At 68.4% G+C, this 55,766-nt stretch carries 55 protein-coding genes (2 of these 55 running past the window's edge); 32 read left to right on the forward strand and 23 right to left on the reverse strand.

Going from position 1 to position 55,766, the window contains the following annotated elements:
* Positions 1 to 566 carry the 3' portion of a Gfo/Idh/MocA family protein gene (locus tag AC5RTY_RS14365; RefSeq protein ID WP_494023603.1) on the forward strand. Its footprint begins 526 nt before the window's first position, so only the last 566 of its 1,092 coding nucleotides appear in the window; its start codon lies off the left edge, out of view; the stop codon is at positions 564 to 566.
* 138 nt (positions 567 to 704) lie between these two features.
* On the opposite strand, the gene AC5RTY_RS14370 is transcribed toward AC5RTY_RS14365, so the two are convergent.
* The gene (locus AC5RTY_RS14370) at positions 705 to 2,933 is read right to left on the reverse strand and encodes an NADP-dependent isocitrate dehydrogenase (RefSeq protein ID WP_494023602.1); all 2,229 of its coding nucleotides are present in this window, start codon (positions 2,931 to 2,933) and stop codon (positions 705 to 707) included.
* A 368-nt stretch (positions 2,934 to 3,301) separates the two neighbouring features.
* Positions 3,302 to 4,978: a bifunctional phosphoribosylaminoimidazolecarboxamide formyltransferase/IMP cyclohydrolase gene (gene purH, locus AC5RTY_RS14375; RefSeq protein ID WP_494139739.1), complete on the reverse strand. Its 1,677-nt coding sequence runs from the start codon at positions 4,976 to 4,978 to the stop codon at positions 3,302 to 3,304.
* Between the two features lie 131 nt (positions 4,979 to 5,109).
* On the opposite strand from purH, the gene AC5RTY_RS14380 reads away from it, so the two are divergent.
* The 7 genes from AC5RTY_RS14380 (at position 5,110) to AC5RTY_RS14410 (ending at position 10,809) form a co-directional block, all read left to right on the forward strand.
* The gene (locus AC5RTY_RS14380; protein WP_494139740.1) at positions 5,110 to 5,916 is read left to right on the forward strand and encodes a hypothetical protein; all 807 of its coding nucleotides are present in this window, start codon (positions 5,110 to 5,112) and stop codon (positions 5,914 to 5,916) included.
* Between the two features lie 94 nt (positions 5,917 to 6,010).
* Positions 6,011 to 7,657: an AAA family ATPase gene (locus tag AC5RTY_RS14385; protein ID WP_494139741.1), complete on the forward strand. Its 1,647-nt coding sequence runs from the start codon at positions 6,011 to 6,013 to the stop codon at positions 7,655 to 7,657.
* 29 nt (positions 7,658 to 7,686) lie between these two features.
* Positions 7,687 to 7,899, forward strand: coding sequence for a DUF2997 domain-containing protein (locus AC5RTY_RS14390; RefSeq protein WP_494001527.1), 213 nt, complete (start codon positions 7,687 to 7,689; stop codon positions 7,897 to 7,899).
* Positions 7,880 to 8,689 carry a 4Fe-4S single cluster domain-containing protein gene (locus AC5RTY_RS14395; RefSeq protein WP_494139742.1) on the forward strand — a complete coding sequence of 270 codons (810 nt, stop codon included), beginning with the start codon at positions 7,880 to 7,882 and terminating at the stop codon, positions 8,687 to 8,689. The genes AC5RTY_RS14390 and AC5RTY_RS14395 overlap by 20 nt, the downstream gene beginning before the upstream one ends.
* Positions 8,686 to 9,168 carry a hypothetical protein gene (locus AC5RTY_RS14400; RefSeq protein ID WP_494139743.1) on the forward strand — a complete coding sequence of 161 codons (483 nt, stop codon included), beginning with the start codon at positions 8,686 to 8,688 and terminating at the stop codon, positions 9,166 to 9,168. Before AC5RTY_RS14395 ends, AC5RTY_RS14400 begins: the two co-directional genes overlap by 4 nt.
* Positions 9,155 to 9,976 carry a ComEA family DNA-binding protein gene (locus AC5RTY_RS14405; RefSeq protein ID WP_494139744.1) on the forward strand — a complete coding sequence of 274 codons (822 nt, stop codon included), beginning with the start codon at positions 9,155 to 9,157 and terminating at the stop codon, positions 9,974 to 9,976. The genes AC5RTY_RS14400 and AC5RTY_RS14405 overlap by 14 nt, the downstream gene beginning before the upstream one ends.
* Entirely contained in the window at positions 9,976 to 10,809 is an 834-nt protein-coding gene (locus tag AC5RTY_RS14410) for a ComEA family DNA-binding protein (RefSeq protein WP_494139745.1), read from the forward strand. Before AC5RTY_RS14405 ends, AC5RTY_RS14410 begins: the two co-directional genes overlap by 1 nt.
* Before the next feature lie 103 nt (positions 10,810 to 10,912).
* Here the strand turns inward: AC5RTY_RS14410 and AC5RTY_RS14415 are convergent, their stop codons facing one another.
* Positions 10,913 to 11,290 carry a hypothetical protein gene (locus AC5RTY_RS14415; RefSeq protein WP_494139746.1) on the reverse strand — a complete coding sequence of 126 codons (378 nt, stop codon included), beginning with the start codon at positions 11,288 to 11,290 and terminating at the stop codon, positions 10,913 to 10,915.
* A 143-nt stretch (positions 11,291 to 11,433) separates the two neighbouring features.
* Between AC5RTY_RS14415 and AC5RTY_RS14420 the strand changes: the two genes are divergently transcribed.
* Complete coding sequence (locus tag AC5RTY_RS14420) at positions 11,434 to 12,786, forward strand: MFS transporter (protein ID WP_494139747.1); 1,353 nt, start codon at positions 11,434 to 11,436, stop codon at positions 12,784 to 12,786.
* 88 nt (positions 12,787 to 12,874) lie between these two features.
* Here the strand turns inward: AC5RTY_RS14420 and AC5RTY_RS14425 are convergent, their stop codons facing one another.
* The 4 genes from AC5RTY_RS14425 to purN form a co-directional block, all read right to left on the reverse strand.
* Complete coding sequence (locus tag AC5RTY_RS14425) at positions 12,875 to 13,453, reverse strand: DUF6318 family protein (protein ID WP_494139748.1); 579 nt, start codon at positions 13,451 to 13,453, stop codon at positions 12,875 to 12,877.
* Positions 13,454 to 13,617: 164 nt separating this feature from the next.
* On the reverse strand, positions 13,618 to 13,992 hold the full coding sequence (locus tag AC5RTY_RS14430; protein ID WP_494139749.1) for a hypothetical protein: 375 nt from the start codon (positions 13,990 to 13,992) through the stop codon (positions 13,618 to 13,620).
* A 515-nt stretch (positions 13,993 to 14,507) separates the two neighbouring features.
* Positions 14,508 to 15,167: a DUF6318 family protein gene (locus AC5RTY_RS14435; protein ID WP_494139750.1), complete on the reverse strand. Its 660-nt coding sequence runs from the start codon at positions 15,165 to 15,167 to the stop codon at positions 14,508 to 14,510.
* Between the two features lie 210 nt (positions 15,168 to 15,377).
* A complete protein-coding gene (gene purN / locus AC5RTY_RS14440; RefSeq protein WP_494014443.1) occupies positions 15,378 to 15,935 on the reverse strand; it encodes a phosphoribosylglycinamide formyltransferase in 558 nt (185 codons plus the stop codon).
* A 41-nt stretch (positions 15,936 to 15,976) separates the two neighbouring features.
* Here purN and AC5RTY_RS14445 point away from each other — a divergent pair, with 41 nt between their 5' ends.
* Positions 15,977 to 16,387, forward strand: coding sequence for a hypothetical protein (locus AC5RTY_RS14445; protein ID WP_494001537.1), 411 nt, complete (start codon positions 15,977 to 15,979; stop codon positions 16,385 to 16,387).
* 1 nt (position 16,388) lies between these two features.
* Here the strand turns inward: AC5RTY_RS14445 and AC5RTY_RS14450 are convergent, their stop codons facing one another.
* Positions 16,389 to 17,690, reverse strand: a complete 1,302-nt coding sequence (locus tag AC5RTY_RS14450) for a cell division protein PerM (protein ID WP_494001538.1) — start codon at positions 17,688 to 17,690, stop codon at positions 16,389 to 16,391.
* 216 nt (positions 17,691 to 17,906) lie between these two features.
* On the opposite strand from AC5RTY_RS14450, the gene AC5RTY_RS14455 reads away from it, so the two are divergent.
* Entirely contained in the window at positions 17,907 to 18,488 is a 582-nt protein-coding gene (locus tag AC5RTY_RS14455; RefSeq protein ID WP_494139883.1) for a dihydrofolate reductase family protein, read from the forward strand.
* A 316-nt stretch (positions 18,489 to 18,804) separates the two neighbouring features.
* Here the strand turns inward: AC5RTY_RS14455 and AC5RTY_RS14460 are convergent, their stop codons facing one another.
* Entirely contained in the window at positions 18,805 to 18,933 is a 129-nt protein-coding gene (locus AC5RTY_RS14460; RefSeq protein WP_493978854.1) for a hypothetical protein, read from the reverse strand.
* A 109-nt stretch (positions 18,934 to 19,042) separates the two neighbouring features.
* Positions 19,043 to 19,789, reverse strand: a complete 747-nt coding sequence (locus AC5RTY_RS14465; RefSeq protein WP_494139884.1) for a sulfite exporter TauE/SafE family protein — start codon at positions 19,787 to 19,789, stop codon at positions 19,043 to 19,045.
* Between the two features lie 101 nt (positions 19,790 to 19,890).
* On the opposite strand from AC5RTY_RS14465, the gene AC5RTY_RS14470 reads away from it, so the two are divergent.
* The 4 genes from AC5RTY_RS14470 (at position 19,891) to AC5RTY_RS14485 (ending at position 25,718) form a co-directional block, all read left to right on the forward strand.
* Positions 19,891 to 21,060, forward strand: coding sequence for a glycosyltransferase family 4 protein (locus AC5RTY_RS14470; RefSeq protein ID WP_494139751.1), 1,170 nt, complete (start codon positions 19,891 to 19,893; stop codon positions 21,058 to 21,060).
* 58 nt (positions 21,061 to 21,118) lie between these two features.
* Positions 21,119 to 21,535, forward strand: coding sequence for a hypothetical protein (locus AC5RTY_RS14475; RefSeq protein ID WP_494139752.1), 417 nt, complete (start codon positions 21,119 to 21,121; stop codon positions 21,533 to 21,535).
* 182 nt (positions 21,536 to 21,717) lie between these two features.
* Positions 21,718 to 22,146, forward strand: a complete 429-nt coding sequence (locus tag AC5RTY_RS14480) for a hypothetical protein (RefSeq protein ID WP_494014448.1) — start codon at positions 21,718 to 21,720, stop codon at positions 22,144 to 22,146.
* 110 nt (positions 22,147 to 22,256) lie between these two features.
* A complete protein-coding gene (locus AC5RTY_RS14485) occupies positions 22,257 to 25,718 on the forward strand; it encodes a DEAD/DEAH box helicase (RefSeq protein WP_494139753.1) in 3,462 nt (1,153 codons plus the stop codon).
* Between the two features lie 51 nt (positions 25,719 to 25,769).
* Here AC5RTY_RS14485 and AC5RTY_RS14490 read toward each other — a convergent pair whose 3' ends face one another.
* From AC5RTY_RS14490 to AC5RTY_RS14500, 3 genes are all read right to left on the reverse strand, one after another.
* Entirely contained in the window at positions 25,770 to 25,910 is a 141-nt protein-coding gene (locus tag AC5RTY_RS14490; RefSeq protein WP_494001544.1) for a hypothetical protein, read from the reverse strand.
* Positions 25,911 to 26,096: 186 nt separating this feature from the next.
* A complete protein-coding gene (locus tag AC5RTY_RS14495) occupies positions 26,097 to 27,881 on the reverse strand; it encodes an ABC transporter transmembrane domain-containing protein (RefSeq protein ID WP_494139754.1) in 1,785 nt (594 codons plus the stop codon).
* A gap of 2 nt (positions 27,882 to 27,883) precedes the next feature.
* Entirely contained in the window at positions 27,884 to 29,080 is a 1,197-nt protein-coding gene (locus tag AC5RTY_RS14500; protein ID WP_494139755.1) for a P-loop NTPase family protein, read from the reverse strand.
* Positions 29,081 to 29,347: 267 nt separating this feature from the next.
* On the opposite strand from AC5RTY_RS14500, the gene AC5RTY_RS14505 reads away from it, so the two are divergent.
* Positions 29,348 to 29,905 carry a histidine phosphatase family protein gene (locus AC5RTY_RS14505; RefSeq protein WP_494139756.1) on the forward strand — a complete coding sequence of 186 codons (558 nt, stop codon included), beginning with the start codon at positions 29,348 to 29,350 and terminating at the stop codon, positions 29,903 to 29,905.
* Between the two features lie 93 nt (positions 29,906 to 29,998).
* Here AC5RTY_RS14505 and AC5RTY_RS14510 read toward each other — a convergent pair whose 3' ends face one another.
* Positions 29,999 to 31,300 carry a hypothetical protein gene (locus AC5RTY_RS14510; protein ID WP_494139757.1) on the reverse strand — a complete coding sequence of 434 codons (1,302 nt, stop codon included), beginning with the start codon at positions 31,298 to 31,300 and terminating at the stop codon, positions 29,999 to 30,001.
* 136 nt (positions 31,301 to 31,436) lie between these two features.
* Between AC5RTY_RS14510 and AC5RTY_RS14515 the strand changes: the two genes are divergently transcribed.
* From AC5RTY_RS14515 to AC5RTY_RS14525, 3 genes are all read left to right on the forward strand, one after another.
* Positions 31,437 to 32,198: a DUF1353 domain-containing protein gene (locus AC5RTY_RS14515; RefSeq protein ID WP_494139758.1), complete on the forward strand. Its 762-nt coding sequence runs from the start codon at positions 31,437 to 31,439 to the stop codon at positions 32,196 to 32,198.
* A gap of 137 nt (positions 32,199 to 32,335) precedes the next feature.
* The gene (locus AC5RTY_RS14520) at positions 32,336 to 32,857 is read left to right on the forward strand and encodes a MarR family winged helix-turn-helix transcriptional regulator (RefSeq protein WP_494001551.1); all 522 of its coding nucleotides are present in this window, start codon (positions 32,336 to 32,338) and stop codon (positions 32,855 to 32,857) included.
* A 40-nt stretch (positions 32,858 to 32,897) separates the two neighbouring features.
* Positions 32,898 to 33,539, forward strand: coding sequence for a hypothetical protein (locus tag AC5RTY_RS14525; protein ID WP_494139759.1), 642 nt, complete (start codon positions 32,898 to 32,900; stop codon positions 33,537 to 33,539).
* 98 nt (positions 33,540 to 33,637) lie between these two features.
* On the opposite strand, the gene AC5RTY_RS14530 is transcribed toward AC5RTY_RS14525, so the two are convergent.
* The 4 genes from AC5RTY_RS14530 to AC5RTY_RS14545 all read right to left on the reverse strand — a co-directional run bounded on the left by AC5RTY_RS14530 (position 33,638) and on the right by AC5RTY_RS14545 (position 38,609).
* The gene (locus tag AC5RTY_RS14530; RefSeq protein WP_494139760.1) at positions 33,638 to 34,543 is read right to left on the reverse strand and encodes a macrolide 2'-phosphotransferase; all 906 of its coding nucleotides are present in this window, start codon (positions 34,541 to 34,543) and stop codon (positions 33,638 to 33,640) included.
* A 198-nt stretch (positions 34,544 to 34,741) separates the two neighbouring features.
* Positions 34,742 to 36,283 (reverse strand): APC family permease, encoded by a 1,542-nt coding sequence (locus AC5RTY_RS14535; RefSeq protein WP_494001875.1) that lies wholly within the window; start codon positions 36,281 to 36,283, stop codon positions 34,742 to 34,744.
* 2 nt (positions 36,284 to 36,285) lie between these two features.
* A complete protein-coding gene (locus tag AC5RTY_RS14540) occupies positions 36,286 to 37,209 on the reverse strand; it encodes a universal stress protein (RefSeq protein ID WP_494139761.1) in 924 nt (307 codons plus the stop codon).
* Between the two features lie 2 nt (positions 37,210 to 37,211).
* Positions 37,212 to 38,609: a flavin monoamine oxidase family protein gene (locus AC5RTY_RS14545; protein ID WP_494139762.1), complete on the reverse strand. Its 1,398-nt coding sequence runs from the start codon at positions 38,607 to 38,609 to the stop codon at positions 37,212 to 37,214.
* A 212-nt stretch (positions 38,610 to 38,821) separates the two neighbouring features.
* Between AC5RTY_RS14545 and AC5RTY_RS14550 the strand changes: the two genes are divergently transcribed.
* The 10 genes from AC5RTY_RS14550 (at position 38,822) to AC5RTY_RS14595 (ending at position 47,668) form a co-directional block, all read left to right on the forward strand.
* On the forward strand, positions 38,822 to 39,520 hold the full coding sequence (locus AC5RTY_RS14550) for a TetR/AcrR family transcriptional regulator C-terminal domain-containing protein (protein WP_494139763.1): 699 nt from the start codon (positions 38,822 to 38,824) through the stop codon (positions 39,518 to 39,520).
* Positions 39,521 to 39,959: 439 nt separating this feature from the next.
* Positions 39,960 to 40,190, forward strand: coding sequence for a Flp family type IVb pilin (locus AC5RTY_RS14555; protein ID WP_494139764.1), 231 nt, complete (start codon positions 39,960 to 39,962; stop codon positions 40,188 to 40,190).
* A gap of 110 nt (positions 40,191 to 40,300) precedes the next feature.
* A complete protein-coding gene (locus AC5RTY_RS14560) occupies positions 40,301 to 40,705 on the forward strand; it encodes a TadE/TadG family type IV pilus assembly protein (RefSeq protein WP_494109863.1) in 405 nt (134 codons plus the stop codon).
* On the forward strand, positions 40,693 to 41,721 hold the full coding sequence (locus tag AC5RTY_RS14565) for a pilus assembly protein TadG-related protein (RefSeq protein WP_494139765.1): 1,029 nt from the start codon (positions 40,693 to 40,695) through the stop codon (positions 41,719 to 41,721). The genes AC5RTY_RS14560 and AC5RTY_RS14565 overlap by 13 nt, the downstream gene beginning before the upstream one ends.
* 11 nt (positions 41,722 to 41,732) lie before the next feature.
* The gene (cpaB, locus tag AC5RTY_RS14570; protein WP_494139766.1) at positions 41,733 to 42,452 is read left to right on the forward strand and encodes a Flp pilus assembly protein CpaB; all 720 of its coding nucleotides are present in this window, start codon (positions 41,733 to 41,735) and stop codon (positions 42,450 to 42,452) included.
* Positions 42,449 to 43,642 (forward strand): CpaE/TadZ family protein, encoded by a 1,194-nt coding sequence (locus AC5RTY_RS14575; RefSeq protein ID WP_494139767.1) that lies wholly within the window; start codon positions 42,449 to 42,451, stop codon positions 43,640 to 43,642. Before cpaB ends, AC5RTY_RS14575 begins: the two co-directional genes overlap by 4 nt.
* Before the next feature lie 2 nt (positions 43,643 to 43,644).
* Positions 43,645 to 45,213 carry a TadA family conjugal transfer-associated ATPase gene (locus AC5RTY_RS14580; protein WP_494139768.1) on the forward strand — a complete coding sequence of 523 codons (1,569 nt, stop codon included), beginning with the start codon at positions 43,645 to 43,647 and terminating at the stop codon, positions 45,211 to 45,213.
* A complete protein-coding gene (locus AC5RTY_RS14585; protein WP_494139769.1) occupies positions 45,210 to 46,145 on the forward strand; it encodes a type II secretion system F family protein in 936 nt (311 codons plus the stop codon). The genes AC5RTY_RS14580 and AC5RTY_RS14585 overlap by 4 nt, the downstream gene beginning before the upstream one ends.
* Before the next feature lie 31 nt (positions 46,146 to 46,176).
* A complete protein-coding gene (locus tag AC5RTY_RS14590; RefSeq protein WP_494139770.1) occupies positions 46,177 to 47,058 on the forward strand; it encodes a type II secretion system F family protein in 882 nt (293 codons plus the stop codon).
* 181 nt (positions 47,059 to 47,239) lie between these two features.
* Positions 47,240 to 47,668 carry an Hpt domain-containing protein gene (locus tag AC5RTY_RS14595; RefSeq protein ID WP_494139771.1) on the forward strand — a complete coding sequence of 143 codons (429 nt, stop codon included), beginning with the start codon at positions 47,240 to 47,242 and terminating at the stop codon, positions 47,666 to 47,668.
* On the opposite strand, the gene AC5RTY_RS14600 is transcribed toward AC5RTY_RS14595, so the two are convergent.
* Positions 47,619 to 48,389 (reverse strand): response regulator transcription factor, encoded by a 771-nt coding sequence (locus AC5RTY_RS14600; RefSeq protein WP_494139772.1) that lies wholly within the window; start codon positions 48,387 to 48,389, stop codon positions 47,619 to 47,621. The genes AC5RTY_RS14595 and AC5RTY_RS14600 overlap by 50 nt on opposite strands.
* 209 nt (positions 48,390 to 48,598) lie before the next feature.
* On the opposite strand from AC5RTY_RS14600, the gene AC5RTY_RS14605 reads away from it, so the two are divergent.
* Positions 48,599 to 49,234, forward strand: coding sequence for a prepilin peptidase (locus AC5RTY_RS14605; protein WP_494139773.1), 636 nt, complete (start codon positions 48,599 to 48,601; stop codon positions 49,232 to 49,234).
* An 8-nt stretch (positions 49,235 to 49,242) separates the two neighbouring features.
* Here the strand turns inward: AC5RTY_RS14605 and galK are convergent, their stop codons facing one another.
* The 4 genes from galK to AC5RTY_RS14625 all read right to left on the reverse strand — a co-directional run bounded on the left by galK (position 49,243) and on the right by AC5RTY_RS14625 (position 53,790).
* Positions 49,243 to 50,448, reverse strand: a complete 1,206-nt coding sequence (gene galK, locus AC5RTY_RS14610) for a galactokinase (RefSeq protein WP_494139774.1) — start codon at positions 50,446 to 50,448, stop codon at positions 49,243 to 49,245.
* Positions 50,445 to 51,626, reverse strand: coding sequence for a galactose-1-phosphate uridylyltransferase (gene galT, locus AC5RTY_RS14615; protein WP_494139885.1), 1,182 nt, complete (start codon positions 51,624 to 51,626; stop codon positions 50,445 to 50,447). The genes galK and galT overlap by 4 nt, the downstream gene beginning before the upstream one ends.
* Positions 51,627 to 51,702: 76 nt before the next feature.
* Positions 51,703 to 52,080: a TraR/DksA family transcriptional regulator gene (locus AC5RTY_RS14620; protein ID WP_494001568.1), complete on the reverse strand. Its 378-nt coding sequence runs from the start codon at positions 52,078 to 52,080 to the stop codon at positions 51,703 to 51,705.
* 192 nt (positions 52,081 to 52,272) lie between these two features.
* Positions 52,273 to 53,790: a SulP family inorganic anion transporter gene (locus tag AC5RTY_RS14625; RefSeq protein ID WP_494139775.1), complete on the reverse strand. Its 1,518-nt coding sequence runs from the start codon at positions 53,788 to 53,790 to the stop codon at positions 52,273 to 52,275.
* A 170-nt stretch (positions 53,791 to 53,960) separates the two neighbouring features.
* Here AC5RTY_RS14625 and AC5RTY_RS14630 point away from each other — a divergent pair, with 170 nt between their 5' ends.
* Both AC5RTY_RS14630 and AC5RTY_RS14635 read left to right on the forward strand, forming a co-directional pair.
* On the forward strand, positions 53,961 to 54,353 hold the full coding sequence (locus tag AC5RTY_RS14630) for a MerR family transcriptional regulator (RefSeq protein WP_494001570.1): 393 nt from the start codon (positions 53,961 to 53,963) through the stop codon (positions 54,351 to 54,353).
* 81 nt (positions 54,354 to 54,434) lie between these two features.
* Positions 54,435 to 55,766 carry the 5' portion of an FAD-dependent monooxygenase gene (locus AC5RTY_RS14635; RefSeq protein ID WP_494014472.1) on the forward strand. The gene runs 240 nt beyond the window's last position, so the window shows 1,332 of its 1,572 coding nt (coding positions 1-1,332); its start codon is at positions 54,435 to 54,437; its stop codon lies beyond the right edge, outside the window.

The following is a 55,766-nucleotide window of genomic DNA, read 5'->3' on the forward strand; positions in this document are numbered from 1 at the left end:
TCCGCTGGGTGCAGGCCGACCTCGGATTCCCGGCGGTCTACGACCCGGCCGCCCGGCTGTGGAATCCGGCAGCCGGCGGCGGAGCGCTGCTGGATCTGGCGGTCTATCCGCTGACCTGGGCGCTGGGCACCCTGGGTTTCCCGCAGACGGTGGCCGCCTCCGGCCATGTCAACGACGACGGCATCGATGCGCAGAACGCCATGACGCTCAGCTACGGTTCGGGTGCCCAGGCGCAGCTCGCGTGTTCGTTGCAGGCTGCCTCGCCGCGCACGGCCACCGTCGCCTGCACCGGCGGCTGGATCCGCAGCAACGCGCCGCTGCACAACCCCACCGAGCTGGCGGTCCAACCGCATTTGGGCCAGCCGCGGGTGGAAACCTTCCCGAGCGTCGGCCGCGGCTACGTTTTCGAGCTGCGCGAAGTCACCCGCTGCGTCCAGTCCGGCCTGCAGCAGAGCCCCACCATGCCCTGGGCGGACACCGTGGACACCATGCGGCTCTTCGACGGGGTCCGCGCCCAGCTGGGGGTCAGCTATGCCAATGACCGTGCGGTGCCGGTGACGGACTGAGCCGAAGAGCAGCGGGCCGACACGGCGGCAGCGGACCGACCCGGACAGCACGACGGCGGACGGCGCACCTTCCCGCGGGAGGTGCGCCGTCCGCCGTCGCAACGGGGTGGCTGCTGCCGGACGGGCGCCCGGCGCCGCCTACTTCTTTTCGGTCAGCGTGGCCACGATGCTGTTCAGCGTGGCCGACGGGCGCATGACCTCGGCGGCCTTGGCCGCATCCGGCCGGTAGTAGCCGTCCAGGTCCACCGGGGATCCCTGCACGGCGTTGAGCTCGCCGACGATGGCCCCTTCGTTCTGGGCCAGCTCGGAGGCAACGCCGGAGAAGGCCGCAGCCAGCTCGGCGTCGGCGGTCTGGTTGGCCAGTTCCTGCGCCCAGTACAGGGCCAGGTAGAAGTGGCTGCCCCGGTTGTCCAGCTCGCCGGCCTTGCGCTTGGGCGACTTGTTTTCCAGCAGGAACGTGCCCGTGGCCGCGTCCAGCGTGTCGGCCAGGATCTGCGCTCGGGCGTTGCCCGTGGAGGTGGCCAGGTGCTCGAAGGACACGGCCAGGGCCAGGAACTCGCCGAGCGAATCCCAGCGCAGGTGGTTCTCGGCCAGCAGCTGCTGGACGTGCTTCGGAGCGGATCCGCCGGCACCGGTCTCGAACAGGCCGCCGCCGTTGATCAGCGGGACGATCGAGAGCATCTTGGCGCTCGTGCCGAGCTCCAGGATCGGGAACAGGTCCGTGAGGTAGTCGCGCAGCACGTTGCCGGTCACCGAGATGGTGTCCTCGCCCTTGCGGAGACGCTCCAGGGTGAAGGCGGTGGCCTTCTCCGGGGCCATGATCTCGATCTGCAGGCCGTCGGTGTCGTGGTCCTTGAGGTACTCGTTCACCTTGGCGATCAGGTTGGCGTCGTGGGCGCGGGTTTCGTCCAGCCAGAACACGGCAGGAGTCTGGCTGGCGCGGGCGCGCGTCACGGCCAGTTTCACCCAGTCGCGGATCGGCAGGTCCTTGGTCTGGCAGGCGCGCCAGATATCGTTCGGGAACACCTGGTGCTCGATGAGCACGGTGCCGGCCCCGTCGACTACCTGCACGGTGCCGGCGGTCTGGATCTCGAACGTCTTGTCGTGGCTGCCGTATTCCTCCGCCGCCTGGGCCATCAGGCCGACGTTGGGGACGGTGCCCATGGTGGTCGGATCGTAGGCACCGTTGGCGCGGCAGTCGTCGATAACCACCTGGTAGATCCCGGCGTAGGAGCTGTCCGGCAGCACTGCCAGCGTGTCGGCTTCCTGGCCGTCCGGCCCCCACATGTGGCCGGAGGTGCGGATCATGGCCGGCATCGAGGCGTCCACGATCACGTCCGAGGGAACGTGGAGGTTGGTGATGCCCTTGTCGGAGTCCACCATGGCGATGGCCGGGCCCTCGTCCAGGCCCTTGTCGATCAGTTCCTGGACGCCCTTGCGGTCCTCGGCGTCCAGCGCCGCCAGCCCGTTCAGGATGGCGGCCAAGCCGTTGTTCGGGCTCAGGCCGGCAGCGGCAAGCTTGTCGCCGTAGGCTGCGAACAGCTCGGAGAAGTAGGCCTTGACCACGTGGCCGAAGATGATCGGGTCGGAGACCTTCATCATGGTGGCCTTCAGGTGCGCCGAGAAGAGCACGCCTTCTTCCTTGGCGCGGGCCACCTGGGCGGCCAGGAATTCGTCCAGCGCGGCGGCGCGCATGACCGTGCCGTCGATGACCTCGCCGGCCAGCACCGGGAAGGCGTCCTTCAGGACCGTGACGGTACCGTCCTCGGCCACCAGCTGGATCTTAATCTTGTCGTCGGCCGGCATGACCACCGACTTCTCGTTGGAGCGGAAGTCATCGGCGCCCATGGTGGCCACGTTCGTCTTGGAGTCGGCGGTCCAGGCGCCCATGCTGTGCGGGTTCTGGCGCGCGTAGTTCTTCACCGACAGGGGCGCGCGGCGGTCCGAGTTGCCCTCGCGCAGCACCGGGTTGACCGCCGAGCCCTTGATCTTGTCATAGCGGGCGCGGATGTCCTTCTCCTCGTCGGAGGACGGATCGTCCGGGTAGTCGGGCAGCGCGTAGCCGTGGCCCTGCAGCTCCTTGATGGCAGCCTTCAGCTGCGGCACGGAGGCGCTGATGTTCGGCAGCTTGATGATATTGGCTTCCGGCTGCTTAGCCAGTTCGCCCAGTTCGGCCAGGGCGTCGCCGATCCGCTGCTCGGGGGTGAGGTAGTCGCCGAAGACGGCGATGATACGGCCGGCGAGCGAGATGTCGCGGGTCTCCACTTCCACACCAGCCGTGGAGGCGTAGGCCTCAACGATCGGCAAGAACGAATAGGTGGCCAGCATCGGCGCTTCGTCGGTGTGGGTATAGATAATCTTGGCCATGGGTGAGGCGTCTCCCTGCAAAAGTGGGTCTCTTTGGTTACTCAACTCCTCCAATTTACCCGAGGAGGGCGGCCGGGCGCCGGTTGGAGACGCGCACACCGCAGACCGCGAGGCCGTCGGGAAGCCGTCGTGCCGCAGAAGTCACACGTGTCCGGACCGGTGCCGGCCCGGCACGACGGCGGTGCACCGCCTCCCGAGGGGCGCGACACCTGGCGCCCGGCACGACGGCGGTGCACCGACTCCCGAGGGGCGCGACGCCTGGCGGCCGGTGCCGGGCACGCAGGTTCCCTTGAACCTGCGCCCCGGCACCCTGCCGGCAAGGATTTTCGCCCGTTGACGAGGCCCCGCTGCCCAGCGGGGGGGACCGGTCAGTGGAAGAAGTGGCGTGCCCCGGTGAAGTACATGGTGATGCCGGCGGCGTCGGCCGCTGCCACCACTTCTTCGTCCCGGACCGAACCGCCGGGCTGCACTACGGCACGGATGCCGGCATCGAGGAGGATCTGCAAGCCGTCGGCGAACGGGAAGAACGCGTCCGATGCCGCCACGGCACCGCGGGCGCGCTCGGGCGCCCCGGAGCCCTGCACATTGGCCGCTCCCCCGGCAGTGTCGGCCCCGCCGTCGACCGCCACGCCGAGCGTATTGGCCCGCTCGACGGCCAGGCGGCAGGAATCCAGCCGGTTGACCTGGCCCATGCCGATGCCCACCGCGGCGCGGTTGGCCGCGACCAGGATGGCGTTGGACTTCGCGGCCCGGACAGCGCGCCAGGCGAAGGCCAGATCCGCCAAGGTCGCCTCGTCGGCGGCCTCGCCGGCGGCCAGCGTCCAGTTGGCAGGGTCGTCGCCGTCGGCGTCGATCCGGTCGGAGGCCTGCAGCAGCATGCCGCCGGAGACCTGCTTGTACTCGACCGTGTCCCGGGCAAAGCCGTCCGGCAGGACCAGCAGCCGGATGTTCTTCTTCTTCGACAGGATCTCGACGGCCTCCGGCTCGAAGCCCGGGGCGACAACCACCTCGGTGAAGATGTCCTTGACGGTATTGGCCATGCCGGCGGTCACCGTTCGGTTTGCGGCGATGACGCCGCCGAATGCGGACACGGGGTCGGTCGCGTGGGCCTTCGCATGCGCATCCGCAATGGGATCGGCGGCGCCCGGGGACGCGACGGCGATGCCGCAGGGGTTGGCGTGCTTGACCACCGCGACGGCCGGCTCGGCGAAGTCAAAGGCCGCGCGCACGGCGGCGTCGGCGTCGACGTAGTTGTTGAAGCTCATCGCCTTGCCGTGCAACTGTTCGGCCTGCGCGATGCCCGGCTCGGCGCCGGTCTCCGCATACAGCGCGGCGGCCTGGTGCGGGTTCTCGCCGTAGCGCAGCGACTCCGAGCGCTCCAGTGCCAGGCCGGCGTACGGCGGGAACGCCGGCGCCGCCTCGACGGCCTCGGCGTCGTCGCCGAACTGCTCGGCGGTCCACTTGGCCACGGCGGTGTCATAAGCGGCGGTGTGGGCGAAGGCCAACGACGCCAGCCGGCGGCGGGTCTTCAGGTCGAATCCGCCGGAACTCGCCGCCTTCACCACGTCCGCGTACGCGGCGGGATCCACCACGACCGCCACGGACGGATGATTCTTCGCCGCGGCCCGCACCATCGAAGGGCCGCCGATGTCGATCTGCTCCACGACCTCGTCCTGGCTGGCGCCGGAACGCACCGTTTGCACGAACGGGTAGAGGTTGACCACCACGAGGTCGAAGGGCTCGATCTCGAGGTCGGTGAGCTGCCGGACATGGTCATCGAGGCGGCGGTCGGCCAGGATGCCGGCGTGAACGCGCGGGTGCAGCGTCTTGACCCGGCCGTCCAGGCACTCGGGGAAGCCGGTGATTTCGGAAACCTCGGTGACCGGGATGCCTGCGGCGGCGATCTTCTTGGCCGTCGAGCCGGTGGAAACGATGCCGACCCCGGCGCTGTGCAGGCCTTCCGCCAGCTCCTCCAGCCCGGTCTTGTCGTACACCGAGATCAACGCGCGGCGGATGGGAACACGGTCAAGCTGCTTCAGGCTCACACAAATCTCCAAGGAAGGATGGCTTCGGGGATGCTCCAAGTCTAGCGTCGGGCTTCTGCCGGGCACCGAGTGTGAAGCGGATCCGCGGTGTGGGTAACCTCATGGGGACACGCAAAGGAGAACAGCACAACATGTCGGCACCGATGACTGAGGACGCGGCACTGCGGATCGGTCGCTTTTCGCTCGTGGTCTGGCTGCTGGGTCTCCTGATTCTGTGCGGCGCGCTCGGCTTCGCGGTCCCCCGCCTGCTGCCGCACCTTTTCACCGCCGCGGCCGCCACGGGCGCCGACCCCGGTCCGGCGGCCGAACCGGCGGCAGGGAACGCCCCGGATCCCGCGCCCGGCGCCGGGGAAGCGACCGGCACGGCGTCGGCGGCGGCCGGGGAGGGAACCGTGGCAGAAGCCGGCGGCCCCGGCAGCTATGCAGGATCCGGCAACGCGGTCCTCGGCTACCAGCGGCCGGCCGGTTACGACGGTCCGTTCGAGATCGTCATCGACAGCGGCGTGGATGCCAGCGTAGCCGTGGACGACCCGGAGAACCCCGACTGGCCGGTCCACTTCCTCTACAACTCCGGCGACCGGGACGAACCCTCGGCCGGTCTCCTGGCCACCGCGCGGCATGAATTTTCACTGCATGTCGAGGCGGACGGCGACTGGCGCCTGGAGGTCCGCCCGGTCGCTTACGCCGTACCGAAAGACGGTAGGGTCGCCGGCTCCGGCCCTGCCCTGGTGCGCTACGAGGGCGATGAGGTACTGGCCGAATTCACCTACACCGGTGACGCCAACATCGCCGTCTACACCTGGCAGGAATCGCGTCGAAACCTGGTGGTCAACAAGATCGGCACCAGCACCACACGGTTCTCCTGGCAGCCGTACCCGGTGACGTATTTCCTGGTGGACACCAGCGAGGGCAGCTGGAGCCTGGACATCGGGCGCTGAGAACTGCGCCAAACCCGCGGCCAAAGCGCCCAGTCCCTGCAACTGTGCCTAAAGTAGAGCCAGATCCCGATCCGTTCCTTAAGGGGAGAGACCCATGTCTTTTGCTGAAACGCTTGACCAAGCGTTCAAGGCCCGCATCCCCGTGCTGTATGTCGAAAGCCATGAAGAAGCACGCGTGCACGCCGAAGTGCTCAAGTGCGCCGCCGCGCTGCGCACCCCGCGCCCCGTCTGGACGTGGAACGCCAGCAGCGGGCTCCTCTCCCCCAGCGACGGCCAGCAGTCCAACACCACGGCCCCGGCGCGTGCCCTGGACCGGGTGCTCGGCGCGCACGATCCGGGCGTCTTCATCTTCTTCGACCTGCACGCCTACTTCGGCACCGACCAGCGCCCGGCGGACCCCGAGGTGGTCCGGAAGGTCCGCGAGGTCTCTGCCGCCTTCCGGCAGGGCACCACCGGTCGGGTGCTGATCATCGTCGCCCCGGTGCTGCGCATTCCGCCCGAACTGGACAAGGCCGTCACGTTGGTCGACTTTCCGCTGCCCAGTCATGACGAAATCAAGGCCATGCTGGCGCACATGATCAGCCAGAATTCCGACGGCGGACGGATCAAGGTCAGCCTGGGTGAAGCCGACCAGGAGAACATGGTGCAGGCGGCCCTGGGCCTGACCATGGCCGAAGCCGAGAACGCCTTCGCGCGGGCGATGGTCGACGACGGCGAGCTGACCGCGCACGACGTGCACGTGGTGCTGGACGAGAAGCGCCAGACCATCCGCAAGTCCGGGCTGCTGGACTACGTAGACGTGAACATCAGCCTGGACGAGGTCGGCGGGCTGAACAACCTCAAGCGGTGGCTGGCCAAGCGAAAGGGATCCTGGCTGGATGCCGCTGCCGACTTCGGCCTGCCCGCGCCCAAGGGCGTGCTGATCACCGGCGTGCCCGGCTGCGGCAAGTCCCTAACGGCCAAGGCGATGGCGTCGGCCTGGGGGCTGCCGTTGCTGCGGATGGACATCGGCCGGGTCTTTTCCGGCCTGGTCGGCTCCAGCGAACAGAACATGCGCAACGCCATCGCCACCGCCGAAGCCATCTCGCCGGCGATCCTGTGGATCGATGAGATCGAAAAGGGTTTCTCCGGCACCAGCGGCGAGGGGGATTCCGGAACCTCCGCCCGCGTGTTCGCCTCGTTCCTGACCTGGATGCAGGAAAAGCGCCATCCGGTTTTTGTGGTCGCCACCGCCAACAACATCGACCGGCTGCCCCCGGAGTTCATGCGCAAGGGCAGGTTCGACGAAATTTTCTTCGTCGATCTGCCCAGTGACGCCGAACGCCGGGTGATTTGGCAGATCCAGATGGCCGGCAAGGGAACCGCCGCCAACCAACTGCACGCCGTCGCCAACGATCCGGCCGCCGTCGGGCTCCTCGCCGATGCCTCGGAAAACTATTCCGGTGCGGAAATCGAACAGGCGGTCGTCGCCGCGCTCTTCGATGCCTATGCCGAAGACCGCCCGGTCCGCCCGGACGACCTGCAGCGGGCCGTCGCCAACATGATTCCGTTGGCCATCACGCAGGCCGAGGAAGTGGGTGCCATCCGGCAGTGGGCTGCCTTGCGTGCCGTCGGTGCCACCGGCAGCGAGGATCTGGACGCGGACATTCGACAGCCGATCGACGCGGCGCCACCTGCCGGTGGCCTGCCCGCAGCAGCCTCCGGGCAGCCGGTACGCGGCGGCCGCACCGTGGACTTTTAGACAACACCCGACCCCTCGGAGGAAGAGCGATGGACCAGCAACAACTGATCGTCACGGTTAGGCCAGACGGCGCGGTATCGGCCGAGACCCGCAACATCTTCGGCGCCGAGTGCCTGGACTACATCACGGTTTTGGAGGATCTGCTGGAGGCCGAGAGCGTGTCCAGCTCCTACACCGAGGACTATCACCGCACCGCCGTCACTACCAGCGACTACGTCCGCAATGAGTCCGCAGACCGATAGCCCCGGCGTGCCCGGGCAGCCGCGCGTCCCGGTCCGGGAGCTCCCCATCAACAACGGCTGCGCCCCGGTGCCGTCCGACGCCGGCGTCATCCGGCACGCGCGGTTCCTCGCCGCCACCGAGGCCGAGGGACCGGGCCGGCGGGCCGCGCTCTGGCTGCAAGGCTGCTCCATCCGGTGTCCCGGCTGCTTCAACCCCCACCTGTGGGCCGCCCACGGGGCAGAGCTCGTCCCGACCCGGCAATTCGCCGCCGATCTCGTCGACCAAGCGGTGGCGGCGGGCGCCGAAGGCCTGACCCTGCTGGGCGGCGAACCCTTCGAACAGGCGGCGGCCAGCGCCGTCGTCGCGCGCGCTTTCCAGGCCGCCGGCCTGTCCGTGATGACGTTCACCGGCTACCTGCACCGTGACCTGCGGCGCTGGGCCGCGGACCGCGAAGACATTGCCGGGCTGCTCGCTGCCACCGACCTGCTCGCGGACGGACCGTACCTGAGGGACCGGCCGGAACTGCACCGGCCCTGGATCGGTTCAACCAACCAGGGCCTGACCGCGCTGACCGGCCGCTACCGTAACCTGCTGGAAGACATTCAGGCACAGCCCGACCGGATCGAGATCCGGGTCGCGGCCGACGGCACCGTCGGCCTGAACGGCTGGGCCACCGACGAACAATTGGACGCCCTGCTGACGGATCTGGGCGCCCGGGCCGACCGCCCGACCGCCCGCCACAGCCCGCTCGCCCCCGCCACCATGCCCCGCCCGGTTCCGGCCGGCGCCGAACCAGGAGAAACCCCATGAGCGTTTCCGTTCTGCTGATCCCCGCGGCCATCGCCGCCGTCGCCACGGTCAATGCCGCCCTCGAGGGCAGGGCCAAGAGCCGCACCGCGGACGCGGTGCCGGAGATTGCTGCCGTGCCCCAAATCCAGGTGCAAACCCGGATGCGGGACCTGAACCTGCTGCAGGCTGCCCTTGAAGATACGCAGGCGAAGGTTTCCCGTGTCACCGAGGCCTCCCTCGAGGCGGACTGGGCAGACGTGACGGCGGTCTTCGAACGCGACGCCGACGGCATTTGGCAGGTCCACTTCAGCGGTGAAGACGTCGACCGGCGGCGCGCGGCCGAGATCGTCCAGGCGATCGACGCCGCGTACGCGCGCCAAGTCCAGCAGGCGGTGCTGCAGAAGCTGCGGGAACGCGCGCACACCGCCGGCCTGGAGCTCGCATCGGAGAGGGTCGAGGAAGACCAGAGCGTCACCATGGTCCTGAATGTCCGCCGCTGACTCTCCCGCCGCCCTCGCGGGCCGGACCGGAACACCGCCCATTCCCTGGCTGGGCGTCGCCAGCCTGTGGCTGCTGCTGCCACTGCTCGGCCTCGGGGTCTTGGGCTGGGCCGGCTTCGTGATCATCGGCCTGCTGGCGCGCCGCGCCGCCTGGCTGTCCGCCGGCGGCCTCTACCTGGTGGCACTGCTGGTTTCGCTGTTCATGAACGAAGAGGCCGGCCCGACGGCCAGGCTCCTGCTCTGGGCCATCAGCTCACTGCATGCGCTGGGCATCAATCAGGCCTGGCTGCGCAACCGCTGGAACCAGGCGTCCCGCTCCTCCGGCAGCACGTGGAGTGCCCTCGTCCGCCGGACTCCAGCGGGCACCGGCATGGACAGCACGACGGCGATGCCCACCGCCGCTGCCATGTTCCGCCGTCGTCCCCGTCCCGCCGCTCCGCTCGCAGGGACTGCTCCGGCCCCCGCGGGGGCCGCGGCCGATCTCCTCAACGACCCCGGGCTCGACGCGGCAAGCTACTACGCCGAATCCGGCAGATCGGGAGCAGGCGCGTCTTCTGCGCTGCCGGCCGAGCCCGTGGACGTGAACTCGGCACCGGCGGCGGCCCTGCAGAAGCTGCCAGGGATCAGCAGGCACAAGGCGCGCAAGGTTGTGCGGTTGCGCCAGGAGCGTGGGCCCTTCCGCACCGTGGCGGACTTCGCCGACGCCTTGGAGGTGCGGGAACCAGAGCTGGCACGGCTGAACCGGTTGGTGGTCTGCAAGCTCCCGCCGGCCAAACCGGTGCCGTTTGGAAGGTCGGTGGATTACTGATGTCTTCGGCCCAACCGAGCCTGATGTGGAATCTGCGCCAGAGCCTCTGGCTGCTGGTCCCCTTGGGAACCTTCGGGTTCCTGGGCGGAGCTGCCTTGCTGGTGGTCGGTTCGCGGGCGGGGCGGCCGCTGTGGTGGATCCTCGGCCTGGTCCACCTCACCCTCACCGCCGTGGCCATTGCCTTGGTCGACGGCACCGGCGTGCAGGAAGAAATCGCCACGTGGCTGCTCCTGGCATGCTGGCTGGCCGGCAGCAGCTTCGCCCTGGCCATCAATCCCGAGTACCTGCGCTTCAAATGGGACCGCGACCGCGGCGCGGCCCGTCCTTCCCGCACCACGGGGTCAACAACACGGGCGCGCTCCGGCAGCCAGCTGAACTCCCGCGGGCGGTCTCGCAACCGGTCCGGCTCGGGCAGCCCCAGGTCCGAGCACCGTAGCCGTGCCGGTTCCCGCGACGGCGCCCCGGCACCCGGAGCCGGCACTGGCGGGGAATCCCGTTCGGCGCGGCCGGACGCGCCAGGTTTGCCTGGGCCACTTGGCCGGCAGGCTGCAGCTCCGGCGGCTGCCTCACGGGCGACGGCCGATGCCGCATTCAAACCAGTAGATGTTAATGCGGCCACCGCCCGCGAGCTCGAAACGCTGCCCGGATTCTCGCGTGCGCTTGCCAAGAAGGCCGTCCAGGTCAGGGAAAAGCGCGGCGGGTTCACCTCTGAACAGGACTTCGCCGCCGCCCTGGACCTGCCACCGCACATCTTCCAGCGGCTGCGCGGCCGCATCGCCTGCCGGCACCTGCCGCAGGCACCGCCGTCGTTCGGACGCGTAGTGGATTACTGACGCGGTACCTGGGCAGGCCCGGGTACCGCTTGGCACGTCCGACACGGACCAAGGCGCCAGTGCTCGGGCAACCTCCGGGACCCCGGCAGCATTTGGCGCTCCGTTAGTCAGCACTCTGCGCGCTCGGGGCCGAAACCGCGGACTGCGCCGAGACCGGCGAGGGCGCGCTCTGGGCCGAGACCGGGCTGGCGGGTGACTGCGCCGAGACCGGCGACGGCGCGCTCTGTGCCGAGACCGGGCTGGCCGGGCTCTCAGCCGTAGCGGCGGAGGCCGCTGTCTTCACATCCTGTCGGTCCAAATTCACCGCAGCCGGGGACACGCTGCTGCTCACGACAGGGGCAACAGCCGGTGCTTCCGGCGCCTGGACGATGCCCGGGCCCAGATCCTGGCTTCCGAACCCGGAGTCCGCGACGGCGGCACCGGCACCGATTGCCATGATGCCAAGGGTTCCGGTTGCGATCCACAGAGTGCGCTTGTTCATGTTGCTGCCTTTCATCGTGTGGTGAGGTGCTGATGAATCAACAATGCACGCCGAATGTGAGACGTTCGGGAGAACTCCATGAGAGCGTTCTCATCTGCCGCCCGCGACTAAAGTATCCATAGCTACTCCCTGGAAGGCCACGAATGACGCAGACCGCTCACCTGCCCACCGGCGACCAAATCGTGCAGGAACTCCCTTGGCGCTGGCGGGTGCAGGGCAAGATCTTCCTGCTTGGCGGCCTTGGCTTCATGTTCGACGCGTGGGACGTCACGCTCAACGGCGTCCTGATCCCGCTGCTGTCTGACCACTGGGACCTCGTTCCGGCCCAGGCCGCGTGGATCGGCACCGCGAACCTCATCGGCATGGCCCTGGGCGCCTTCATCTGGGGATCGATTGCCGACATCATCGGCCGTAAGACGGCGTTCACTGCCACGCTGCTGGTCTTCTCGCTCTTCACGGTCCTCGGAGCGTTCGCCCCGGACCTCGTCTGGTTCTGCGTTTTCCGGTTCATTGCGGGCTTCGGACTGGGCGGTTGTGTCCCCGTGGACTATGCGCTGGTCGGCGAATTCACGCCGCGGCGCCTTCGCGGGCGGGTCCTCACTGCCATGGACGGGTGGTGGCCGGTCGGGGCCGCGCTCTGCGGCGTCGTCTCGGCCCTCATCATGGCCACCGTGGCCGATTGGCGCTTCACCATGCTGATCATGGTGCTGCCGGCGCTGCTGGTCTTCTGGGTCCGCCGGGCCGTGCCCGAATCCCCGCTCTATCTGGTCAGCCGGGGCCGAACGGCGGAGGCCGAGCAGGTCATCAACAGTATGATCGAGCGAACCGGCGCAACCGTCCGCGAATGGCGGCTGCCTGAACCGAGCGAAGCGCCGCGCCTGTCGGCCGTCAACGTCCTGGCGCAGTTCCGCGCGGTCTGGAAATTCAACTGGAAAATTACGACTGCGGCGTGGGCCTTGTTCTTCAGCATCCTGCTGGTCTACTACCTTGCCCTGACATGGATGCCGATCATCCTCATCGACGCCGGGTTCGCCGCGGCGCGGGCCTTCCTGACCACGGCGGGCATGGCCGCCGTGGGCCTGGTCGGCGTCATCATCGCCGCCTACTTCGTCGAGAAGACCGGGCGGAAGTGGATCCTCGCCATCACCGGGCCGTTGTCCGCACTGACGCTGGTCGTCGTCGCGCTTCTCATCGATGTCCCCCCGGCGGTGGTGGCTCTGCTGCTGGCCTACGGCATGATCGTGCAGATTGCCATCCCCGTGCTCTACACCTACGTCTCCGAGCTCTACCCTACGGAGCTGCGCGGGTCGGGCTTCGGCTGGGCATCGACGTTCTCCCGCGTCGGCGCGGGCTTCGGCCCACTCATCTTCGCCTCGGTCATGTGGCCCTACCTCGGGCTGGCCTGGTCATTCGCCATCGCCGGAGTGCTGGTGCTGCTCGCAGTGTTGTGGATGGTGCGTTTCTCCCCCGAGACCAAGGGCGCCGAACTTCTCTAATTGCAACGCCCCCGCCCCGCCCCGCAGACGGCAGTGCGCCCTTCCGCATCAGGCGGAAGGGCGCACGTGGCTAGGATCCGACCGGGGTTTACTCCGGGATCTCGGCGTCCGGCGTCTCTTCGACCGACACCATCGACCACGCGCCGTCGGCGTAGTTGGCAGTCACCGTCAGAGTGGTGCCGTCCGAATCCCATTCCTTGGTCTCGACGGTCTGACCGTCCTTGTCCAGGGTGGTGCGGGCATCTTCCATGAACGGAACGACTGCGCTCAGGTTGCCCTCGTCGTCCTTGGCCTTATCCAACGCCACAACGTTCAGTGCTTTCGGCTGGCCGCCGGCAATCCAGCCGCCGTCCGCGTAAACAGCCTCGAGGGCGTCAGCTTCTGCCATGCAGCCTGTGCAATCCGCGGCAACCTCACGCATCAGATCTGCGTCACCGGTCTGGACCGCGTAATTCTTGGCGTCAAAGTAGTAGTACGTGAAGGAAGCCAGGCCTTCGGGCGAATCCTCGGCCATCCGGTCGTTCTTCTCCGGAGTCCGCACATTCTGCGCCGGCGCTTCGGTGGTAGCTGCTACCGGTTTGTTGCTGTCGGCTGGCTTGTCGGCACCGGCCTCGCTGCCACAGCCGACAAGCGTAATCGCCGCCACGGCCATCACGGCGCCGGACATCATCAACTTCTTCATGCTCTCCCCTGGAATAACGGTATGCGAGGGCCGACTGCCGCTCGTCTCGGTGGCGTCAGCACCGTCACATACCCTATCCGCGGGTAGGCCGGATATTATGAAAAAAGTGCTTCAAGTGCTGCATATCACAACACGCAATTGGCTCCGCGCTAACAGCCCGCCCCCTCGGGATTCTCAAGGCAATTATCTGCGTAGTTATTGACCACTGAACGCCAGACGCTGAGGTCAACAGGAGCTGATTCGAAATCGGCAGTGTTGGGAATCGGGATCTCTTGGCCCCCATTCACAGAGTAATAACCCCTGAAAGTAGTAGTCAGACGGATCTGAAAGTCTCCCGTTTGTTGGTAGATGTGGCTCGTCGCTGTCTGCTCGCCCCAACGCTCCACTGGCACAGGTCCACCTGGATCTGTAATGGGGCCAAAGCGACCCCCGTCCCCGTAAGTCCATGCATAGCCAACGGGCTCAACCCTGATAACGACTGCTTGTCCGAGCATACTCAGTTCGAAGAACTGCTCATCGGCCACGGCATAGATATTTGTGTGGGCTCCCCTCAGTGTGTGCTCATTCGGCTGAAGTAAGACCTCTCCAGCTATCACCGGCCGTTGCTCAAACTGATGCTGGATACGCGAGGCGATTTCTTCGAGAACATCGACAGGATCCTCTGAATAGATACATGCAGGATTACCGAGAGGCATCCAACTGGAACGGTTAGTTCCTGTTAGGCCTGTATACCACTGCACCAACCGTGGACCTTCCCCGTCCGTGCATCGGTCTCGCTGCTCCAAGCAAGGGGCGGTTTGGTGGCTCTTATCCTCCAAACAAAGCGGCTCGAAGCGATATCCATTCGGGTCAGTTGGCAAGGCGTTGAAGGCTCGGTGCCACATTCCGGTTTCAGGATCCTGTAGCCAGGATTCCGCAGTAGCATAGTCATCTAGATAGATGTCGTCGATACGATTCGCCACGGACGGCGCTGAAACTAACGTCAGAGACGAACATAAAACAGCTGCACTAAGAATTCGCTCGACTCTCCCCATGGCGCTCAGCCAATTTTCTCTACGGTTTTTGCCACCCAACGCCCATCTTCGTAAATTGCAATCATTATGAGCACGGAGGATTCAACAGGTTCTCCGTCGAGTTCGCTCGTACCGTCAGAGCGGTATACGTCGATCGCGTCTTGGGCATGCTGAAACAAAATCTGATATTCGCCATCTGCGGTGGGCTTGAAGTTCGTTTGTGCTGTTGCCGGAGTCAGGGCACCGCCAACAACCCATCCACCCTCGTCGTATATCTTGGAAATGCCCCTCGTGGCATTTTTACAGGCAGTGCAGCCGTCACCGCTGATGGCCTTCATTGGACCCAAATCACCCGTCGTATACGCGTAGGTCATTGTTTCCAGCCAGTAAGCCGAGAATGCTGTTAATCCTTGGGCAGTCTTTTCTGTGGCGGCTTCCGGCAGTTCCGGCACCGGGACATTTTCCGCGGGCCCTTCCTCGGTTGCAGGTTTGTAGGTCGGCGCGGCTGACGGGGTTGGAACCGGCGGCGGAGTCTGACTGGCTGGAGTAGAAGTAGCGGACGGAGCGGAGGGCTCGGCCCCGGCAGAGCCGGTGCAGCCCGATAGGGCGAGGGCAGCCGCTGCGAGGAGCGGGGCAAGGACACGGGCAGCGCGCGTTCCTGCTGAGAGTGGTAGCTGCTCGCTCACTCAGACCCCCCGGTGCTGGTCGGCTAGACGCTAGGTGCGTGCCAGTCTAGCCAGACGCCTCCGCGGATGCGGAGGTTTTCCACAGGTTTGGTCTGCAGCACGTCGAAACGTCAGCCGTCCCTTGACAACACTCTCCCTATTCTCGGTGTTGGGAAGGAGAAGCGAGCCGGAGCACCCCGACGAGACACCGACGTCGTTGTTGAGCCGAGGCTAGGCGAAGTTGGCGAGGGTTTGCACCAGAAGTTGGCGTTCCTCAACCTTGATCCGTTCGTGGAGGGATTCTTCAGTGTCGTCGTCGAGCACCGGCACCGCGGCCTGGGCGAGAATGGGTCCCGTATCGACCCCGGAATCGACCAGATGCACTGTCACGCCGGTGATCTTGACCCCGTGGGCAAGGGCATCGCGCACGCCGTGGGCGCCGGGGAACGAGGGCAACAGCGCCGGATGGGTATTGAGCAGCCGCCCCTCGAAGCGGGCAACAAATACGGCGTCGAGGATGCGCATGAACCCTGCCAGCAGCACCACGTCCGGTTGGAAGGCGGCGGTAGCTTCTTCCAACGCCCGGTTCCATTCCGGCCGGGCGGCGAAGTCTCCGGGAGCCACGCTGAACGTCTCAATGCCCGCAGCGGCGGCACGTTCCAGGCCGCGGCAGCCGGGCACGTCGCTGCCCACGGCCACGATCTCGGCGTTCAGGCGACCGTCGCCGATAGCGTCGATGACGGCCTGAAGATTGGTGCCGGAGCCGGAAACGAGGACCACAATGCGCATGGAAGCAACTTTATGCGTCCCTCTCGCCTAGGCTTAAACCCATGTTGCAGAACACGCGCCCGGCGCCGACCGAGGAACAGACCAAGTCGGCGGGGCTTTTCATCCGTGTGCTGCTGCTGCTACTGGCTTCCACGTTCCTGGCGACGGCGCTCCCGCTCCCCTGGAAGGCCGTGGCTCCCGCGCTTGCCGTGGCCAGCATTGTGGTGGCCGTGATCGGACTCGTCAAAGCGGTGCGCGCCGGCCTGCCGGGATCGCTCCGGCTTACCTATGTGCTGGGTGTCGGTGCTGGCGGCTTCTTCCTGCTGACCACGCTGGCGCAAGTGCTTTTCTGGCCGCTGACGGCCGAGTTCGAGGCCTGCAACCAGATGGCCGTTACGCAGTCAGCCCGCGAAGAATGCCTGGCCGCCTATGAAGACGAGCTGCTGAACCTGAACGATCTGCTGAGGCCGTAGGTTACTTCCGGCTGCGGGATTTGGCCGGCTCGCGTTCCAGCCAAGGGGCCACCGCGTAGCCGAGCATCGTGCCGACGGCGACTTCGCCCGCCACCCAGAGGGCGGTCGAGATCGGATCGGGTCCGATCTCCGTCAACCGTCCGATCCCCAGCGAACCGTTGGACAGCCACACCAACCCGGCGGTCGCGGCCCCGGCGACAGCACCGACGAACAGGCCCAGGACCACGGTGGAGCCGGATGCGGTGAACCAGCGGGCTTGGATCTTGATGGAGAGCCACTCGTCGAAATGGTTCTCGCCCTCGCGCAGGAACCACCATCCGGCCAGCACACCCGCAAGCACGGGCAAAGCCAGGGCCGCGAGGCCATAGGACAGCTCCCCCGTCGGCAGCGCCCCCAGCACCGGGAACGCGGGCATCGGGCCCACCGTGGTGGCCAGCGGACCGATTGAACTGCCCGAGCCGATAGCAAAGCCGGCCCCCGAGGACCATGCCAGCGTCCACACCACGAGGTTCGGGACCAGCCCAAGCTGCGCCACCGTGAGCACTGCGCCGCCGATAATGCCCGCGCCGAGCTGTTCGTAAATCTCAACGATTTCGGCCCAGTGCAGGCCGAGATCCACGGCGAGCAGCAAAGCCGAGAGTGACACCGCGGCCGTCACCGCCAGCAGCCCCGCGCGGACCGCCGCCCAAACGTAAGATCCCGCCCAGCGTGAGTGCTGGCTGGTGCGGGCGACCCAGGCTGCGGCATCCACGCCGATCAAGCGCCCCCACGATCCAGCCTCCCGGTACGCGCCGACGATCAGCCCGGCACCGGCGGGCAGCAGCGGGATGAGCGCGCCGGCCACAGTGGAAATATCCACTTCGTCGGTGCGCACCATGTAGGCGGTTGCGGCCCCCGCCGCCGCGTACGTTCCCAGCGCGCCGCCCAGCGCCTGCCACAGTTGGTCGGTGTACGAGGCCCTCGCCAGGCGCCGTCCGGCGCGCCAGGAGAGGAAGAACGGAACGAGCATGAGTCCCAGCGGCACCAGAGATAACGTGCCGCGCAGGGTTTCCGCCGAACTGGAGCCGGTCTGGATGGCCAGCTCCAGCGGGACGCCGTGGATCAGCAGCCATGCCTGGCCTCCGAGCCGCGCCAGCGAATCGAAGCTGCGGTCGTCGAAGCCGTCCGCGAACCACACACCTACCAGCGGCAGCAGCACCAGGATGGCCGAGAGCAGGGCGCACTGAAAGAACTCGAAGACACCCTGCAGCCACAGGGGCATCGGCAGTCCGGCCTGGCCTTCCGGTCGCGACGTGAGTTTCATTGCTTCTATCGTGCCAGCCCGGCTGCCCCTGTCCGTTCAGCGACTCGGTGCCGTGGCAATTGGCACACGGCGCGCTCGAGCGGACCCTGCCGACGCAGCGGGTGCCGGGCTGGGCTTTGGCAGCGGGTTCGAGTCGCTGCAGTTTCCCGCGCTTGTTGCTGGAGCACCAGCTCACGAGACGCTAGTGTGGGGCACCCCGAAGCAGAGGAGAGCCCCGTGGGCAAGGTGGTCATGTACAGCTCGGTGTCGGTGGATGGCTTCGTCGCGGACGAGGATGACCAGCCCGGACCGCTGTTCGACTGGTTGTCCAACGGCGACGTCCCGTTGGACGAGAGTGGCGAGTTAAAGGTGTCGCAGACGTCCTACGACTACACGCGGCCGTACTGGGACCAGATCGGGGTGACACTGGTCGGCCGCCACGTCTTCGACCTGACGGACGGCTGGGACGGGAAGCCTCCGAGCGGGGTCGACCACGTGGTCGTCGTGACGCACCGGCCGCAGCCCGAGGGCTGGGACCCCGAGGCGCCGTTTCACTTCGTCGACGGCGTCGAGGCAGCCATGGCCAAGGCGCAAGACCTTGCGGGTGACCGCATCGTCGAGGTCGCCGCTGGTGACGTCGGTGGCCAGATGCTTGCCGCGGGCTTGATCGACGAGGTACGCATGGACGTCGTACCCGTCGTGTTCGGGTCCGGCAAGCGCTACTTCGGGTCGGTCCACGCACAGCACCTGCTGGAGGATCCCGACGTAGTGATTCAGGGCAATCGGGTGCTTCACGTGCGCTATCGGGTACGCCGTTGACAGAACCGAAGTAGGCGAAGAAGAAGTCCACTGCGGTGTGCGCCGTTGGCCCGGCAACCAATACTGCTTTGAGCCGGGCTGGACAATAGAATGGGCGGCCGGATGACATTGGCATCAATCCGGCCGCCCCGCAGGCGGATATTTACTCAACGAAAATTCAACGCAGGAAACCAAATTCCGCGGACTCTTTCCGTGGCTCCGCCAGTCTGCAAGAACCGTGTTTCAACGATTCTTTCGGCATCGGCATTCCGTACGCCTCTAGACCGCAGCACCGCAAGGGCTGTCGATTTGAGGGACGGTGTAGGTTACCGGTGTGTTAGCGCTTGCGCCGCTTGGGAACGGTTTCGTTCTCCAGGACCGCCTTTTCGCGCTTTTCGGCACGCTTTTCTTTGATGCTTCTGCCTTGTTTCTTGGCACTCTCGCGTGACGGCGTTTTACCTGACATTCGTGCTCCTCTTTCTCAAGCGGGATGTCTTGCTAAAGACCATACCCGCTTTGGGAAATAAAGCCAGCCCCCTATTCCTGCTCCCCGGAATACCGGAAAAGGCCCGGATTCAGGCCATCAAGTCCGCCAGCCCCTTGGCCAATGCACCCGCAGCTCCCAGAAAGGCAAGCACGACTACTGCGGTCCTGGCGTGCTCGTCCCGCAGCCGCCGTCCGAGCCGTTCGCCGGCAACGATGCCCATGATGATCGAAAGCACAATCACCGCCCACATCCACCAGTCCAACTGCGGCACGCTGCCCGGGTCCACCGCCAGCTTCGCGCCCACGGTGATGATGCACAGCTGCAGGAAGAATGGCTGCAGCGTCGCAGCGAACCGGCGCGGCGGCCAGTGGGACAGAATGGCGTACGCGCTGACGGTGGGGCCACCCACGCCGGCGAGCGCGTTGGTCAGCCCGGAGCCGAAACCCGCGAGCACCTTGGGCAGCTGCCCGGAAACGGTGACTTCGGCACGGCCCAACACCACCGCCACGGCCAGCCCCGCCATCACCACCCCGCCCACCACGGCGGAGAGCACAGCAGGCGTGACCTGCACCGCAAGCCAGGAACCGAAAACCGTGCCGGCGGCGGCCGGGACGGACAACCACAGCAGCAGGTTCCAGTCAATCTCCTGCCAGACCCGGGGCACGATCAGCCCGCAGGAGACGACGGCGCAAATGTTGATCATCATGATGCCCTCGTGCGGCCCGAGCAGGATCGCCAGGATCGGCGCCACCAGCAGCGCGAACCCGATGCCCGCGATGCGCTGGGCCACCGAACCGAAGAAGATTGCGCCGGTGATCAGCGCCAGGAGTCCCATGGTCACCCGACCACCCTCCCAGAGTGAAGTTAGGCCGCCGTTCACCGACACGATCACACGTGCTTGCCTGCCGGTCGCCGGCCGCGGGCAGGCTGGGCGGCGTGAGGATAGCCATCGTTGCCGAATCGTTCCTTCCGCACATGAACGGGGTCACCCAGTCGCTGTTGCAGGTGATCGCCCACCTGCGCCGCCGCGGCGACGACGTCCTGGTGATCGCACCGGCGTCGTCCTGGCTGGAGGACACCGCCCCGGCCACGGTGGAGGGCTACCCGGTCCACCGCCTGCCGTCCATCCCGCTGCGCGGTTATCCCAACGTGCGGGTGGCGGCCGGAACCGTGTCACGCATCCGCCGCGTGCTGGCGGACTTCGGTCCGGACGTGGTCCACGTGGCGTCGCCCTTCATCCTGGGCTGGCGTGGGGTGCAGGCCGCCCAGCAACTCGGCCTGCCCACGGTCTCCGTCTACCAGACCGAGGTGCCCGCCTACGCGGCCCGCTACGGCGCGCCCTGGCTGCAGGAGCTGCTGTGGCAGCGGGTGGAGAACATTCACAAGGCCTCCACCCTGACCCTGGCGCCGTCGTCGTTCGCCATAGAGCAGTTGCGCGGCCGCGGCATCCGCGTCCACCTGTGGCGCCGCGGCGTGGACACCAGCCGTTTCCATCCGGATAAGCACGACGCCGGCTGGCGGGCGTCCGTGGCGCCGCGCGGCGAACGGATCATCGGCTATGTGGGCCGCCTGGCGGCGGAAAAGCAGGTGGAGGACCTGGCCGTGCTGGCCGACCTACCCGGCACGCGGCTGGTGGTGGTCGGCTCGGGTCCGCTGAAGGAGGAGCTGCAGGAGAGGCTGCCCGGCGCCCACTTCGCCGGTTTCCAGGGCGGCGAAGACCTGGCCCGGCATGTGGCTTCCTTCGACCTCTTTGTCCACCCCGGCGAATCCGAAACGTTCTGCCAAACCATCCAGGAGGCCATGGCCAGCGGCGTGCCCGTCGTCGCTGTGGGTCGCGGCGGCCCGGTGGACCTGGTCGATCCCTCGCGGACCGGCTGGATCTACGAGCCCGGGAGGCTGGACCAACTGCGCGGGTACGTCCAGGATTTGGTGGGCGACGACACCAAGCGCCGCGCGCTGGGCAGGGCCGCCTTCGACTCGGTGCAGGGCCGCACCTGGCCGGTGCTCTGCGAGCAGCTGGTGGACCATTACCGGCTGGCCACCCGGGTCAAGCGCCGCGCCCTTAACCTCGAAGCCCGCGGCGTGCTCGGCTTTCTCACCGGGTGAAAGCTTCAGCCCGGACCGGACCGGTGGACGCCCTCCCTGCCTCGACTAGGATGTGGCCATGCCAACAGAAACCGGTTCCGTCCCGCCCGACAGTGGCTCCTCTCTGCGACAGGAGCAGCCCGGGCCGGCCGGACAGGAGCAGCGCGCCTCGGCCGGGCAGTCCGTGCCGGAGCGGCTGGCCGAGCAGTTCAAGTCCCTGGGTGTCGCCCGGACCTACGGCGAACCGCTGCAGGTGGGCGGCGACACCGTGGTGCCCGTGGCCATGGTCCAGTACGGATTCGGCGGCGGCGACTCCGGGGGAGCTGCCGGCGGAGGCGGCGGCGGGATGGCCGTTCCGCTCGGCGCCTACATCGGCAACGGCACCGGACCCGCCACGTTCCGGCCAAACACGGTTGCGTTGTTCACCGTGCTGATCCCCCTGGCTTGGATCACCGGGCGGGCCCTGGCCCGCGTGGTCCGGGCCGCCAAGAAGTAGGCAGCGCCGGCCAGGGAGAACGGCGCGGAAGCCGGTGCGGGCCGCGAGAACCGTGCCCGGCAAGCTTCCCTCCAAGAGCCCCCGCTCCCGCCTTGGCGGACCCTGCGTCGGGCCCTAGCGGACACTGCGGCGGGACCGTAGGCTCGAACATGACAGCCACCTACCGGAGAAGGACAGTCCCGATGAAACTGAGCCATATTCCCCTGCGCCTTTCCACCGGCGCGTTCATCCTCAACTCCGGTCTGGGCAAGCGGAACCTGGACCGAGACAGTGCCGCGGCGATGCAGGAAATGGGCAGCCGCGCGATCCCCCAGTTAAAGGAAATGGAACCCGAGAAGTTCGGCAAGCTGCTCGCGTACGGCGAGACCGCCCTCGGCGCGGCCCTGCTGCTGCCGTTCGTGCCCAGCCGGCTGGCCGGCCTGGGGCTGGCCGCATTCTCCGGTTCGCTGCTGGCCATGTACTTCAACACCCCCCACATGACCACCGAAGGCGGCGTCCGCCCCAGCTCAGAGGGCACCCCCGTGGCTAAGGACGTCTGGCTGCTCGGCATCGCGCTGGCGCTGATCCTGGACACCAAGGACAAGAAGCCGAAGGTCCTAACCACCCTGTAACTTCCGCGGCGCAGGACGACGGCGGAGCGTCCCCTCCGGCGTCGTCCTCCCCGTCCCCAGCGCCAGCGGCAGGTGCCGGACGCCGGTTCCAGCGTGAGATGATGGAAGCCATGGCCGCTCTCACTTTTCCGCTGGTTGACGTCAGCGAAATCATCCGGTTGGTGGGCGGCGCCGCCTTTGCGCGCGGCAAGATCTACGCCTCCGACGGCTCCGTTGCAGAACCCGTCTGGGACCCCTCCGTCCGGCTGCTGACCGCCAAGGTCATTGGCACCGCCGCTCTGCCGTACCGCTGCCGGATCTACTTGGAAACCGGCAAGAGCGGGCAGTGGCGCCCGGCATCGTCCTCCTGCAGTTGCCCGGTGGGCGACGACTGCAAACACGTGGCAGCCGTGCTCTTGGCCAGCAACAGCCGGCACGTCATCTCCAGCCAGGCCTTCGCGCGCGAGCCGGAACCGGAATCGGCCGGATGGCAGGACTCGTTGGAGGGGCTGATCGGCGGCACGCCGGACCCCGCCCGGCAGGATACCGGCAAGCCGTCAAAGGCCAAGGCGAAAAGTACGTCTCCGCTCGGACTGCAGTTCGACCTCCTGGAACCCGGACGGCGGCAGGACCGCCAGTACCGGCCCTCGGGCCTCTCCCTGCCGCAGGCCTCCGCGCCGGGCCCAAACTGGACGCGCAAGGCCGGGAACCGGCTGCGCGTCGGGGTCCGTCCCGTGCTGCAGAACGAGACCGGGCGATGGATCCGCAGCAAGCTGCGCTGGAACACCATCAGCTACAAGACCTACGGCCTGCCGCTGGACCCCGAACAGCACCGCTGGTTCAGCCAGTTTGCACCGCTGCACCGGGCCACCGGCCTCACCTACTTCGGCGAAGACAACGACTGGCTCTTCCTCGACGAATTCAGCAGCCCGCTCTTGTGGGAACTCTTCGCCGAGGCCAAGCGGCTGGGCATCGCCCTGATCGGCGCCAAGGCCGACACCGTCGTCGAGGTCCGGGAACAGGCCGTGATCGGTCTGGACGCCCACCGCGACGGCCCGGCCGACGCTTACGCTGACGCCGCCACTCCGGAAGCCGCCGCGGAAGCCCCCGCGGCCGAAGCCGCGGCGGAAGCCCCCACCCCGGAGACCGGCGGGGAGACCGGCCCCGCGACCGGCGACCTGGTCCTCACGTCGTCGCTGCGGATCGACGGGCGGGAACTGCCCACCGGGACGGCGGGCATCGTCGGCACGCACGGCGTCTACCACTACGCCGTCGACGGACAGACCGTCATCACGCTGGCCCCGACCGGGCATCCGGTGACCGACCAGGAAGCGAACCTGCTGCTCTCCGGCACCCCGCTGAAGGTGCCAGCCGCCGACGTCGAGCAGTTCATGGAGCGCTACTACCCCGTGCTCAGCCAGCGCATCGCCGTCGTCAGCAGCGACGGTTCGGTGAGCTTCCCGGAGATCGTCCCCCCGGAGCTCGTGCTGACCGCCTCCTACCGAAAAGGCAACGTGCTGCAGCTCGGCTGGCACCTCGAGTACCGCCACGGGGACAAGCCGCTGCGCCTGCCGGTCGACGAGCAGCCCGACGGCAGCCACTACCGCGATCTGTCGGCCGAGCAGGACCTGCTGGAGGCGGCCGAGGCGGTGCCGGGCGTGGGCACGACGGCGGCGCGCACCCTCCGGGACATGGCCACCGTGGATTTCACCCGCTACGCGCTGCCGGCGCTCGAACAGCTCGACGGCGTGCGCGTGGATATTGTCGGCGACAAGCCCGACTACCAGGAACTCACCGAGGCACCCGAGCTGACCATCAGCACGGTGGAGACCGACGAGAGCGACTGGTTCGACCTGGGCGTCATGGTCCGCGTGGCCGGCCGCACCGTCCCGTTCGGGAACATCTTCAAGGCCCTGGCCCGCGGCCAGACGCGGCTGTTGCTGGTGGACAAGTCCTACTTGTCGCTGGAGCAGCCGGTCTTCGACCGTCTCCGCCAGCTCGTGGACGAAGCCCGCCATATGCAGGACCGGGAATCGGGCGAACAGCTGCAGATCAGCCGCTACCAGGCGTCCCTCTGGGAGGACCTGGAGGAAGTGGCCACCGAAACGGTGCAGGCGCGTACCTGGCGCGAATCGGTGCAGGGGCTGCTGGAACTGGAAACAGTCGAGCAGACCCCGCTGCCGGCCGGCCTGCACGCCGACCTCCGCCCCTACCAGGCCGAAGGCTTCAACTGGCTCGCCTTCCTCTGGCGGCACCGGTTGGGCGGCGTGCTGGCGGACGACATGGGACTGGGCAAGACGCTGCAGACCCTGGCCCTGCTGCTGCATGCCAAACAGCAGGGCGACCCGGCCACTGCCCGGCCGTTCCTGGTCGTGGCACCCACCTCGGTGGTGTCCAACTGGGTCAACGAGAGCCGGCGCTTCGCCCCCGACCTCCGGGTCGAGAGCATCACCGACACCCAGGGCCGCGGCCGGCCGCTGTCCGAGATCGCGGCGGACACCGACGTCATCGTCACGTCCTACACGCTGTTCCGGCTGGATTTCGACACCTACAAGGAGATGGACTGGGCCGGGCTGATCCTGGATGAAGCCCAGTTCGTCAAGAACCGCGCCACCAAGGTCCATCAGTGCGCCCGCGATCTGCACGCGCCCTTCAAGATGGCGATCACCGGCACGCCCATGGAGAACAACCTCATGGAGCTCTGGTCCATCTTCTCCATCGTCGCGCCCGGCCTCTTCCCGTCCGCGGTCCGGTTTGTGGACCAGTACCAGCGGCCGATCGAACGCAGCCAGGACAAGGAGCTGCTGCAGAAACTGCGCCACCGGATCAAACCGCTGATGATGCGCCGCAGCAAGGAGGCCGTGGCCGAGGACCTGCCCGAGAAGCAGGAACAGATCCTCGAGGTGGAGCTGACGCCCAAGCACCGGCGGATCTACGACACGCACCTGCAGCGCGAACGGCAGAAGGTGCTGCGGCTGGTCGAGGACATGGACAAGAACCGGTTCACGATCTTCCAGTCGCTGACCCTGTTGCGGCTCCTGAGCCTGGATCCCTCACTGGTGGATCCGAAATACTCGTCGGTCCCCTCCAGCAAGCTGGGCGTCCTGTTCGAGCAACTCGAAGACGTCCTCGGCGAGGGGCATCGGGCGCTGATCTTCAGCCAGTTCACCAGCTACCTCAAGAAGACCGCCCAGCAGTTGGACGCGGCCGGCATCGAGTACTGCTATCTGGACGGCTCCACCCGCCGCCGCGCCGACGTCATCGACACGTTCAAGAACGGCAACGCGCCGGTGTTCCTGATCAGCCTCAAGGCAGGCGGCTTCGGCCTGAACCTCACCGAGGCCGACTACTGTTTCCTGCTGGACCCCTGGTGGAACCCGGCCACCGAGGCCCAGGCCGTGGACCGCACGCACCGGATCGGCCAGACCAAGAACGTCATGGTCTACCGGATGGTGGCCCGCGGGACGATCGAAGAGAAGGTCATGGCCCTGAAGGAACGCAAGGCCAAACTGATCGCCTCGGTGCTCGAAGATGATGCGATGTTCTCCTCCAAACTCACTGCCACCGACATCCGCGGGCTGTTCGGCGAGTAGCCGGCACCCGGCAGCACCTCAGTGCCTACTGCGTTTTGAGTGCCTCAGCGCCTACTGCGTCTTGATTTGCAGCAGCCGCCAGCCTTCGGGCACCTGCGCTTCGATCGCGGCCTTGGCTTCGGCATACGTGTCACCCTCGGCCGACAACTCCTTGGTTTCCACCGGCTGAATGATTCCCACAACTTTGACCACGGACTAAAGATATCCTCGCCCGCCCGGGCACCGCGGGATGCGGCTTGGTGCTTCCGCTCACGCCCGCCGGCCGAGGTGCCGCGCCCGGCCGGGTACGCGCCGCCGGCTCACGCCGGCCCGGCCCTCCCCATGGACGGCGGGGCCGCCGGAGGCTTCGCTCCCGCCAGGCGTTTCCTCCCCGGGCAGTCACCTGCCTCCGGCATGCCGGCGCCAGACCAGGTCCAGGCCCGCGTGGGCGCAGTCTATGTTCCAGTCCGTGTACCCCACGCCGAGCGCGTCCGGATGGTCGGAGGCGAACACCACCACCCCCGGGTAGTCCCGGATGAACTCCGCCAGCATGTCAATTCCCTGCCGGTCCAGATCGGCGTCGAGCCGGTTCAGGACCAGCAGCGGCGGATCGCCCAGCGAGGCCCTCGCCAGCATCAGCCGGGCCAGCTCGGAGGTGGTCAACGGTTCGCCGCCGCGCTTGAGCTGGGTCTCCTCGCCCCGCTCCAATTGCCTGATGCGGCCGGCGAGGCCGACGCGTTCCAGGGCCGCCGACCCGTCGTCCGGCGGGAGGTCGGGCCGGCGGTACCGCACGCTGCGGGCGATCGAGCCGCGCTCCACGTACATGCCCGCGGCGGCGTAGCCCACCAGTTTTCGGCGGGTGCGGCTGCCGCTTTCCAGCAGGTCCCGGCCGCCCACCATGGCCACCGCATTCGGGTCGCTGCGGATCCCGACCAGTGTCTCCAGGGCCCTGGTCCCGGCCGCCGGATCGGCGGTGCGGATGCGGATCCGCGCGCCAGGGCCGGCGGACAAGGGCGGCACCGGGCAGTTCCGGCAGGCGGCCAGGCCGTCCACCAGCACTCCCCCGCCGGCGCGGGAACCCGCCGGGACGGTTGCCTCCGCCGCTGCGGCGGACGCTGCCGTCCCGGCCGCGGCCCCCTCACTGGTTCCGGACCGGGCTGCCGGGCGCCGTCGTCGGGCATCCCGCGCCGCGGCGGCCACCGCGAGGGCCGGACCGAGAATGCGCCGCGCGGCCCGGAAGTTCTGCCGGTATTCCACCACCCGACCCAGGTCCGTGACGGGCGCGGAGATCATCCCCACGATGGTCAGCCCGGCGGCGATGCTGGCCGTGGGCACCGCCTGCCAGGTTCCGACCGCGGCCACGGCGGCGCCGGCGAGCGAGGCGGCTGCGGCCGCCGCCCCGCGGATGTAACCGGCGGCGGCGGCGCGGTGCACGGCCGCGTCCACCACCCTCCGCCCGGCCTTGTCGATCTGCCTGACCTCCCGGTCCTCGCCGCCGGCGGCACGGATGGTGCCGGCGGCAATCACCGTGTCGGCGAGCCGGGCGGCCAGCCGCCCCCGGTGTCGGCGCAAGGCGCCGGCGCGCTGGAACGCCGGCCGGGACAGCAACGCCAGCCCGGCGGCCAGCAGCACCAGGGGAACGACGACGGCGAACGCCAGCACCGGGGACAGGAACCACAGCGCCACCGTGGTTCCCGCGATCAGCGGGATGCCGACCGCCAGCGGCGCGATGCCCAGCGCGATCCAGTTCCGGACGCTGGAGAGGTCGTTGGTACTGCGCGCGATGGTCACCCCCGGCGACGGTCCGCGGTCGGTGGCCAGGGCAGAGGCCACCAGTCCCTTGCGGATCTCGTGGATGTAGTCCTGCCCGAGCTTTTCGGCCAGGACGCGCTCGAGGGCCCGCAGGCCGCCCAGCCCCAGCGCAGCTGCAGCCAGGCCGACGGCGGGCGGCAGGATGCCGGCCGCATCCGGCGCGGTGCCGCCCAGCAGCCGGGTCATCAGCAGCGCGCTCACCCCGGCGGCCGCGGCCATCAGCAGGCCGGTCGCCAGCAGGGCCGCCATCAGCCAGCGGCGCCGGCCGCGCAGCAGCTGAGGCAGCCGCCCGTCGGCAGGCGGGGGATTTTCCCGCGGTGAGTCCGCGCGATTCCGTGCGGCCGGCGCGGCCTTGGCCACCCGGGCCGTCACTGTTACCTCCGCTCCGGCAGCAGCTGCAGGGCCGTCGCCGGGTCGCACAGGTCGTAGGTGTTGATCACCGGGGCATCAATGACGCCGGCTGCTTCCCGGGCGGCCAGCGGCGAGGCGGTCAGCAGGCCGGAGACGGCGGGCACGCTGACGCCGGCGTCGCGCAGGACGGCCACGCCGGCGGTGGCGCCCAGGGCGTCGGCCGCGGAAAACACCACGTGGTCCACGGCGGCATGGAAAACCGGGTCGGCCAGCAGCCGGGCCGTTTCGCCCTGATAGACGCCGTCGGCAATTTCCACCACCACCACGTCGGTCTCGGAAGTGGTCAGCGCGTCGATCAGGCTGGTGAGCAGGCCGCGCACGCGCTCGTAGTCCAGCAAGTAGGTGGTCGGGAAGCCGAAGTCGGTGAAGTCGAGCACTTTCGCGGCTCCGGCATCGGCGAACAGCAGCGGGTCGTTGCCGGCGCCGGTGCCGGTGGCCTTTCCCGCGGACACGTGCAGGCCGGCCGCGGTCAGGCCCTTGACCAGGCAGCCAAGCGTGGTGGACTTGCCGGAGTTCATGGACGTGCCGAGCACCGCAATGACCGGCGGCCGTCCCGGCAGTGCGGTGCCGGCGCCGATCGAGTGCGGCGCCAGGTCGGCCAGGTTGACCGCGCGCCCGTCCCGCGCCAGCAGGCCGATGGGCTGGATGCGGGTGGCCCTGTCGATGCCGGCGTGCTGTTCCAGCACCCGCGCCGCCAGTCCGCCGCCGGCCACCAGCGAGCATTCGGACAGGTCGGCGGGTACCACCGCCAGGAACTGGTCCGGCGCGTACCGGTTGCCGTAGGCCACCAGGATCTCGTCGCCGACGAACATTGCCTGCCGCCGTGAGGCCGGGCTCTCCAAGCGGGTGTGCTTGCCGATCTCGACCACCCGGGCCAGCACCACGTCGCCGGCGGCCGGGGCGGCCTGGAGCAATTGGTAGCCGGTGGCGTCGAGGCAGAGGCGCTCGGCCAGGAACCGGGTGGTGTACGCCTTCTTGGCCCGGTGCAGCCGCTGCGGGTCTGCCGGAGCGGACGCCGGGCCGAAAAGCTCCCTGGCCGCACCGACGGTCGATGCGGCCAGGGAGAAAACCTCCGCCGCCGCGCCGGCCGCCGGTGCTGCAGGGGTGCCGAGTGCTTCGAGTCCTGCAGCGGTGCCTGCGGGGAAATCTGTGATGGTCATGGCCTGCTCCTTGGTTGTTGGGTGCGTCAGGAATGAGTCAACACATCCGCGATGAAACGAACATGACAGCCGCATGAGGGCTTTCTCATGAACCGTTTACCCTGTAGTTGCCCGTGCTCCCTGCGCTGTTCAGTCCACCGCGCAAGGAAGGTCCCCCGCCCTCCGGGAGCCGTATCCGGCCGGCGCGCACCGCCGTCGGGCTATGGTTGATGAGGGGACATGTCACCGTGTGGAAACCGTCCCGTCCACCCGGGTAAAAGGGGAAAAGTGCTGGCACTCGTACGTCATGGGCAAACCGACTGGAACGCTGAGGGCCGGCTGCAGGGGCATACGGATGTGCCGCTCAACAGCGTGGGCAGACGGCAGGCGCTGGACGCCGGCAGTTGGCTCGCCGAGAGCGATTGGAACGTCCTCGTGTCCTCGCCGCTGGGCCGCGCGATGGAGACCGCCCGCCTTATCGGCAGCCGGGTGGGGCTGGAGTTGGCGGAAACCGTGCCGGACCTCTCGGAGCGCGACTACCGCGGAATCGAAGGCACCGTGCTGCGCGGCCTGGAACGGCCGGAGATCGACGCGCTCATGCGGCAGGCCGAGCCCGAACGCGAGGTGGCCGCGCGGGGCGTCGCCGGCCTGCAGGAAGTGCTCCGCTCCTACGCGGGCCGCAACATCATCGTGGTGGCCCACGGAACGATCCTGCGGCTCACACTGAATCTCCTCCACGGCACGCCGCGGGGCTACATCGCCAACGGTGAGACCGTGCGATTGGATCCCGACCTGGTGCTCGGCTACCGGGCGGACCCGGACCAACTGGCCGCCGCGCGCTCCTGACCGGACCGATGCTCGGGTTCCGGCCGCCAAACGGTGACGGGGCCGAACGGGTGATGGGGGCGGGCCACCAGCTGCCGTGGAGCGGCCAGGTTCCTAGCTCCCGTCCAGGTGCCGGTGCAGGACGGCCGCCGCATGCGCGGACAGTTCCTCCCGCGGTGCGCACCAGTCCACCCAGCGGTGCAGGAAGGCGGTCACCTCGCCCGGGTCAACCGGCTCCAGTCCCCCTTCGGCCAGCACGGTTTCGCTGATCAGATCCAGCTTGACCGGGCTCACCCGGGTGAGGCGTCCGCCGTCGTAGTCCCAGCCGTAGCCGAGAACCAGGTTCAGCATGGCGCGTTCGGCGGGCGAATCGCGCCCGGTCTCCCGCACATAGCGGGCGGCCGTCTCCTCGATTTCCTCCTGGCGGAGCGCCTCGAGTTCTTCTTCCCGGACAGGCCCTGGTTCACCGCCGCCGGACGGCAGCGCGCCGGCGGCGGGCGCGTCGGCGGCGGGCGCGTCGGCGGCCTCGGCCCCGGTGCCCGCCACAGTTGTCCCCGCCACTGCCCCTGCCCCCGCCTCGGCGTCGTCGAGCTCGGCATAGTCCTCGTCGGAGAGCCAGTCTTCGCTCTCGTCCTCGGTGTCGTCCGCGAGCTCGATGATCGTCCGCAGCCACGCCTGGGCCACCCAGCGGCGCGCACCGAAGTCCTCGTCCACCATGTGCTCCGGCAGGTCCGTCGAGGCATCCAGTCCTTCCCAGGCGTCCAGCGCGGCGCCGGTCAGGTCTGCGTCCGCGTCGAGCACCAGCCCGGCTTCCTGGGCGTCCGCGTTCAGCTCTTTGAGCGCGGCGGCCGGATCGTCCACGAGCCCGGTTTCCATCACCGTGCCGCCGAAGATGTTGCCGTCCAGCAGTGCCAGCAGCCCCACCTTCTCGGTGCCGGTGGTGAATTCGAAGAGCATGTTGGCTTCGTCGCCGAAGACGTCCGCATAACGGTGCAGGGCCGTCACGGCCACCGGATGCTTGGCCCATTCCGGCTCGGTGAACCCGTCGGCCACCAGCCGGTCGGCCAGGGTTTCGGCGTCACGGCGCATGTCCGGACGATCGATCAGGAAGGCCAGCGCGCGCAGCATCGGCACGGTCCCGGGGCCGGTTCGGTCCTCGGCCAAATCCAGCCAGCCGTAAAACAACTCATGACGGCGCTGCTGGCCGGATGCGTCGGCCGTGTCCCACAGGTCCAGCAGGTAACCGGCCAGGGAATGGGCGTCGATGGGGCTGGGCGAGTCCAGTGTGTCGGCGAACGGCCGTTCCAACTCGCGGTAGAGCTCCAGCAGTGGGTCGCCGGCCGGCCCGCCCTGCCGGCCACCGAACCGGCTGTTCTTCAGCTTTTTCGGCTTGCGCTTGCGGCTCACAGGGCTCATGGCACGAGTGTGCCATGACCGCCGCCGCGAAGGTACCACCGGGCGGGCCCGCGGCCGCGGCGCGTATCGACTCACAGGCCGCGCATTCCGCAGAGGACCCGTGCGGAACGTCCGCCCCGGATGTAAGACTGGCCGCATGCCGTTTTACCAGGACCCCTCCGCCACCGAACCGCTGACGGCCATTCCCCTGGTCCAGCGCACCAAGAGATGCTTCCAGCTCGCGGCGCCGATTTTCTACCGGGCGGAAACAACCTCCCCCGTGGTCCGGATCGAGGCGCACGATCTCTCCGCCGGGCTCGAGCACAATTCCACCGACCTGGCGTCGGTGCCCACCTGGATGTGGGGACTCATCGCCAGCTACGGACGGCAGACCGCTCCGGCCCTGTTGCACGACCAGCGCACGACGATGTGTTCCAGCATGCCGGGCGAGCAGGGGCTGCAACTGCGCCGCATCTACGACGAGGAATTCCGCCGCGCACTGCTGGACACCGGGGTGGCGGCCTTGCGTGCCCGGCTGATGTGGGCGGTCGTGACGGTCCAAGCTTACCTTCAGTATGCCGGTGCCCGCGGCCGGCTGCTGGGGGCGTCCGTCGGGGCAGGTGCCGTCGGGCTGCTGGCCGGCGCCGTGCTCGCGGCAACCGGCGCCGGTCTGGTGCCCCTGGCCGCGGCTGTCCTCCTGACCGGCGCCCTCTGTTTGGCTTGGAGCCGCGACTGGGCGGTGGTCGCCGTCCTGGCTCCGGCGTTCGCGTTGTTCTCGCCCGTGCTGGCCGCAGCTGCCGCCGGGGCCCTGCTGCTCTGGGTCTGCGAAACGGCGTGGTGGGCAGCGGGCAAACCCTTCGCAAAGCGCCCCGATCCGCCACCCGTCGTCGGACCCTTGGCCCGGACAACTCAACCGTAAGCCCCGGCGGTATTTCCGGGCTCCCGGGCGCGCTCCCTGGGCCGGCTTCCCTGCCCGGAACCGGTGCCGGCCAGCCCCCCGAAAGCGCCGGTTTGGTTTGATTGGCAAAACCAAACGGAAAGGGCTAAACTTGAGGCATGCCCGCCAGCTCCCGCAAACAGCCCGATCCGGGCGTCATGATCCGTGACGCCGTGGCTCAAGTGGTGCGCTGGGCATCCCATGCGGAGACGCGAAAACAGTTGTTCGACCCGCGCGAGGTTGGCCTGACGCCCACCGACGTGGCCTTGCTCGAGTACATCGACGACAACGGCCCCGTCCGGGTCTCGGAACTGGCCTCGCAGCAGGGCGTGGACAAATCCACCATGACCCCGCAAGTCCGCCGCCTGGAGGACAAAGGGCTGGTGGACAAACAGTCCGATCCGGACGACGGCCGGGCCACCCTGGTGACGGCGTCCACGGCCGGACGGCGGATGCACCGGAACATCGGCAAGGCCGGCGCGGCCGTCGTCGATGAAATCCTGGCGGATTGGTCCGACGAAGACCGCGAAGCTTTTGCCCAATTCTTTACCCGCTTCGCCGAGCAACTGCTGCGCGGTGAAGCGTCCACCCGAAGCGACTCAGAAAGGAACACGACCGGCGATGTCATCGAAGGCTCTTGAGCAAGGTGGCAAACACGATCTGCATACGCTTTCTACACGGTTGACCGCAACCCGGCAGCTGCTGACCCAGAAAGTACGTACCGCCGGTTTGCTGTTCCCGCTGCTGACCCTGGCCGGTACGGCCGTGTTCTGGTCCATCGTCTGGCTGCTGGACACCGCCCCCGTCCACGCCCTCTCCCCCGTCAACGCGTTGCTGCGGATCTACGGCACCGGGATCGCCGTGATCGCCACGATGGTCATCGTCGGCGCCTCCGTCTGGCTGATCGTCAAGCGGTTGGGCTACGCCGACAGGTTCACCGAGGTTCTGTTCGAGCATGCCGACGACATCGGGCCGGTTCCGGCCGCGTCCGGCAGCCTGGCACGGAGCGCCACTGGGCCGGCGGCCGGCAGCGCCATGTCCCCGGCGGCCGGCAGCGCCTTCGCTGCGCTGCCGTCCGCGGCTCCCCGACTGCAGCTTGAGGCCGCACGCACGGACGCCGATGCGCGGCCGGTCTACGCACTCGCTGCCCCCACGGCGCAAGCCGCAGCCATGCCCGGCGCCCCGGCTGCGGCGGCACCGGGCGGGGAAAAGCCTGCCGTCGCCGAAAACCGGGCGGCAGACCCAGCGACGGGATCGGCCTGCACCGCCCCGCCGCTGGCCAAGGGCAACCCGCTCAAGAAGGGCAAAGGCCGCCGGAAGTAGCGGCCCCACCATCCAATGGCCGGCGTCAGCGAACGGGCGCCGGCCATTATTCTTGCCACACGCCGCCCGCTGCCCGGGCGGAGCTTCGCGGTTGCCGGTCAGCCCCGGGACGGATCCAGCTGGGCGGCGGCCGCCGCCTGGAGGTCCGGGTCGCCGGTGGCCATGGCATACAAGCCGTAGTTGATCGGACCGGCCGAAACCAGTTCGGCACAATGCTCGGCCAGCCGCTGCGGCACCCGGCCGCCCGCTTCCCGGAAGGTCCGCACGGTCAATTCGAAGGCCTCGGGGGTGGACATCATGTAGTGCAGGCTGAAGTCCAGGGCCGGATCCCCCACCCTGGCGCCCGTCCAGTCCAGCACCGACCGGATCTCGGCGTTCTCGTCCAGCAGCAGGTGGGCCGGGTACAGCTCACCGTGGCTGAAAACGGTGAAGTCCGGCCAATAGCTGTCGTCGCCCAGCCAGGCGTCCCACCGTCGCAGCAGGTCCGGCGCCACCCGGAACTCCGATCTCACCTTGTCCAGGTTGGTTCGCATCTCTTGACGGACCTCGGCAGCCGTCAAAGCCGGGATGCCGGCCTGCCGCGCCTCGTCCGCGCTGATGCGCTGCAGCTGGGCGATCAGCCGTCCCAACGACGCGCAGTAGGCGGGAGACTCGCGGTCGAAGTGCCAGACGGGCTCCCCGTCCTCGAGCGTCAGGCCCGGCTCGCCCGGCAGTTCGGGGTAGGCGACCAGGCCACGGTTCCGGATGCGCCAGTCCGGCACCGCGGCGGAAATCCTGTTCTTGACCAGGTTCAGGATACTGGCCTCGTCGGACATCTTCGATGCGACGTCAGGCCGCCGCGGGATCCTGAGCACCCACCTCTTGCCGTCATGGGCGGTGGCATAGGCCACCAGGTAGTCCAGCCCTGCTTCGTTGAACCGGATGGAGCGTGGATCGATGGCCAGCCCGTTTTGTGCGGCGAGGTCGGCGACGGAGTCCGGCGTGTAGTCGTGCGCTGCGCTCATGGGTACCTCCGGTCGGCTGTGTGCCACTGTAGCCACAAGCCCGCGCGGAGGCCATGCCTGCCCGCCACGGCGCCTGCCCGGCCCTTAACGCCCCCGCCGTACCGCCGCCATCACTGCGGCAAGCACGACGGCGGTGCCCCGCCCCGCGTGGGGAGGCACCGCCGTCGACGGTTCCCGGAGGACGGCCGTCCTCTTCGGTCAGCCGCGGTCCGCCACGTCGTCGGCTGCCACTCCCTGGCGCAGGGTGGCGCCGCGGAAGAACTCCGGGTTGCGCCGGTACATGAGCACCATCAGCACCGCCCCGAGCAGGATCACGCCGCAGCCGAGCACAAATACCAGGCCCAGGCCGCCGATCGAAGAACCGGAACCGTAGGCAGGATCCATCGAGTCCACGGCCGTCTGCACGAACATCACCAGCAGGATGACCCCTCCCAGCAGCGGCGCCAGGAACTTGAGCCCGAAGCCGCGTAGCGAGGCGAAGGCATCGGCTCGGAAGTACCAGACGCACGCCAGGGCGGTGACGCCGTAGTAGAAGCAGATCATCATGCCCAGCGCGGTGATGGTGTCCCACAGCGCGTTCTCGGACATGATCCGGGTGACGGTGTAAAAGCCGCCGGCCGCCACCGCGGCCGCGACGGTGGCGTAGCTGGGCGACTTGAACCTCGGGCTGATCGTGGCGTAACCGGCCGGCAGCGCCCGGTAGTGGCCCATGGCGAGCATGGTCCGGGCGGGCGAGACGAAGGTGGACTGCAGCGACGCGGCCGAACTGCTCAGCACGGCCAGGGACATCAGGATGGCGAACGGTCCCATCACCGGACCGGCGAGCGTGGCGAAGATGCTCTCCTGGTTCTCCGGGTTGCCGGCGCCCAGGCCCTCGGTGCCCACGCCGGCGTAGGCCAGCACGGCCAGTGCCACGGTCATGTAGATCACGACGATGACCATAATGGTTGCCGCGGCGGCACGGCCTGGCGTCTTCTCCGGGTCCTTCGTCTCCTCGTTCATGGTGAGCGTGACGTCCCAGCCCCAGAAGATGAAGATGGACAGCGAGATGCCGGCGGCGAAGGCCGAGAAGGATTCGACGCCGAACGGGTTGAACCAGTCGGCCGAGATCTCCAGCGCGTCGAACGCCGTCCCTCCCGCCACGTGGCCGAAGGCGGCCACGGCGAACCACACGAGCACCACCACCTGGAACGCCACCAGCACGTACTGGAAGGTCTTGGTGGTTTCCATGCCCCGGTACGAGATCCAGCAGGCCAGACCGATGAAGATCCAGGTGGTGGCGATGTTCAGCGGCAGGTTGTTGGTCAGGTCGGCGAGCGCTGCGTTGCCGGTGAGCTGGGCGAGCATCAGGTAGAAGAAGTCGACCGCCACCGCTGCCAGGTTGGAGAGCACGATCACCGTTGCGGCGATCAAGCCCCAGCCGCCCATCCAGCCCACCCAGGGACCGAAGGCACGGGTGGCCCAGGTGAAGGACGTGCCGGAATCCGGCATGGCGTTGTTCAGTTCCCGGTAGCCGAGGGCCACCAGCAGCATCGGGATGAAGCCCACCAGGAAAATCGCCGGCAGGTGCACGCCGACCTCGGCGATGGTGGGGCCGAGCGCCCCGGTCAGCGTGTACGCCGGGGCAATGCAGGAGACGCCGATGACGACGGCGCCGAGCAGGCCGACCGAACCGGATTTCAGGCCCTTCCGGCTCAGTCCGCCCGCGGTACGCCCGGGCTTGGTGATGGTAGTGGTCATGGTTATGCCTCCTTGCGGCCGGCGCCGTCGGAATCTTCAGGCCCCGTGGGCTCGCCGGGATCTTCGGTAAGTTGTGGGGCGCCCAGGTAGCCGCGCGGGACAACCACCATGGGCACCGGCAGCGCGCGCAGCACCTTGCTGGCCGTCGCCCCGAGGAACATGCGGTTGTGCGGCGCCAGCCGGCTGGAGCCGATCAACATCACTTCGCCGTCGTCCCACTCCAGCGCGTCGATGGCGTCTTCGATCGAGCGGCCCTCGGCGACGCCGGCGGTCACCCGGCCGGGCAGCACCACTTCTGCCTCTGCCAGCCGTTCCTTCACGTGGGTCTCGGCGCGGGATACCGCGTCCGCGTCGGAGGAATCCAGCGGCACCAGCGAGAGCAGTCGCAGGTCCAGGCCCCGCTGGTGGCCGGCGTTCAAGGCGACCTGCATGACCTCGTCCGCCCCGGCCCGGTTGCCGATGCCCACCGTGATCCGCGAGACGGAGTCGGTGCGCCGGTAGCCGCGCGGCGCCAATGCCACTGGGACCGTGGACGCGTGGAGCAGTCCGCTGGCGACGGTGCCGACGCTGAAGCGGCGGAAAACACTGTTGCGCCCGGCACCGATCACGATCAGCGCCGCGCCGAATTCCTCGGCGGCGGCAATCAGGCCCTCGGCGTTGGAGTCGGCCGGGCGAACATGGGCGCGGGCCGGAACGTCGTCGGGCACCAGGTCCAGTCCCTCGGCCAGCCACTTCCGGATCTGGTCGGAGAGGATCCCGCCGAAGCCCGATTCGGGCCGCGGATAGGCGCCCGAGTAGGGCGAGGATTCGGGCAGCACCATGACCAGGTCGAGGCTGCCGCCCTGCCGGCGGGCCAGCGCCGTCGCGAGGTTGACCGCCTCGCGTCCGCTGTCCGTGGCGGTGTAGGCAACAACATAACGCCGCATGCCTAGCCCTCCCGGCCGGCAGCAGGGACGAGCTCACCGGCGTCGGCCGTGTGTGCCGCGAGGATGCGGGCGGCGGTCGCGCGGCCCATCCGCACTGCGCCGTCCACGTGCTGGTAGCCGGCGCCGGCCAGATCGGAACAGGACCAATAGATCGGTCCGACGGGGGTCGACTGGTCCTTGCCGTAGCGGGACAGGCCGCCCAGATCGTAACTGGAGGCGTAGGCGCCGCGGGTCCATTCTTCGGATCCCCAGTCCGACTCGTAGTACACCACCGGGGCCAGCGCGGCCGGGCCCAGGTAGTCGGCGATTGCGGAGAGGATCGCGGCCTTGCGCTCCCCCGCGCTGAGTTCGAACATCGCGTCTGCCTTCTCATCGCTCACGAAGCCGACCAGGGTGCCGCGCGAGTCGCCGTGGTTGGTGTTGTCGTACACCTCCTGGACCACCGAGTTGGCGCCGAAGCACGTTCCCGAGAGGCCGTCGGCCCGCCAGAACGGCGTTTCGTAGACGGCGTGGACCTTGATCACCAGGCCCAGGGACTGGTGCTGGTGCATCTGGTGCTGCCGGCGCGGCAGTGGCGGGTCGTAGGAGACACGCGAATACAGGTTCGGCGGCACGGCCATCACGGCGTAGCGGGCCTCCACGGTGACACCGTCCGCGGTGGCGGTCACGCCGTCGTCGTTCCAGCGCAGCGCGCGCACGGGTGCGTTGAGCACGACGTCGTCGCCCAGTTCGGCGGCCAGGCGCACGGAGACCTCCTGCATGCCGCCCACCACGCGCTTGTCCAGGATGAATTCGTCGTCGACCAGGTTGCTGAACGAGCCGGCGGACGCGGCCATCAGCACCGCCTGCAGCACCGAGAACGAGTGCGCCGGCTTGGTCAGCATGCCGCCGGCCACGAACAGGCCGATGTTGTTGCAGGCTTCCTCGTCCGCGGACTGCTGGCGCAGCCACTGGTCGAAGGAGATGGTGTCCAACTCGCGGGCCTTGGGGTGGGCCCACGGTTCGTCGGCGCCGACCTCGCCGGCCAGGGCGTCCAGCAGCCCGATCAGCCGGTTCATCTCGGACTCCGTGGAGGCGCTGACCGGGAACATGGCGCCGGTGTAGCGCTTGGCTTCGCCCGTGGGGTCCAGGTAGATGCTCTCGCCGTCGCGGTAGCGGCTGTAAGTCTCGAGCCCCAGCTCGTCGAGCAGCTCCAGCAGGGCCGTCTGGTCCGGTGAGACCCACTGTCCGCCGATTTCGAGCATGGCTCCGTCCACCACGTCGGTCCAGGTGCGGCCGCCCACGCGGTCACGCGCCTCCAACACGGCCACGGACATGCCCGCCCGTTTCAGGTCCCGGGCCGCGGTCAGCCCGGAGGGCCCGGCGCCGATGACTACTACGTCCCGCTTCAACTTGCTCACTGTGTTCAACTCCCATTCGTGCCGTGGCGGTCCGGCCGCTTGGTGCCTGGCCCCGCCCGCTAAATGAACGACATTCATTTAGCGTCAACACTGTAACCCGTGCCACAGCGTTTTGAAAACCGGTGCCTCCACGGACGTTCGGAAAGCGTTGCGTAGGATGGCCCTACAGGCCGCACCGCCGCGGCCCGCACGGCCGAGGGAAGAGGGAGCCCGTGGTAACAGCACGCCCAGCCGGCGAGGACGCCTCCGTCCGGAACGGGAACCGCCCCGCCGGACGCCCCGTGCAGAAACTGCTGTCCAAGGAACTGATGACGACGGCGGCGCTCGGCCTGATCGAATCGCGCGGCTACGAGGGGCTCACCATGTCGGCCCTGGCGCGCACCCTCGGGGTGGCACCCTCCGCGCTCTACAACCACGTGGCGTCGAAGCACGACGTGCTGCTGCTTCTTCAGGACCACGTGATGGCCGGCGTGGACGTGAGCGTGTTTTCCGACCTGGAGTGGGCGGACGCGGTGCGCCGCTGGGCGTGGTCCTACCGCGACGCCTTCACCCACCACGCCCCGCTGATTCCCGTGATCGCGGTGCTGCCCGTCACCGGCGCACCGCACACCCTGGCCATGTACGAGGCCGTCACCGCCGGCTTCTTGAAGGCCGGCTGGCCGGAGCCGCAGGTCGTGCCGGCGATCGTGGCTTTGGAGTCCTTCATTTTCGGGTCGGCCTTCGACGTGACCGCGCCGGCGGACATCTTCGAATCGGGCGAGCTCGCCGCGGCCAACCCGGCCTTCACCTCCGCCGTGCGCTCGCAGGATGCGGGACCCACTGGTTCGGCTGCGGACGCGGCCTTCCGGCTGGGCCTCGAGGCGCTGATCGCCGGCCTGGAGATGCAGCTCGAGGCCGCCCGCTCCGCCTGACCCCGGCACGCCCGCTGCAGCCCCTGCCCCATCTCGCCCCACCCCCTACCCCGCCCCACGATCGAGAAGTCAGATAACGCCCCTTTCAGGCCCGAAAAGGGCGTCGTCCGAATAGTCGATGATGTGTGGGGAGATTTGGCCTGCGGGAGCCGGCAGGGGGACGGCGGCGGCTGGGTGGTCCTTTCGACGAGCGGAAGCGGGTCTTCCGAGCGGGTGGAAGGGGGTCTTATGTTCCCGCCTTTTCCGCAGGAAAAACCATTAAAACGCAGCGAAAGTGCACCGTTTACCCATGCAGGGAAGCATTCCCCGGCAGGTGTCGCAGGATAGGCAAAAGCCGGCCGTTTGGGGGCTTTCGGCTTGCTAATTTTCTTGAAGAGCTGGCGAGGTGCCAGCCGGCCGCTGGCCAGAATGCCAGCGATTCAATCGCACAGGAGTTCTCATGCTTTCCATCATCGCCACCCTCCAGACCCTCGGTTTCACCGTGAAGAACCGCCTCCAGCGCGAGGAGACCGGCGCCACCGCCGTCGAATACGCCCTCATGGTGGGCCTGATCGCCGTCGTTCTCATCGCCGGCCTGACTATCTTCGGCCCGCAGTTGCGTGACTTCTTCGGCGGGCTGGGCGGCAAGCTCAACCTCGACGGCAGCAAGACCGGCACCATCGGCGGCTAACCAATCCGGCTCCTAGTTCATCCCGGATTGGACAAATCCACCTCCTGGGTGGCTGGGACGGCGGCACCGTTCGCTCCCGTCCCAGCCACCGAACCGTGAAAGAGCAACACATGAAGCGCATGACATCGGAACGCGGAGCGGCAGCCGTCGAGTTCGCCCTGGTCTTGCCCGTTCTGTTGTTGCTGCTGCTGGGGATCGTCGAGTTCGGACGCGTCTACAACGCCCAGATGCAGCTCACCGCAGCTGCACGGGACGGCGCGCGCGTCATGACCATCAACAGCACGGCGTCCAGCGCGGCGGAATCGCGGGCGGCAGTGATCGCCTCGGCTCCTGCACTAAACCCGCGGATTGCACCGGAGCAGGTCACCGTCGCCGTTTCCCCCAGCGCCACCGGTGTCTGTGCTCCGGGATCGGTCGCCACCGTGACCGTGGCCTACCCCATGGCTTTTCTCTCCGGCCTCTTCGGGGCCAGCATCACCTTGACCGGCAAAGGAGTCATGCAGTGCAGCGTCTGAGCGACGAACGCGGCGCCACGGCCGTCACCACCGCCCTTTTCATGGTGGTCCTGCTCGGCATGGCCGCCGTCGTCGTGGACATCGGGGCCCTGTACTTCGAGCGCGCCCAGTTGAAGAACGGCGCCGACGCCGGCGCGCTGGCCGTCGCCCAGAACTGCGCGGCAGGCCACTGCGACGCGGACTTCACGGCCCTCGCCACATCGCTCGCCAGCCAGAACGCGAACGACGGCCTGGCCAACGCCAGCGTCCAACTAGACCCCGCCGCCGCCACCGCCACGGTCACCACCACCACGCGGTCTTCCGACGGCCACTTCCTGGCCCAACACTTCGCGCCCATCCTCGGCCTGGGCGACTCCGCCTCCATCACCACCGAATCCCGGGCCCGCTGGGGAGCCCCCGTCGCCGGAACATCCGTCCTCCCCATCGCCATTTCCTACTGCCAGTTCCTGGGCATGCTCGACGGCGGCCTGCAGCGGGTGGAATTCAACCCGAACGGGCTGAACAACACGGCTGGATGTTCCAGCTCAACGGTGCCGGGCAGCACCGGCGCGGCCTATACGATCCCGGGCGGCTTCGGCTGGCTGAAGCAGGATCCGGCCCGCCCGTGCCAGGCCAAGATCAACCTCGGCGCGACCGGCCTTCCGGGCTTCCCCGTCGATCCTGAAGTGGCCAGCGATACGGGTAACGACGTGCCGTCCTCCTGCAAGCAGACCAACATGCTGCAGCAGATTGCCGGCACCACCGTCCTGTTGCCGTTGTATGACAAGGTCGGCGGCCAGGGGACGAGTGGCTGGTACCACATCATCGGGTTCGCGGCCTTCAAGGTCGTCGGCTGGAATTTCAGCAGCACGTCCCATAACAACCTCAGCCCGGCCTCGGTGCAGTGCACCGGCAGCTGCCGGGCACTGATCGGCGAGTTCGAAACGTTCGTGACGCTCGACGCCGGCGAACAAGACTTCATCTTCGGCGGCGCCAACAACACCTTCGGCGCCTCCCTCGTCACGCTTGTCCATTAGGAGCACCGTCGGTGAAAAAGAGAATTGTCGGGGCCATAGCGGCCCTGCTGATGGCCGTCGTCGGAACCATGATGGTCCTCGCCTACATCGGCAGCGCCGACCAGCGTGCCTTGGCAGGCACCGAAACGATGGAGGTCCTGGTGGTCGCCGAGAATGTGCCGGCTGGCACGCCCGGCGAAGAGCTCGGCGCGTATGTTGCGGCTGAGCTCGTTCCGGCCAAGGCCGCGGCGGCCGGGGCGGTAACGGACGTGCAGAAGCTCACCGGACAGGTCGCCACCGTCGACCTGCTCGCCGGCGAACAGTTGCTGGCCGCCCGCTTTGCCCCGCCCTCGGACCTGCAGGAAGCGGGAACCGTCGCCGTCCCGAAAGGCATGCAAGAACTCTCCATCTCCCTGGATCCGGCTCGCGTGGTTGGCGGGCAGTTAAAGGCCGGAGACACCGTGGGCGTCTTCGTCTCGATGGAAGCCGGCCCCGGCGACACTAAGGCCGTCACGCACCTAACCCTGCATAAGGTCCTGGTCACCCGGGTGCAGGGCGTGGCGGTCGCCGCCGATTCCGGCGATGCCACCGTCCCCGCCAACAACGTCCTGGTCACCCTAGCCGTGGTGGCACCGGACGCCGAAAAGATCGTGTACGCGCAGGAGTTCGCCCGCACCTGGCTCTCCAAGGAACCGGCCGACGCCAGCGACAAGGGAACGCGCCTGGTGGACAAGGACGAGGTCTACAAATGAGCCGCTACGTACTGGTGGGCACCAACGCCGACTTCGAACAACGCTTCGCCGCCGCCGCGGTAGGTTCCCTGGCCGGCCATACCCAGCTGTGGAACGGGACTGGACTTCCCAGCGAACCCAACGATGTCTTCGCCGTGCTGTCCAACCCGCAACTCGTTGACGCCGTGGTGCTCGGCCCCGGGCTGGCCCCCGGGCAGGCGTTGGACCTGGCGGCGGAGTTCGAATCGCAACGGCCCGAGATTTCGGTGCTGCTGGTCGCGGCGCCGAGCCCCGACGTCGTGCTGGCCGCCATGCGCGCCGGCATCCGCGACGTCGTGGCTCCCGGCGCCGATGTCCGCGATATGGCCGCACTGCTGCACCGCGCGGTACGCAGCGCCAGCCACCGGCGGCACAGCGTTCCCTCGTCCGATGGCCAGTCCGCCCACGGCCGCGTCGTCGCCGTCGTCTCCCCCAAGGGCGGCGCCGGGAAGACCACGGTGGCGACCAACCTCGCCGTCGGGCTGGCTGCCGCCCCGGAGCAGCAGACCGTCATCGTCGACCTGGACCTGCAGTTCGGCGACGTGGCCAGCGCGCTCTGCCTGGAGCCGGAACATTCCCTGGTCGACGCCGTGCAGCCGCACGCACAGAAGGACAGCATTGTGCTCAAGTCTTTCCTGGCCCGGCACCCCAGCGGGCTGTATGCGTTGTGCGCGCCGCCGTCGCCGGCCGATGCCGACCAGGTCACCGGCGAGCAGGTATCGCTGCTGCTGGACCAGTTGGCCGCGCAGTACGCGCACGTCATCATCGATACGTCCCCGGGGCTGTCGGAGCACACGCTGGCCGCACTGGATCGCGCCACGGACTATATCTTCGTGGGCGGCATGGACGTTCCCAGCATCCGCGGACTCCGAAAGGAGCTAGAAATCCTGCGCGAGCTGGGCATGGAACCGCTCACCCGCCACATCGTGTTGAACGGGGCGGATCCGCGCGACGGTCTCACCCGCCGCGACGCGGAGACCACCCTCGGGTGCAAAGTCGACGACGTCATCCCGGACACCCGCGCGGTCCGGATTTCCACCAACCAAGGCGTGCCGGTGCTCGAAAGCGCCCCGCGCGATCCTGCGGCCCGCGCCTTGCACAAGGTGGTGGACCGCTTTGCCCCCGCCCCGGCCGGCCTGCTCAAGCGCCGCGGTCGTCACCGAAGAGGATAGCCATGAACCTTGCCCAACGGCTTCAGGCAGTGCACGGCACCGCCCCGACAGCTCCCCCCGCCCGTGGCCATGCCGCCGCGCCTGCTGCAACCGCCACCACCGCGCCGGCACCGGCTGCTTCCGCATCCGCTGCTCCGGCGACGACGACGACGGCGACTGCGACTGCGACTGCGACTGCGGCGACGCCGGTGACTGCCTCGTCCACCGTGGCCGCGGCGCAGCCTGCCGCTGCCGGCCGCACGGCTCCCCCCGCCGCCCCTCCCCCGGCGCAGGATGCCCTGTTCAAGATGAAGGAACGTGCGAGCGCGGTCCTCTTCGAACGCATGGGATCACGCCTGCTGGATGCTTCCCTGGACGAGGACAAGCTGCATCTCGTGGTGCAGCAGGAGCTTGCCAAGGTGGTGGAGGAAGAAGAGAATTCGCTCAGCCACCTGGAGCGCCAGCGCCTGATCCGTGAGGTCAGCGACGACGTGCTCGGCTACGGTCCGCTGCAGCCGCTGCTGGAGGATCCGGACGTCTCCGAAATCATGGTGAACGGACCCGACATGATCTACGTGGAGCACAAGGGCAAGCTCTCGCGCAGTTCGGCCCGCTTCCTGTCCGAGGACCAGCTGCGCCGGGTCATTGAACGCATCGTGTCCAGGGTCGGCCGCCGGATCGACGAATCGTCGCCGCTCGTTGACGCACGTTTGGCCGACGGCTCGCGTGTGAATGCGGTCATCCCGCCGCTGGCGGTCGACGGGTCTTCCCTGACCATCCGGAAGTTCGCCGCCGACCCTTTCCAGGTCCAGGACCTTATTGGTTTCGGCACGCTCTCCCCGGAGATGGCCGCGTTGTTGGACGCCTGCGTCCGGTCACGGCTGAACATCATCGTCTCCGGCGGCACCGGCACCGGAAAGACCACGCTGCTCAACGTGCTCTCCTCCTTCATTCCGGCCGGCGAACGCATCGTCACCATCGAAGACGCCGTGGAACTGCAGCTGCAGCAGGACCACGTGGTCCGGCTGGAAAGCCGCCCGAGCAACATCGAGGGCAAGGGCGCGATCACCATCCGCGACCTCGTCCGCAACTCGCTGCGCATGCGCCCGGACCGGATCGTGGTGGGCGAGGTCCGCGGCGGAGAAACACTGGACATGCTCCAGGCCATGAACACCGGGCACGACGGATCGCTGTCCACGGTGCATTCGAACTCCCCCCGGGACGCCATCGCGCGCCTGGAGACCCTGGTGCTGATGGCCGGGATGGACCTGCCCCTGCGCGCGATCCGGGAACAGATCGCCTCCGCGGTGGACGTCATCGTTCAGTTGACCCGCCTGCGCGACGGTACCCGCCGGGTCACGCATGTGACCGAGGTACAGGGCATGGAAGGCGACATCGTGACGCTGCAGGACGCCTTCGTCTTCGACTACAGCGCCGGTGTGGATGCCAGCGGCAGGTTCCTGGGCAAACCCGTTCCAACCGGGGTTCGCCCCCGGTTCACCGACCGGTTCCGGGAACTGGGCATCGACCTGCCGGCCGACATCTTCGAGCCGGCCGCCGGCCCGTTGCGCCCCCAGGCGGCGACGCGATGACCCCGGCGGTCCTGGTTATAGGAATCCTGTTTTGCTACGGCTCGCTGGCCCTGCTGGTGTCGGCCGCCGTCGGCACGCGGTCCCTGCGGCTTTCGCCGTCCCGCCGTGGCGCACCCGAACAGGGCTCCCGGCTCAGTGACGTGGCCGCCCGCTCCACCGCTGCCATCGAACGGCTCCTGGCCCGCCGCCGGGAAGCCCCGGCGATGGCCGGCGCCCTCGAAGCCGCCGGGCTGAGGCTCACCCCCGCCGAACTGGTGGTCCTGGTTTTGTCCGGCGCCGCGGTCGGCGCGGCCCTCGGAATTATGCTCGCGGGACCCGCCGCCGGCCTGCTCCTGGCCGTTGCGGCCCCGGCCGTCGCCAAGGCGGTCCTGGTCTTCCGCGCCGGCCGGCGCCGGACGGCCTTCGCCGACCAGCTCGACGACACGCTCCAGCTGCTGGCCAGCGGACTGCGTGCCGGCCACAGCCTGCTGCGCGCCGTGGACGCGGTCTCCGCCGAATCGGCGGCACCGACGTCCGAAGAGCTGCGGCGGGTGGTCAACGAAACGCGGCTGGGCCGAGACCTCGGCGAATCGCTGCACGATACCGCCGACAGGATGGGCAGCGAAGACTTTCACTGGGTCGCCCAGGCCATCGACATCCACCGAGAGGTAGGTGGCAACCTGGCCGAAGTCCTGGACCAGGTGGGCCAGACGATCAGGGAACGCTCCCAGATCCGGGGCCAGGTCAAGGCGCTCAGCGCCGAAGGACGGATCTCCGCCTTGGTCCTGATGGTCCTGCCCTTTGGACTCAGCGCGTTCCTGTTCGTGTCCAGCCCCGGCTATCTGGACAGTTTCACCCAGAGCCCGCTCGGTTTCTCCCTGCTGTTCGTGGCCGGAGCCCTGCTCGTCGCGGGCGGGCTGTGGATGCGCAAAGTCGTCAGCTTCAAGTTCTAAAGTTCAGCACCGTAAGTAAAGGAGTCCGCCGATGCCGCTGACTGTCATGGTGGCTGCCGCAGCCCTGGTGCTGTCGCTCCCGCTGTTTGCCTGGTCCCTGCTGGGCGGCAAGCATCCCCAGCACGAGGCCATCCGGGCCAATTTGTCCCGTGGCCTGGCCGGGCCGCGCGCGGTGAAGCGCAAGCGCGGGCGCCGGTTCGAGGCGCTGGCCGGCCGGTTCACGCCGGCAACCTTTGCCCAGCGTCTGGAACGCCAGCTGGCGCTGGCCGGACGCCCCGAGGCCTGGCCGCTGAAGCGGCTCATGGCCGCCAAGATCGTGCTTGCCGTGGCAGGCATTGTGGTCGGGCTCCTGTACGTCGCAGCCGCATCCGCGGGGCCCAGCGTCCTGCTGGCCATCGTCATCGCCGTCGTCGCCTACTGCCTCCCCGATCTTCTGCTGCACAGCGCGGGCCAGAAACGCCAGGCAACGATTAGCGAGGAACTGCCGGACACGTTGGACCAAATGACCATCGCCGTGGAGGCCGGCCTGGGCTTTGACGCGGCGGTCGCCCGGGTAGGAGCGAACGGTTCCGGTCCGCTGGCCGCCGAACTGATCCGCGTCCTGCAGGACATGCAGGTGGGCCGCTCGCGCCGCGAGGCCTACGACTCGCTGGCCGGCAGGACCACCTCGAAGGACCTGCAGCAGTTCGTTCGCGCCGTCATCCAGGCGGACGCCTACGGCGTTTCCGTCTCCGGCGTGCTCCGCACGCAGGCGGCCGAAATGCGCGTCAAGCGGCGCCAGCGCGCCGAGGAAAAGGCCATGCAGATCCCGGTCAAGGTAGTCTTCCCCCTGATGTTCTGCATTCTTCCGGTGCTTTTTATCGCGCTGCTCGGCCCTGCGGCACTGAACATCATCGCCACCCTGGGCGGCTGACGAGGACCGGCAGGCACGTCGGCAACCTCAGCAATCCCGCAACATTAGCCAAAGAAACCGGAAAACCGGCAGACCCGCCCGACATCGGAAAGTAGTCTCGAACCATGCCCACCCCATCCACCCACTGTGCACCGACGGGGCTGGCCCCGGCCGGGACCCGCCGCGTGCGGCGGCTGCCATGATGGCCGCTGACCAGCACCACGTCCTGCCGCTGGTTGACCCAGCGGTAGTGGAAGACCTTGGCGACGGTTTGGCCGACCACGGCATCGCCCGCGGCTTGGTCCAGGACTTTTCCGAGGCATGGCCGGAACGGTTTAGCTGCCTGGAGACCGCGTTGGACAGCCAGGACCGGACCGATTCCCTGGACGCAGCCCTCAGCCTGAAGACCGCCTCGATGATGGTGGGTGCCAGCCGACTCGCCTGGCTGGCCGGCGAGGTGGAGGCTCATATTCGTGCGGCGGATTTCGCCGAGGCAACGGCCCTGCTTGGTCTCATCCAGCAGTGCGGTACGGCCACGGTCAGCGAAATGCAGGGCATGAGGGCCGAGCCAGAAGCACCCGCTACACCGAGCGCTCCGGAGCCAGCCGATAACCGATTCCCCGCACCGTAACGAGCCAGCGCGGGCGGTGCGGATCTTCCTTCAGTTTGCGCCGCAGATTGCCCACGTGGACTTCGATCGCCCGCTCGTCGGCTTCGCTGATGTAGGCGTCCTCCGGGTAATAGTCCCCGCGCACTACCTTGACCAGTTCGGCCTTCGAGCGGACCGCCCCCGAGCTGCGCAGCATCTCCTGGAGCACGTTGAACTCGCTCCTGGTGAGCCGCAATTCCTCGCCCTCGCGCGACGCCGTACGCCGATCGGAATCGAGGACGAGCCCATTGTGCTCGAGGATTCTGCTGTCGGCGGGCGGGGCCGCCGGCAGCGGCGGCGCGTTGGCCGGGATGGCTTCCAGCGGATGGGGGGTGCGGGGCCGGCGCATCATCGCATGGATCCTGGCCCGCAGCTCGCGGGGGCGGAAGGGTTTGGTCATATAGTCGTCTGCGCCAAGCTGCAACGCCGTGAGCGTGTCGAGTTCTTCGTTCCTGCTGGTGAGCATCACGATGTAGCAGTTGCTGAACTGGCGGATCCGCCGGAGCACTTCGAAGCCGTCGATGTCCGGCAGCGAGATGTCCAGGGTGACGACGGTGGTGATCCGTTGCCGCACGGCATGGATCCCTTCCCGCCCGCTCGCGGCCGCCTGCACGTCGAATCCTGATTGCAGGAGGACGGCGCTCACCAGATTGCGGATGTCCACGTCGTCTTCGATCACTACGGCCGCACCCGGGTCACTCATTTTGCATCTCCTCCCTGCACGGTCCGCGTCGGGCTGCCCGAAGGCCATACGGGCCTCTGCAGAAGCCCGGATCTCTGATACTCCTAGAGGTTAATCGATTCTTTCTACTGTGAGCCTATGTCGGGCAGTGATGTGATGAAAGGGTGACCAACGATCCACAGAGCCGAGGGACCTAAAGGAACAAGGGCTGTGGCCTGTGAGCGGGTCCGGTGACCGTGGTGTTACCGCTCCTGCTTGCCGCGCTGGGAGCCCTGGCCGGCTGGTGCGTCTTCCCGCTCGCCCACCGGGAGGTCCGCACGGTACTTCCTGCCGCGTGGCGCTGGCCGATGGCGACCGCGACGGGCATCCTCTGCGGCCTCCTGGCTCCGGCCCGGGGAGCCGCAGAGCTTCCCGCCTTCGGCCTTCTCGCCGTCCTGGGCGTGCTGCTGGCCGCGATCGACCTGCGGCACAAGTTGCTGCCGAATCGCGTGGTCCTTCCGTTCCTGGGGACGGCAGTGGCGCTGCTGCTCCTGCCTGCCTTGACGGGCTCCGCGTGGCAGCCGGTCATGGCCGGGCTGCTCGGCTCGCTGGCGATGTTTGCCGCCTACCTGCTGGCCGCTCTAATCAAGCCCGGCGGCATCGGCATGGGAGACGTGAAGCTTGCTGCCGTCGTGGGCCTGTATGCCGGCTACGACGGCGTAGCGGCCTGGGTGGCCGTGCTGCTGGGGGCGTTCCTGCTGAACGCCGCGGCCATCGTCCTGCTCATGCTGGCCCGCGTGCTGAAGCGGGATTCGGACATCCCGTTTGGCCCGTCCATGATCACCGCCACGCTCGTGGTCGCGCTGGCCGGCCCGTTGCCCGGATAGTCCCGGGCTTACAACATCCGGCGGGCAGCGTCCGCGGAGGTGACGGTGAACATTTCCGGTTGCCGGAAGCCGCGCGAAGCGAACGCCCGGAAGACCGCATCCCGCACCGCATCCACCTCGTCTGCCGGCACCAGGGCGACGGCTGAACCGCCGAATCCCCCGCCGGTCATGCGGGCGCCCAGGGCGCCGTTCGCCTGAGCGGTCTCTACGGCCAGGTCCAGCTCCGGACAGGAGATTTCGAAGTCATCGCGCATGGAAACGTGGCTGGCGTCCAGCAACCGGCCGACGGCCGCGGGCCCCTCGGAGCGCAGCAATTCCACGGTCTCCACCACGCGCGCGTTCTCGGTGACGATGTGCCGGGCGCGGCGGAAAGTCTCATCGTCGAGCAGCCGTTGAGCTTCCGGCAGCCGGTCGAGCGGTACGTCGCGCAGCAGCGGTACACCCAGGGCTTCCGCGGCCCGGTTGCAGGAGTCGCGGCGGCTGGCATAGTCGCCGGTGGCATGGGCGTGCGAAACCTTGGTATCCATGACCAGGCAGGCCAGGCCCGCAGCCTCGAGGTCCAGTGGCACCAGTTCCACGGCTTCGCTGCGGCAGTCCAGAAACACGGCGGACCCGGCCGCCCCGAACAGGGAGGCGTACTGGTCCATGATGCCGGTGGGCGCGCCGACCACCTCGTTCTCCGCGCGCCGCCCGGCGGCAGCCAGCCCGGCCCGATCCAGCCCCGCCCGGTCCGACCCCGCCGGCCCCAACCCGGCATCCGCCCGCCGCCCTCCCACCAGTTCGGCCAGGCCGAGGGCCACCGCGCATTCCAGCGCGGCGGACGAGGACAAGCCGGCGCCGACCGGAACGTCCGAGTCCACCAGCAGGTCGAAGCCGGGCAGGCGTACTCCCGCCTGCTCCAGGGCCCAGGCCACGCCCAGCGGGTACGCCGACCAGCCGGAAACGGCGCCGGGGCCGAGATCGTCCAGCCCGATCTCCACCGCCTCGGCGCCCGGCAGCGCCGAGGCCACCCGAACGGTGCGGTCGCCGCGCACGGCGAGCGCCGCCGTCGTGATCTTGTCGATGGCGAACGGCAGCACGAAGCCGCCGTTGTAGTCTGTGTGTTCGCCGATCAGGTTGGCCCGTCCCGGTCCCGCCCAGACCCCGTCCGGGCGGCGCCCGAATCGTGCGGCGAAGGCGTCGGCGGTGCGTGCGGCCAAAGCTTCGGCGGTCACGGGGCCTTCCCGCCGGCGCCCCCGCCGGCGGCCCGAGTCCCTTCGCCCGCCGCGTGTGTCCCGCCCGGGCCGCCGCTGCCGGCACCCGGTATGCGGCCAGGATCGGCCTCCCGAAGCGCGGCGGCCACCTGCTCCGGCAGGGTGTCGTTGATGAAGGCGCCCATCGCGGCCTCGGAGCCCGCCAGGTACTTCAGCTTGTCGGCGGCCCGTCGCGGCGAGGTCAGCTGCAGGTGCAGGTAGCCCGCTTCCCGCAGCGCCCGGGCGACCGGCGCCTGGTGCCAGGCGGCGATGTACGGGGTGGGGCTGTCGTAGAGCGCGTCGAACCGGCCCAGCAGCTGCGGGTACAGCACCGCCAGTTCGTCCCGCTCCGCGCCCGTGAGCCCGGCGAGGTCCGCGACCCGCCGGTGCGGCACCAGGTGCACCTCCAGCGGCCAGCGCGCGGCGAACGGCACGTAGGCGCTGAAGTGTTCGCCTTCGAGCACCATCCGGGAGCCGTCGGAGCGCTCACGGCCGAGCACCGCCCCGGTCAGCGTCTGCCGCCCGCCGGTGGCCTCGAAGTGTTTCCGGGCCGCCGCCGCCATGACTGCCCCGCGCGGGGGCAGGTAGGAGTAGGCGTAGATCTGACCGTGCGGATGGTGCAGCGTCACGCCGATCTGCGCGCCGCGGTTTTCGAAGCAGAAGACCTGGGCAATCCCGTTCGTCGCGCTGAGCGCCGCGGTCCGGTGCGCCCACGCGTCGATCACGGTGCGCACGCGGCGGGTGTCCAGCCCGGCGAACGAACCGGTGTGCGCCGAGGTGAAGGAGACCACCTCGCAGCGCCCGCCGGCGGTGTAGGCGCGGCCCCACTCCGGGTTCTCGGGCGTTGCCAGCAGGTCCGGCCCGAGCGACGGAAACCGGTTCTCGAACACGGCCACGTCATAGTCGGCCGCCGGGATTTCGGAGGCGTAGTCCGGCGTGCTCGGGCACAGCGGGCACGCGTCCGCCGGCGGCAGGTAGGTGCGGGTCTGCCGGTGCGCGGCCAGCGCCACCCACTCCCCCGTCAGCACGTCGTAGCGCAGCTCCCCCACCGGCGGCCGCTCCGGCAGGTCCCGGGTGTCCTGCGAATCCCGCGGAACCGGCCGCGCGCCGTCGTCGAAAAACAGCAACTCCCGGCCGTCCGCCAAACGGGTCGCGGTCACCGCGGTGACCGGGTCTCCTTCCGGAACAACGACGGCGGTGCCCGCCCCGGGCTGGGCCCGATCCACGGTGCTTCGCTCAGGCACGGCGCCGCTTCGCCGCACAGGTCACGCAAAATTGTGCTTCCGGCCGGATCTCCAGGCGTTCGCGCGGGATGGGGTTGCCGCACGAGGCGCAAGTCCCGTAGGTGCCGGCCGCGAGCCGGGCCCGGGCGGCGGCGATGTCCGCGAGCGCCTTTTCCGTGCTGGCCAGCAGCGCCACTTCGCGCGCGCGTTCCAGCGTGGCCGTGGAGCCCTCGGGATCGTGTTCGTCGTCGGCCGGGACGTCCCGGGTGGCCGCGGTGACCTCGGCAATGTCGACCGTGAGGCGCTCCACCTGGGCGCGGTCCGACGCCTCGCGGGCGTCCAGCAGCGCGGCGAAGTGCTCCACATCGTCGTGGGTCAAGCTCTCGCTCATGTGTGCCTCCCGTCGGCCGGACGGTCCGGCAGGTCCGGACCAGGGTGCCCCTAGAATACGCCGTTGCCGCGGTACATGGGTGGACGCCTGTCACGGGACGCTCCCCGCCGCGGCCGCGGTCAGGTCAGGGGGTGGCGGCCGGGCCGGGTCAGCCGATCAGCCGGCCCCGTCAGCCGTTATCCGGTCAGCCGGTCAGCCGTTGAGCTTGCCGGCCATCCGCTCCCGCATGGCCACACTGGCCGAGTTCAGCCCGATGATCCGCACGTCCTTGCCGTGGGCGCGGTACTTCTCGGTGATCGCGTCCAGTGCCGCCACGGTCGAGGCGTCCCACAGGTGCGAGGCGTGCATGTCGATGATGACCTTGTCCGGGTCCAGTGCGTACTGGAACTGGGTGTAGAGGTCGTTCGAGGACGCGAAGAAGAGCTCGCCGTCGACCACGTAGGTGGCTGTCTCCTCGCCGTTCAGTTCCAGCACCGTCCGCTCGACGGTCACCAGGTGCGATACCCGGTTGGCGAACAGCACCATGGCGGTCAGCACGCCGAGCCCGACGCCGATGGCCAGGTTGTTCGTGGCGACGGTGGCGATGACGGTGACGAGCATGACCGCGGTCTCGCTCTTCGGCATCATCTTCAGGGTCGAGGGTTTGATGCTGTGCCAGTCGAACGTCGCCCAGGACACGAAGACCATCACGGCCACCAGGGCCGCCATCGGGATCAGCGCCACGATGTCGCCGAGAACCACCACGAGGATGAGCAGGAACAGGCCGGCGAGGAAGGTGGAGAGGCGGGTGCGGGCTCCGGAGGCCTTCACGTTGATCATGGTCTGGCCGATCATCGCGCAGCCGCCCATGCCCCCGAAGAAGCCGGTGATGATGTTCGCGGCGCCCTGGCCCCAGGACTCGCGGGTCTTGTTGGAGCGGGTGTCCGTGACGTCGTCGACCAGCTTGGCCGTCATCAGCGATTCGAGCAGCCCCACGAACGCCATCGCCAAGGCATACGGGAAGATAACCTTCAGGGTTTCCAGGGTCAGCGGTACTGCCGGGAAGAACAACGCGGGCAGGCTGTCCGGCAGCTCGCCCTTGTCGCCCACGGTCGGCACCGCAACCGAGGCGAACACCGTGATCAGCGTCAGCACCACGATGGCGACCAAGGGCGCGGGAACCGCGTTGGTCAGCTTCGGAAGACCGAAAACAATCGCCAGCGCCAGCGCGGTCAGCGGGTACACCAGCCACGGAACGCCCAGCAGTTCAGGCACCTGCGCCATGAAGATCAGGATGGCCAGCGCGTTGACGAACCCCACCATCACCTGCCGCGGAATGAACCGCATCAGCTTGGCGACGCCAAGCGCCGCCAGCAGCACCTGGAACACGCCGGCCAGGATGACCGCCGCCACCAGGTAGTCGAGGCCGTGGCTTTCCACCAGCGGGGCAATCACCAGCGCCACCGCGCCGGTGGCAGCTGAAATCATCGCCGGGCGGCCGCCCAGGAACGCGATCGAGACAGCCATGGTGAAGGAGGCGAACAGCCCGACGCGCGGGTCCACCCCGGCGATGATGGAGAACGCGATGGCCTCGGGGATCAGGGCCAGCGCGACCACCAAACCGCCGAGCACTTCCGTCTTCAGCAGCCGCGGCGACTTGAGGGTGCGCAGCACGGACTGGCGCTCCTCGGGAGTCAGCTCAGGCCGGGCAGCGGCGGTTGTCGTGGGCATGGGGGCTCCATTCGCATCCTGAAGGCGGCAGGCCTTCGCGTACATCTAAAGTCTGGGGGCGCGGCGATGCGCGGGGAAGTAGTCGACGGACAAGAACGTCGATATCGGTTACAACCCTAACCTAACGTAAGGGTAGAGTTGTAACCGGGTGACCACGGGAGGGATGGACCATGAGCAAGGCCGAAAGTACCGCGTCGGGCACGCGCACGATGCACATCGGCGAACTCGCGGAGGCCACAGGCCTGTCGCTGCGGACCATCCGCCACTACGACGACATCGGGCTGCTGCCGGCCACCACGCGCACCGAGGGCGGCTTCCGGGTCTATACCCAGTCGGATCTGGACCGTTTGCTGATCATCCGCTCCATGAAACCGCTTGGCTTCACGCTGGAGGAGATGGCCGAGCTCCTGGACATCATCGACGTTTTAGCCGACGGCGCCGTCCATCCAGCCGAACGCAAACTCTTGCAGGACTACATCGGGCGCGCCGACGAAAAACGCAACAAGCTCGCCCTGAACCTGACCCGGGCGGACGAGTTCATCAGCGACCTGCGCGGGCGGTGACCGCCGGTCCCGCCCGTTCGGACCCCTCCCCCCTGCCGCTGCTCCCGGGGCAGCGGTAACCTCGGAGGAGGAGGTACCGCCATGGCAGCCGAACTCCAAACCGATGTGCTGATTGTCGGGGCAGGTCCCACCGGGCTGATGCTCGCCAACTGGCTGGCCAAGCTGGGCGTCGACCACATCATCGCGGACGGCAAGTCGGGCCCCACGAGGGAATCCCGGGCCCTCGGGGTGCAGGCGCGCAGCATGGAAATTTACGACCAGCTGGGCGTCGCCGACACCGTCATGGCCGAAGGCGTCCTCGCCGAAGCGGTGGTCATCGGGTTCGGCACGAAGCCGCGCGGCAGGGTCCCGCTGGGCCGGATGGGCCGCGGGATCACGCCTTTCCCGGGCATCATGTTCTACGAACAAAGCAAGAACGAGGAGCTGCTGCTCAAGAACCTGCACGCACTCGGCGGCGAGGTGCTGTGGGAGTGCCGCGTTGCCGCCCTGGACGTCGCGGGCGGCAGCCACCCGGACCACCCCGTCACGGCGCAGCTGACGGGCCCCGCTGGCAAGGCGACGGTCCGCGCCCGCTACTGCGTGGGGACGGACGGCGCCTCGTCGACCGTGCGGACCAGCCGCGGCATCGGGTTTGAGGGCTCCACCAGTCCGCACACCTTCTTTGTCAACGACGCCACCGAGGTCCGGGGCCTCTTCGGCGACGTGGTCAATATCCGCGCGGGCGTGGACGAGTTCCTGCTGGCCTTTCCCATGAGCGGGCCGGACCACCTCCGGCTGATCGGCGTAATCCGTGATCCCGAAGGCGGCTTCCAGGGGCGGGACGACGACGGCGGGGCGGACGTCTCCGAGGAGTCCCTCCGGGAGCGCCTGGTTCAGAAGTTCGGCGTCCGCTACGGCGCCTCGAACTGGTTCTCCACCTACCGCGTGCATCACCGGATCGCCGCCCGGTTCCGCGACGGGCCGGTCTTCCTCGCCGGGGATGCGGCCCACGTCCATTCCCCCGTCGGTGCGCAGGGCATGAACACCGGCCTGCAGGACGCCCACAACCTGGCCTTTAAGTTCGCCGATGTCCTCGCCGGCCGGGCCGCGGACTCCTACCTGGACCGATACGAGGCCGAACGGCGGCCGGTGGCGGTGCGGCTGCTGCAAAGCACGGACCGGGTGTTCGCCTTCATCACGTCGACGGCACCGTGGGCGCTCGCCGCCCGGAGGTCGGTGCTGCCGTTCCTCATTCCCGTGGCGGCGCGGGTGGTGCCGCGGTCCTCCGGTGCCTCCCGAGTGTTCGGTTATCTATCGCAGACCCGGATCCATTACTGGATGGCCCCGGGCGCCAAGGAAGCGGCCCGCGGCCGGCGGGGCCGCGTCGTGGGACGGCGGCTGCCGTACACCGGCAGCAACTTCGACGTCCTGCGC

This window comes from Arthrobacter sp. Y3224055, assembly GCF_059090825.1.

Coding starts and splice junctions, on each gene's coding strand:
- AC5RTY_RS14520 (WP_494001551.1), top strand. CDS start 32,336: ATGCCCGCCAGCTCCCGCAAACAGCCCGATCCGGGCGTCATGATCCGT.
- AC5RTY_RS14480 (WP_494014448.1), top strand. CDS start 21,718: ATGAAACTGAGCCATATTCCCCTGCGCCTTTCCACCGGCGCGTTCATC.
- AC5RTY_RS14380 (WP_494139740.1), top strand. CDS start 5,110: ATGTCGGCACCGATGACTGAGGACGCGGCACTGCGGATCGGTCGCTTT.
- AC5RTY_RS14510 (WP_494139757.1), bottom strand. CDS start 31,300: ATGAGCCCTGTGAGCCGCAAGCGCAAGCCGAAAAAGCTGAAGAACAGC.
- AC5RTY_RS14530 (WP_494139760.1), bottom strand. CDS start 34,543: ATGAGCGCAGCGCACGACTACACGCCGGACTCCGTCGCCGACCTCGCC.
- purN (WP_494014443.1), bottom strand. CDS start 15,935: ATGCGCATTGTGGTCCTCGTTTCCGGCTCCGGCACCAATCTTCAGGCC.
- AC5RTY_RS14625 (WP_494139775.1), bottom strand. CDS start 53,790: ATGCCCACGACAACCGCCGCTGCCCGGCCTGAGCTGACTCCCGAGGAG.
- AC5RTY_RS14475 (WP_494139752.1), top strand. CDS start 21,119: ATGCCAACAGAAACCGGTTCCGTCCCGCCCGACAGTGGCTCCTCTCTG.
- AC5RTY_RS14410 (WP_494139745.1), top strand. CDS start 9,976: ATGTCTTCGGCCCAACCGAGCCTGATGTGGAATCTGCGCCAGAGCCTC.
- AC5RTY_RS14540 (WP_494139761.1), bottom strand. CDS start 37,209: ATGCGGCGTTATGTTGTTGCCTACACCGCCACGGACAGCGGACGCGAG.
- AC5RTY_RS14450 (WP_494001538.1), bottom strand. CDS start 17,690: ATGAAACTCACGTCGCGACCGGAAGGCCAGGCCGGACTGCCGATGCCC.
- AC5RTY_RS14555 (WP_494139764.1), top strand. CDS start 39,960: ATGCTTTCCATCATCGCCACCCTCCAGACCCTCGGTTTCACCGTGAAG.
- AC5RTY_RS14535 (WP_494001875.1), bottom strand. CDS start 36,283: ATGACCACTACCATCACCAAGCCCGGGCGTACCGCGGGCGGACTGAGC.
- AC5RTY_RS14400 (WP_494139743.1), top strand. CDS start 8,686: ATGAGCGTTTCCGTTCTGCTGATCCCCGCGGCCATCGCCGCCGTCGCC.
- AC5RTY_RS14600 (WP_494139772.1), bottom strand. CDS start 48,389: ATGAGTGACCCGGGTGCGGCCGTAGTGATCGAAGACGACGTGGACATC.
- AC5RTY_RS14585 (WP_494139769.1), top strand. CDS start 45,210: ATGACCCCGGCGGTCCTGGTTATAGGAATCCTGTTTTGCTACGGCTCG.
- AC5RTY_RS14590 (WP_494139770.1), top strand. CDS start 46,177: ATGCCGCTGACTGTCATGGTGGCTGCCGCAGCCCTGGTGCTGTCGCTC.
- AC5RTY_RS14620 (WP_494001568.1), bottom strand. CDS start 52,080: ATGAGCGAGAGCTTGACCCACGACGATGTGGAGCACTTCGCCGCGCTG.
- AC5RTY_RS14465 (WP_494139884.1), bottom strand. CDS start 19,789: ATGGGACTCCTGGCGCTGATCACCGGCGCAATCTTCTTCGGTTCGGTG.
- AC5RTY_RS14595 (WP_494139771.1), top strand. CDS start 47,240: ATGGCCGCTGACCAGCACCACGTCCTGCCGCTGGTTGACCCAGCGGTA.
- AC5RTY_RS14370 (WP_494023602.1), bottom strand. CDS start 2,933: ATGGCCAAGATTATCTATACCCACACCGACGAAGCGCCGATGCTGGCC.
- AC5RTY_RS14425 (WP_494139748.1), bottom strand. CDS start 13,453: ATGTCCGGCGCCGTGATGGCCGTGGCGGCGATTACGCTTGTCGGCTGT.
- AC5RTY_RS14385 (WP_494139741.1), top strand. CDS start 6,011: ATGTCTTTTGCTGAAACGCTTGACCAAGCGTTCAAGGCCCGCATCCCC.
- AC5RTY_RS14395 (WP_494139742.1), top strand. CDS start 7,880: ATGAGTCCGCAGACCGATAGCCCCGGCGTGCCCGGGCAGCCGCGCGTC.
- AC5RTY_RS14420 (WP_494139747.1), top strand. CDS start 11,434: ATGACGCAGACCGCTCACCTGCCCACCGGCGACCAAATCGTGCAGGAA.
- AC5RTY_RS14575 (WP_494139767.1), top strand. CDS start 42,449: ATGAGCCGCTACGTACTGGTGGGCACCAACGCCGACTTCGAACAACGC.
- AC5RTY_RS14485 (WP_494139753.1), top strand. CDS start 22,257: ATGGCCGCTCTCACTTTTCCGCTGGTTGACGTCAGCGAAATCATCCGG.
- AC5RTY_RS14630 (WP_494001570.1), top strand. CDS start 53,961: ATGAGCAAGGCCGAAAGTACCGCGTCGGGCACGCGCACGATGCACATC.
- AC5RTY_RS14580 (WP_494139768.1), top strand. CDS start 43,645: ATGAACCTTGCCCAACGGCTTCAGGCAGTGCACGGCACCGCCCCGACA.
- AC5RTY_RS14460 (WP_493978854.1), bottom strand. CDS start 18,933: ATGTCAGGTAAAACGCCGTCACGCGAGAGTGCCAAGAAACAAGGCAGA.
- AC5RTY_RS14390 (WP_494001527.1), top strand. CDS start 7,687: ATGGACCAGCAACAACTGATCGTCACGGTTAGGCCAGACGGCGCGGTA.
- AC5RTY_RS14560 (WP_494109863.1), top strand. CDS start 40,301: ATGAAGCGCATGACATCGGAACGCGGAGCGGCAGCCGTCGAGTTCGCC.
- AC5RTY_RS14415 (WP_494139746.1), bottom strand. CDS start 11,290: ATGAACAAGCGCACTCTGTGGATCGCAACCGGAACCCTTGGCATCATG.
- AC5RTY_RS14445 (WP_494001537.1), top strand. CDS start 15,977: ATGTTGCAGAACACGCGCCCGGCGCCGACCGAGGAACAGACCAAGTCG.
- AC5RTY_RS14500 (WP_494139755.1), bottom strand. CDS start 29,080: ATGACCATCACAGATTTCCCCGCAGGCACCGCTGCAGGACTCGAAGCA.
- AC5RTY_RS14515 (WP_494139758.1), top strand. CDS start 31,437: ATGCCGTTTTACCAGGACCCCTCCGCCACCGAACCGCTGACGGCCATT.
- AC5RTY_RS14405 (WP_494139744.1), top strand. CDS start 9,155: ATGTCCGCCGCTGACTCTCCCGCCGCCCTCGCGGGCCGGACCGGAACA.